Annotated in this window: 57 protein-coding genes, 2 tRNA genes, 1 rRNA gene, 1 pseudogene and 1 other annotated feature (1 of these 62 running past the window's edge); of the genes and pseudogenes, 46 read left to right on the top strand and 15 right to left on the bottom strand. The window is 30.5% G+C overall.

Going from position 1 to position 57,671, the window contains the following annotated elements:
- The 6 genes from OCU55_RS00005 to OCU55_RS00030 all read left to right on the top strand — a co-directional run.
- Positions 1-95: ribosomal RNA gene (locus tag OCU55_RS00005) — 23S ribosomal RNA — on the top strand; the annotation flags it as partial.
- 65 nt (positions 96-160) lie between these two features.
- Positions 161-235, top strand: a tRNA-Asn gene (locus tag OCU55_RS00010).
- A 430-nt stretch (positions 236-665) separates the two neighbouring features.
- Positions 666-1,556 (top strand): polysaccharide deacetylase family protein, encoded by an 891-nt coding sequence (locus OCU55_RS00015; protein WP_261850283.1) that lies wholly within the window; start codon positions 666-668, stop codon positions 1,554-1,556.
- A 259-nt stretch (positions 1,557-1,815) separates the two neighbouring features.
- Positions 1,816-2,502, top strand: coding sequence for a response regulator transcription factor (locus OCU55_RS00020; protein ID WP_261850284.1), 687 nt, complete (start codon positions 1,816-1,818; stop codon positions 2,500-2,502).
- Between the two features lie 10 nt (positions 2,503-2,512).
- Entirely contained in the window at positions 2,513-3,901 is a 1,389-nt protein-coding gene (locus tag OCU55_RS00025) for a sensor histidine kinase (protein WP_261850285.1), read from the top strand.
- 10 nt (positions 3,902-3,911) lie between these two features.
- Positions 3,912-5,405: a hypothetical protein gene (locus OCU55_RS00030; RefSeq protein ID WP_261850286.1), complete on the top strand. Its 1,494-nt coding sequence runs from the start codon at positions 3,912-3,914 to the stop codon at positions 5,403-5,405.
- Positions 5,406-5,440: 35 nt separating this feature from the next.
- On the opposite strand, the gene OCU55_RS00035 is transcribed toward OCU55_RS00030, so the two are convergent.
- Positions 5,441-7,306: an LTA synthase family protein gene (locus OCU55_RS00035; RefSeq protein ID WP_261850287.1), complete on the bottom strand. Its 1,866-nt coding sequence runs from the start codon at positions 7,304-7,306 to the stop codon at positions 5,441-5,443.
- Positions 7,307-7,865: 559 nt separating this feature from the next.
- On the opposite strand from OCU55_RS00035, the gene OCU55_RS00040 reads away from it, so the two are divergent.
- Genes OCU55_RS00040 through OCU55_RS00055 form a run of 4 tightly spaced genes read left to right on the top strand, consistent with a single transcriptional unit; the run spans position 7,866 to position 10,082 of the window.
- Complete coding sequence (locus OCU55_RS00040) at positions 7,866-8,222, top strand: hypothetical protein (RefSeq protein ID WP_261850288.1); 357 nt, start codon at positions 7,866-7,868, stop codon at positions 8,220-8,222.
- Entirely contained in the window at positions 8,206-8,994 is a 789-nt protein-coding gene (locus OCU55_RS00045; protein WP_261850289.1) for a histidine kinase, read from the top strand. Before OCU55_RS00040 ends, OCU55_RS00045 begins: the two co-directional genes overlap by 17 nt.
- A complete protein-coding gene (locus OCU55_RS00050; RefSeq protein ID WP_261850290.1) occupies positions 8,987-9,358 on the top strand; it encodes a response regulator in 372 nt (123 codons plus the stop codon). The genes OCU55_RS00045 and OCU55_RS00050 overlap by 8 nt, the downstream gene beginning before the upstream one ends.
- 4 nt (positions 9,359-9,362) lie before the next feature.
- Entirely contained in the window at positions 9,363-10,082 is a 720-nt protein-coding gene (locus OCU55_RS00055; RefSeq protein ID WP_261850291.1) for a LytR/AlgR family response regulator transcription factor, read from the top strand.
- Between the two features lie 53 nt (positions 10,083-10,135).
- On the opposite strand, the gene OCU55_RS00060 is transcribed toward OCU55_RS00055, so the two are convergent.
- Complete coding sequence (locus tag OCU55_RS00060; RefSeq protein WP_261850292.1) at positions 10,136-10,282, bottom strand: CPC_1213 family protein; 147 nt, start codon at positions 10,280-10,282, stop codon at positions 10,136-10,138.
- A 340-nt stretch (positions 10,283-10,622) separates the two neighbouring features.
- Here OCU55_RS00060 and OCU55_RS00065 point away from each other — a divergent pair, with 340 nt between their 5' ends.
- Positions 10,623-11,612 (top strand): NAD(P)/FAD-dependent oxidoreductase, encoded by a 990-nt coding sequence (locus OCU55_RS00065; protein ID WP_261850293.1) that lies wholly within the window; start codon positions 10,623-10,625, stop codon positions 11,610-11,612.
- Between the two features lie 222 nt (positions 11,613-11,834).
- Here OCU55_RS00065 and OCU55_RS00070 read toward each other — a convergent pair whose 3' ends face one another.
- The gene (locus OCU55_RS00070) at positions 11,835-12,404 is read right to left on the bottom strand and encodes a GDSL-type esterase/lipase family protein (protein WP_261850294.1); all 570 of its coding nucleotides are present in this window, start codon (positions 12,402-12,404) and stop codon (positions 11,835-11,837) included.
- Between the two features lies 1 nt (position 12,405).
- The gene (locus OCU55_RS00075; protein WP_261850295.1) at positions 12,406-13,029 is read right to left on the bottom strand and encodes a RusA family crossover junction endodeoxyribonuclease; all 624 of its coding nucleotides are present in this window, start codon (positions 13,027-13,029) and stop codon (positions 12,406-12,408) included.
- A 224-nt stretch (positions 13,030-13,253) separates the two neighbouring features.
- Here OCU55_RS00075 and tsaD point away from each other — a divergent pair, with 224 nt between their 5' ends.
- The 8 genes from tsaD (at position 13,254) to OCU55_RS00115 (ending at position 20,552) form a co-directional block, all read left to right on the top strand.
- Positions 13,254-14,273: a tRNA (adenosine(37)-N6)-threonylcarbamoyltransferase complex transferase subunit TsaD gene (tsaD, locus tag OCU55_RS00080; RefSeq protein WP_261850296.1), complete on the top strand. Its 1,020-nt coding sequence runs from the start codon at positions 13,254-13,256 to the stop codon at positions 14,271-14,273.
- Between the two features lie 14 nt (positions 14,274-14,287).
- Positions 14,288-15,328, top strand: a complete 1,041-nt coding sequence (locus tag OCU55_RS00085) for an alpha/beta hydrolase (protein ID WP_261850297.1) — start codon at positions 14,288-14,290, stop codon at positions 15,326-15,328.
- Between the two features lie 88 nt (positions 15,329-15,416).
- Positions 15,417-16,769 (top strand): S1C family serine protease, encoded by a 1,353-nt coding sequence (locus OCU55_RS00090; protein ID WP_261850298.1) that lies wholly within the window; start codon positions 15,417-15,419, stop codon positions 16,767-16,769.
- Positions 16,770-17,099: 330 nt separating this feature from the next.
- Complete coding sequence (locus OCU55_RS00095; RefSeq protein ID WP_261850299.1) at positions 17,100-17,993, top strand: N-acetylglucosamine kinase; 894 nt, start codon at positions 17,100-17,102, stop codon at positions 17,991-17,993.
- 14 nt (positions 17,994-18,007) lie between these two features.
- Positions 18,008-19,096, top strand: coding sequence for a DUF871 domain-containing protein (locus OCU55_RS00100; RefSeq protein ID WP_261850300.1), 1,089 nt, complete (start codon positions 18,008-18,010; stop codon positions 19,094-19,096).
- A 221-nt stretch (positions 19,097-19,317) separates the two neighbouring features.
- Positions 19,318-19,932 (top strand): GNAT family N-acetyltransferase, encoded by a 615-nt coding sequence (locus OCU55_RS00105; RefSeq protein WP_261850301.1) that lies wholly within the window; start codon positions 19,318-19,320, stop codon positions 19,930-19,932.
- Between the two features lie 75 nt (positions 19,933-20,007).
- Positions 20,008-20,082: transfer RNA gene (locus OCU55_RS00110), tRNA-Glu, on the top strand.
- 89 nt (positions 20,083-20,171) lie between these two features.
- Positions 20,172-20,552: a DUF134 domain-containing protein gene (locus tag OCU55_RS00115; protein WP_261850302.1), complete on the top strand. Its 381-nt coding sequence runs from the start codon at positions 20,172-20,174 to the stop codon at positions 20,550-20,552.
- A gap of 155 nt (positions 20,553-20,707) precedes the next feature.
- On the opposite strand, the gene OCU55_RS00120 is transcribed toward OCU55_RS00115, so the two are convergent.
- Together OCU55_RS00120 and OCU55_RS00125 are read right to left on the bottom strand one after the other, a co-directional pair.
- Positions 20,708-21,076, bottom strand: coding sequence for a NifB/NifX family molybdenum-iron cluster-binding protein (locus tag OCU55_RS00120; protein WP_261850303.1), 369 nt, complete (start codon positions 21,074-21,076; stop codon positions 20,708-20,710).
- Positions 21,077-21,245: 169 nt separating this feature from the next.
- Positions 21,246-21,902 (bottom strand): 4Fe-4S binding protein, encoded by a 657-nt coding sequence (locus tag OCU55_RS00125; protein ID WP_261850304.1) that lies wholly within the window; start codon positions 21,900-21,902, stop codon positions 21,246-21,248.
- A gap of 238 nt (positions 21,903-22,140) precedes the next feature.
- Here OCU55_RS00125 and OCU55_RS00130 point away from each other — a divergent pair, with 238 nt between their 5' ends.
- The 6 genes from OCU55_RS00130 (at position 22,141) to OCU55_RS00155 (ending at position 26,978) form a co-directional block, all read left to right on the top strand.
- Positions 22,141-22,461 (top strand): rhodanese-like domain-containing protein, encoded by a 321-nt coding sequence (locus OCU55_RS00130; RefSeq protein ID WP_261850305.1) that lies wholly within the window; start codon positions 22,141-22,143, stop codon positions 22,459-22,461.
- Between the two features lie 26 nt (positions 22,462-22,487).
- Positions 22,488-24,146, top strand: coding sequence for an FAD-dependent oxidoreductase (locus tag OCU55_RS00135; RefSeq protein WP_427847017.1), 1,659 nt, complete (start codon positions 22,488-22,490; stop codon positions 24,144-24,146).
- 300 nt (positions 24,147-24,446) lie between these two features.
- A complete protein-coding gene (locus OCU55_RS00140) occupies positions 24,447-24,740 on the top strand; it encodes an ArsR/SmtB family transcription factor (RefSeq protein WP_261850306.1) in 294 nt (97 codons plus the stop codon).
- 21 nt (positions 24,741-24,761) lie between these two features.
- On the top strand, positions 24,762-25,001 hold the full coding sequence (locus OCU55_RS00145; RefSeq protein ID WP_261850307.1) for a thioredoxin family protein: 240 nt from the start codon (positions 24,762-24,764) through the stop codon (positions 24,999-25,001).
- Positions 25,002-25,110: 109 nt separating this feature from the next.
- Entirely contained in the window at positions 25,111-26,079 is a 969-nt protein-coding gene (locus OCU55_RS00150) for a permease (protein ID WP_261850308.1), read from the top strand.
- Between the two features lie 176 nt (positions 26,080-26,255).
- Complete coding sequence (locus OCU55_RS00155; RefSeq protein WP_427847028.1) at positions 26,256-26,978, top strand: ferritin family protein; 723 nt, start codon at positions 26,256-26,258, stop codon at positions 26,976-26,978.
- Between the two features lie 66 nt (positions 26,979-27,044).
- Here the strand turns inward: OCU55_RS00155 and OCU55_RS00160 are convergent, their stop codons facing one another.
- The 3 genes and pseudogenes from OCU55_RS00160 to OCU55_RS00170 all read right to left on the bottom strand — a co-directional run bounded on the left by OCU55_RS00160 (position 27,045) and on the right by OCU55_RS00170 (position 28,371).
- The gene (locus OCU55_RS00160; RefSeq protein WP_261851486.1) at positions 27,045-27,314 is read right to left on the bottom strand and encodes a cytochrome b5 domain-containing protein; all 270 of its coding nucleotides are present in this window, start codon (positions 27,312-27,314) and stop codon (positions 27,045-27,047) included.
- Positions 27,315-27,893 (bottom strand): annotated as a pseudogene (locus OCU55_RS00165) (cupin domain-containing protein); the annotation flags it as partial. It abuts the gene before it with no gap.
- A gap of 121 nt (positions 27,894-28,014) precedes the next feature.
- Positions 28,015-28,371 (bottom strand): DsrE family protein, encoded by a 357-nt coding sequence (locus OCU55_RS00170; protein ID WP_261850310.1) that lies wholly within the window; start codon positions 28,369-28,371, stop codon positions 28,015-28,017.
- Positions 28,372-28,491: 120 nt separating this feature from the next.
- Between OCU55_RS00170 and OCU55_RS00175 the strand changes: the two genes are divergently transcribed.
- The 9 genes from OCU55_RS00175 (at position 28,492) to OCU55_RS00215 (ending at position 37,154) form a co-directional block, all read left to right on the top strand.
- Positions 28,492-29,667 carry an ROK family protein gene (locus OCU55_RS00175; RefSeq protein ID WP_261850311.1) on the top strand — a complete coding sequence of 392 codons (1,176 nt, stop codon included), beginning with the start codon at positions 28,492-28,494 and terminating at the stop codon, positions 29,665-29,667.
- Positions 29,668-29,671: 4 nt separating this feature from the next.
- The gene (gene lgt, locus OCU55_RS00180; RefSeq protein WP_261850312.1) at positions 29,672-30,442 is read left to right on the top strand and encodes a prolipoprotein diacylglyceryl transferase; all 771 of its coding nucleotides are present in this window, start codon (positions 29,672-29,674) and stop codon (positions 30,440-30,442) included.
- Positions 30,443-30,457: 15 nt separating this feature from the next.
- The gene (locus tag OCU55_RS00185) at positions 30,458-31,291 is read left to right on the top strand and encodes a sulfite exporter TauE/SafE family protein (RefSeq protein WP_261850313.1); all 834 of its coding nucleotides are present in this window, start codon (positions 30,458-30,460) and stop codon (positions 31,289-31,291) included.
- A 25-nt stretch (positions 31,292-31,316) separates the two neighbouring features.
- On the top strand, positions 31,317-31,679 hold the full coding sequence (locus OCU55_RS00190) for a DUF1634 domain-containing protein (protein ID WP_261850314.1): 363 nt from the start codon (positions 31,317-31,319) through the stop codon (positions 31,677-31,679).
- 103 nt (positions 31,680-31,782) lie between these two features.
- Complete coding sequence (locus tag OCU55_RS00195) at positions 31,783-33,138, top strand: amino acid permease (RefSeq protein ID WP_261850315.1); 1,356 nt, start codon at positions 31,783-31,785, stop codon at positions 33,136-33,138.
- A gap of 235 nt (positions 33,139-33,373) precedes the next feature.
- Positions 33,374-33,431: a sequence feature (sodium ion sensor (DUF1646 type); this cis-regulatory element may regulate processes involved in with the transportation of sodium ions), on the top strand.
- Positions 33,432-33,542: 111 nt separating this feature from the next.
- Positions 33,543-34,751: a Na+/H+ antiporter NhaA gene (gene nhaA / locus OCU55_RS00200; protein ID WP_261850316.1), complete on the top strand. Its 1,209-nt coding sequence runs from the start codon at positions 33,543-33,545 to the stop codon at positions 34,749-34,751.
- Between the two features lie 152 nt (positions 34,752-34,903).
- Positions 34,904-35,149, top strand: coding sequence for a hypothetical protein (locus tag OCU55_RS00205; RefSeq protein ID WP_261850317.1), 246 nt, complete (start codon positions 34,904-34,906; stop codon positions 35,147-35,149).
- 424 nt (positions 35,150-35,573) lie between these two features.
- Positions 35,574-36,464 carry an IS1/IS1595 family N-terminal zinc-binding domain-containing protein gene (locus OCU55_RS00210; protein ID WP_261850318.1) on the top strand — a complete coding sequence of 297 codons (891 nt, stop codon included), beginning with the start codon at positions 35,574-35,576 and terminating at the stop codon, positions 36,462-36,464.
- A gap of 408 nt (positions 36,465-36,872) precedes the next feature.
- A complete protein-coding gene (locus OCU55_RS00215; RefSeq protein WP_183278859.1) occupies positions 36,873-37,154 on the top strand; it encodes a DUF503 domain-containing protein in 282 nt (93 codons plus the stop codon).
- Between the two features lie 309 nt (positions 37,155-37,463).
- Here the strand turns inward: OCU55_RS00215 and OCU55_RS00220 are convergent, their stop codons facing one another.
- Entirely contained in the window at positions 37,464-38,567 is a 1,104-nt protein-coding gene (locus OCU55_RS00220) for a glycosyltransferase family 4 protein (protein ID WP_261850319.1), read from the bottom strand.
- A 10-nt stretch (positions 38,568-38,577) separates the two neighbouring features.
- A complete protein-coding gene (locus OCU55_RS00225; RefSeq protein ID WP_261850320.1) occupies positions 38,578-39,204 on the bottom strand; it encodes a hypothetical protein in 627 nt (208 codons plus the stop codon).
- 538 nt (positions 39,205-39,742) lie between these two features.
- On the opposite strand from OCU55_RS00225, the gene OCU55_RS00230 reads away from it, so the two are divergent.
- Complete coding sequence (locus OCU55_RS00230; RefSeq protein WP_261850321.1) at positions 39,743-40,951, top strand: ABC transporter substrate-binding protein; 1,209 nt, start codon at positions 39,743-39,745, stop codon at positions 40,949-40,951.
- 387 nt (positions 40,952-41,338) lie between these two features.
- Here OCU55_RS00230 and OCU55_RS00235 read toward each other — a convergent pair whose 3' ends face one another.
- Positions 41,339-42,457, bottom strand: coding sequence for a glycosyltransferase family 4 protein (locus tag OCU55_RS00235; protein WP_261850322.1), 1,119 nt, complete (start codon positions 42,455-42,457; stop codon positions 41,339-41,341).
- 136 nt (positions 42,458-42,593) lie between these two features.
- On the opposite strand from OCU55_RS00235, the gene OCU55_RS00240 reads away from it, so the two are divergent.
- The 3 genes from OCU55_RS00240 (at position 42,594) to OCU55_RS00250 (ending at position 45,541) form a co-directional block, all read left to right on the top strand.
- Positions 42,594-43,595: a CotS family spore coat protein gene (locus OCU55_RS00240; RefSeq protein ID WP_261850323.1), complete on the top strand. Its 1,002-nt coding sequence runs from the start codon at positions 42,594-42,596 to the stop codon at positions 43,593-43,595.
- Between the two features lie 35 nt (positions 43,596-43,630).
- Positions 43,631-44,377 (top strand): hypothetical protein, encoded by a 747-nt coding sequence (locus tag OCU55_RS00245; RefSeq protein ID WP_261850324.1) that lies wholly within the window; start codon positions 43,631-43,633, stop codon positions 44,375-44,377.
- A gap of 108 nt (positions 44,378-44,485) precedes the next feature.
- Positions 44,486-45,541, top strand: coding sequence for a CotS family spore coat protein (locus tag OCU55_RS00250; protein ID WP_261850325.1), 1,056 nt, complete (start codon positions 44,486-44,488; stop codon positions 45,539-45,541).
- A gap of 308 nt (positions 45,542-45,849) precedes the next feature.
- Here the strand turns inward: OCU55_RS00250 and OCU55_RS00255 are convergent, their stop codons facing one another.
- Positions 45,850-46,965, bottom strand: coding sequence for a glycosyltransferase family 4 protein (locus tag OCU55_RS00255; protein ID WP_261850326.1), 1,116 nt, complete (start codon positions 46,963-46,965; stop codon positions 45,850-45,852).
- A gap of 104 nt (positions 46,966-47,069) precedes the next feature.
- Between OCU55_RS00255 and OCU55_RS00260 the strand changes: the two genes are divergently transcribed.
- The 3 genes from OCU55_RS00260 (at position 47,070) to OCU55_RS00270 (ending at position 50,722) form a co-directional block, all read left to right on the top strand.
- Entirely contained in the window at positions 47,070-48,074 is a 1,005-nt protein-coding gene (locus tag OCU55_RS00260) for a CotS family spore coat protein (RefSeq protein ID WP_261850327.1), read from the top strand.
- Between the two features lie 408 nt (positions 48,075-48,482).
- Entirely contained in the window at positions 48,483-49,361 is an 879-nt protein-coding gene (gene yabG, locus OCU55_RS00265; RefSeq protein WP_261850328.1) for a sporulation peptidase YabG, read from the top strand.
- Positions 49,362-49,879: 518 nt separating this feature from the next.
- Positions 49,880-50,722 carry a polymorphic toxin type 44 domain-containing protein gene (locus OCU55_RS00270; RefSeq protein WP_261850329.1) on the top strand — a complete coding sequence of 281 codons (843 nt, stop codon included), beginning with the start codon at positions 49,880-49,882 and terminating at the stop codon, positions 50,720-50,722.
- A 77-nt stretch (positions 50,723-50,799) separates the two neighbouring features.
- Here OCU55_RS00270 and OCU55_RS00275 read toward each other — a convergent pair whose 3' ends face one another.
- Both OCU55_RS00275 and OCU55_RS00280 read right to left on the bottom strand, forming a co-directional pair.
- On the bottom strand, positions 50,800-51,207 hold the full coding sequence (locus OCU55_RS00275) for a hypothetical protein (protein WP_261850330.1): 408 nt from the start codon (positions 51,205-51,207) through the stop codon (positions 50,800-50,802).
- A gap of 132 nt (positions 51,208-51,339) precedes the next feature.
- Positions 51,340-51,873: a TetR/AcrR family transcriptional regulator gene (locus OCU55_RS00280; protein ID WP_261850331.1), complete on the bottom strand. Its 534-nt coding sequence runs from the start codon at positions 51,871-51,873 to the stop codon at positions 51,340-51,342.
- Positions 51,874-51,983: 110 nt separating this feature from the next.
- On the opposite strand from OCU55_RS00280, the gene OCU55_RS00285 reads away from it, so the two are divergent.
- The 5 genes from OCU55_RS00285 to OCU55_RS00305 all read left to right on the top strand — a co-directional run.
- Entirely contained in the window at positions 51,984-53,012 is a 1,029-nt protein-coding gene (locus tag OCU55_RS00285) for an SDR family oxidoreductase (protein ID WP_261850332.1), read from the top strand.
- Between the two features lie 203 nt (positions 53,013-53,215).
- The gene (locus tag OCU55_RS00290; RefSeq protein WP_261850333.1) at positions 53,216-54,064 is read left to right on the top strand and encodes a YIP1 family protein; all 849 of its coding nucleotides are present in this window, start codon (positions 53,216-53,218) and stop codon (positions 54,062-54,064) included.
- Between the two features lie 81 nt (positions 54,065-54,145).
- Positions 54,146-55,210, top strand: coding sequence for a zinc ribbon domain-containing protein (locus OCU55_RS00295; protein ID WP_261850334.1), 1,065 nt, complete (start codon positions 54,146-54,148; stop codon positions 55,208-55,210).
- 26 nt (positions 55,211-55,236) lie between these two features.
- The gene (locus tag OCU55_RS00300) at positions 55,237-56,952 is read left to right on the top strand and encodes a YARHG domain-containing protein (RefSeq protein WP_261850335.1); all 1,716 of its coding nucleotides are present in this window, start codon (positions 55,237-55,239) and stop codon (positions 56,950-56,952) included.
- On the top strand, positions 56,949-57,671 hold the 5' portion of the coding sequence (locus tag OCU55_RS00305; RefSeq protein ID WP_261850336.1) for an N-acetylmuramoyl-L-alanine amidase family protein. 156 nt of this gene lie beyond the right edge of the window; the window shows 723 of its 879 coding nt (coding positions 1-723); its start codon is at positions 56,949-56,951; its stop codon lies beyond the right edge, outside the window. Before OCU55_RS00300 ends, OCU55_RS00305 begins: the two co-directional genes overlap by 4 nt.

The raw sequence follows: 57,671 nt of genomic DNA on the forward strand, positions 1-57,671 counted from the left end.
AAGACCCCTCGAAGAACACGAGGTTGATAGGTCGGAGGTGTAAGCATGGTAACATGTTCAGCTGACCGATACTAATAGGTCGAGGGCTTGACCAAAACAAATTATTACAAAGTTAACTTAATGCAATTTTGAAAGAACAATCTTTCTAATTAAATAATGTTCCGCGATAGCTCAATGGTGGAGCACTCGGCTGTTAACCGATAGGTTGGAGGTTCGAGCCCTCTTCGCGGAGCCATTTGAAATTGATACATCAGTTATAATTAACTGGTGTTTTTTGTTATATAAAGAAGATACAGAAATTCCATAAATTGTAATGTTAAAAAAGTTTTATGATGTTCTTTTATTAACAAAATTAATGTATAATTAATTTATATAAACCATAATAATGTAAAACTATTATATAAAATGGAGAAGTATAGTTAAAATATTATAAAAATGTGTTAAGAGTATAGTTGTTTTGTTATATAAAGACAACATGTTACAGGATTGTAATTTATTTTTATAAAAATGTAATTTATGACTTGATAATATAGTTTATTATTTATTTATGGAGAGTATATTTATTGATATTTTAAATCCATTATATTTGTTTAATACAATTGTAGGAGATGGTGGTTTTGTTTGAAGACAGTAACCTAAGGATGAAAAGAAAGAGGAAGAAGCGAATGAAAATGAGGAAACGAATTAATGGAATTATATTATTTGCAGGAACAATAGTTGTTTCCTCAATATTTGTTACTGGTTACTATAGGCATAATACGGCGAAGAGAGAAATTGTACAAGCAGCTGTAGTTGAAGGTAATGTAAAACAAGATACAAATAATTCAGCAAAGTCTAATATATCGCTTACTGAGTTTATAAATAAGGAATTAACATTAGATAAGAATGCATATGATGCAGGGACAATACAAGACTTCTTATCAAAAAATATAAAAATAAACGATGGCAAAAAGATTGTTTTTTTAACTTTTGATGATGGTCCTTCAACAACAGTGACTCCTAAGGTTTTAGAGGTATTGAAAAAAAATGATATAAGAGCTACATTTTTTATAGTAGGGAAAGAACTGGAGAAAAATTCTAGAGCAAAGCAAATTCTTTTAGATACATATAAACAGGGGAATTCTATTGGTAATCATACATATACACATATTTATAATAACTTATATCCTGGAGGCAAAGTTGATGTAGATAAGTTTATGGCTGAATTAGATAAAAATAATGATGCTATAAGAAAAGTACTAGGACAAGACTTTAAAAGTAGAATAGTAAGATTTCCAGGTGGACATATGTCATGGAAGGGCGTTGACGAAGCTGATAAGCGTTTCAATGATATAGGATATAAATACATAGATTGGAATGGTATAGTAGGAGACGCTGAAGGAAAACCTAAATCTAAAGAACAACTTCTTAATACATATAGACAAACATTTAAGAATCAGCAGAAACTAGTGTTATTAATGCATGATACATATGGAAAAGAAAATACAGCTGAGGTTCTCCCTGATATAATAGCAGATTTAAAAAATAAAGGATATGAGTTTAAAATATTAGAATAATGTACAAGCTATAAGTAGGGCGCACAGTATTGTGTATCTCTACTTTTCTAGTTTTAAAGATGAAACACTTCAATCCGAAATTTATTCTTAAAACTCTTACTGATTCTGATAAGAGAATTTTAAAATATAAATTCTAGTACGAAGTGGAGATCTATATGTTATAATCACAATAACATATAGTGTACTTAGGTTATGTTTAAATTTAATTGCATATATCTTTATTTATAGTTACTTATTATTTATATAGGATGGTGTAAATATGTCAAAAATATTATTAGTTGAAGACGAAGATAGCATAAGAGGTTTTCTTAAGATAAACTTTGAAAGAAATGATTATAAGGTAATAGAAGCTAACAACGGAGAAGAAGGAATAAGATTGGCTCTTTTAGAAAAACCTGATGTAGCCATATTAGATGTCATGCTTCCGGGAATTGATGGGTTTAAAGTATGTGAGCGACTTAGAAAAGAATATCCCAATATGGGGATAATTATGCTTACAGCAAAAGGGCAAGACATGGATAGAATTATGGGATTAGAATTTGGAGCTGATGATTATGTAGTTAAGCCGTTCAATCCGATAGAAGTAACGTTAAGAGTCAAAGCACTACTAAGAAGAATGGATGAAAAGGTGGATAAGAGTGATGGGGATAAATTGATTTTAGAACCTTTCGAAATGAATCTATACTCGCAGAAACTTTTTAAACAACAGATAGAAATCGATGTCACTCCCAAAGAATTTTTACTTATGAAGATATTTCTTGAAAACCCCGGTAAAGCATTTAGTAGAGATGAACTTTTAAATTTAGTATGGGGTGTGAATTTTTTTGGGGACCCTAAAATAGTTGATGTAAATATAAGAAGACTTAGATCAAAGATAGAGGATTCAGCTTCTACCCCTAGATATATAGAAACAGTATGGGGAACTGGGTATAGGTGGAAGAAATAGGAGATGAAATATGACTAGTATCAAAACTAAAATTACTATAAACTTTCTTGTAGCAGTTTTCGTTACTGTAACTCTTTTGGAAGTACTATTCATATTCTTTTTAAGAAAGTATTATTATGACAATACTGAAGCTTTGTTATCAAATCAAGTAAAGACTTCTGCTGATTTTTACAACAAATATTTTTCTTCTTCATCTTTAGTTGAAAACATACGTGATAATGTAGATGTTTTTTGGAAACAAACTAATGCTCAGGTTCAAATACTTGATGATGAAGGGAAACTATTAATGGACTCCTTAGGAGTTAAAGAAGGGGATATAATTGATACTGCAGATGTAAGAAAAGCTATAAAAGGTGGTCAACAAGGAAGATGGATAGGAAAGGTTTATTATGATACAAATGAAGTGATGGCAGTTTCATATCCTTTGACCTCTGGAGAAAAGGTAGTTGGAGTTCTGCGGTTTGTAACTTCGCTTAAAGAAGTGAATAAATCTATAAGAGGTATATCAATTATTTTTATATCGATTGGAGTAATGGTCTTTTTAGTAGGTGTATTTGTAAGTTATATGCTGGCAAATAGCATAGTAAATCCAATAAAAGAAGTTACTAAGGTAGCTGAGAAAATGGCTATAGGTGATTTAATGGTTAGGAGTGATAGCAAAAGATTGGATGAAATAGGTAGCTTGGCTAATACATTAGACTATATGGCCGAAGAATTAAAAAAGAGGGATGAACTAAAAAATGATTTCATATCATCTGTATCTCACGAGCTGAGAACACCTTTAACAGCTATTAAAGGATGGGCAATAGTTCTGAACAATGAAGAAACAGATAGAGCTATGCTTGATACTGGATTCAAAATAATTGAAAAGGAATCAGATAGATTATCGGCTATGGTAGAAGAGCTTCTAGATTTCTCAAGATTTGTGTCTGGAAAAGTAGATTTAAATATAGAAAGCGTTGATATAAGTCAGCTAGTTGACTATGTTAATGTATATTTAAGACCAAGAGCTGAGAGGGAAAATATAGATTTTATAGTTGATTGTGAACAAGATTTACCGACAATTGATGCTGATTCAGGAAGATTAAAGCAGGTGCTTATCAACTTGTTAGATAATGCTTTCAAGTTTACAGATTCTCATGGGAAAGTATTATTAAGGGTATATAGAGAGGATAATTCACTCAAGTTTTTAGTTAAAGATGACGGCTGTGGTATAAGCAAAGAGGATCTTCCTAGAGTTAAAGAGAAATTCTTTAAAGGAAAAAATTCTAAATCTCAGAATGGGATTGGGTTGTCTATTTGTGATGAGATAATAAATATGCATGGGGGAACTTTTAAAATTAAAAGTGAAGAAAATAAAGGAACAGAGGTAATGGTTACCATTCCTTTTGAAACTTAATGGTGTATATATGAGAATTAAGATTAAAATTTTAACAATTTTATTATTAACAATGTCTTTAATAGGTTGTACTAGTATATCAAAACCTAAGGATCAAGGAGAGATTATAGTAGCGCCTAAGGTAGCTAAGCTAGATATAAATGGAAGCTGGAAAGCAACTAATTATGAGATTATGGATAGCGGTGATAAAAATGAAGCAGAGGACTTATTAACTAGACGTATATCTTTTAATTCAGAATTGGCAGCAATAGGTCATAATTATCTTGGAAACCCTAAATACAAATTAAAAGTAATGAATCCAAATTATTTCTTAGTTAATGAGTATAAATGGACAAAAACAGATTTGGGTAATAAAGATGTAGAAATTACGTCAGTATCAGATGATAATAATGTATTTTGCGATTTTATAAAGCTTGATAACAATAGTGGCTTACTAATATATAAGGGTGTTTTATATAACTTAACCAAAACTGATGATAGTACCTTACGTCAATGGGATGTAGGAGTTAATGTAAGGTCGGAAGACTCAATGGCAAACTTGAACAAAAATTATAATGATCCTATAGGGGTTCTTATAGGATTAAAATCCTCAAGGGAAAAGCTAAGTACGGGAGAGTATGGTCCAGCTGGATATAGAACTCTATGGGTGTCTTTTAAAGATGATAAACTAAATGAACCTAAAGAGATAAAAGACTTGTTGGTGCCTCGTATGAACGGATTCTGGTCTATAAAGGTTAACTATACAGAAAATAAAGGGTATATAGATGAGGAATTTGAGGTGACTCAAGTTAATGAAAAAGAACAGATGAGCAAAGTTAGACCGATGGCTCTAGGATATGATTTGTATAGAGATATATCTTTTATAGGTAATGATTATATTGCAACACAGTATTATAAGGGAACAAATTTTAAAAATAATTATTTTGCTGAGCAAATATTACCTGTGGATAACACCAAAACCTTAAAAGGAGTAGATATAGGTACTTTATTGGGAGAAGAAGCTCAGAAATCTTTTTATATGGCATGGAATGATCAAGTTGGAAATCTATCAAAAGAGGCAAAAGAAAAACTGAATGTAGGGGCTCCTAACTATGAAAATTATACAATGATAAGAAAAAATGGACATTGGCTTATTCAAGGTAAAATTAGTGCAAATGATCAAGATAATTTTAATGGTGTTTCTTTTAATATAAATTATCCACCAACTAAAAAGCTAGTAAATCATGATAAGCTTTTTGTTTCGTGGAATTCAATAAAGGAAGTAGTGCCAGCAGCAGTTGATGCCTATACTGCTTATAATGGAAGATTGGTGTTTATTGTAACAAAAGATAAGATAGATATATATCAGATAAGAAATGGAAGCATAGTTACTAATAGTATAGGTACTATTAACCTTAAGAACGATGAAAGCGTGGTTATGTGTGAGTGGGTCGTAACTGGGCAAAGTGTTGATAAATGGGATAAAGTAGTAAACTTAATAAAAGATAGTGATAAAAAACCATAATGCATAGCATTATGGTTTTTTATAGTCAGTTAAGCTTATTTATTTTTAAAGTAATTACTCTTTATCATTTTATCTGAAATCTCTAAAGCTTTTGTAGCCTGTTCTTTATCTTTATCATTAGTGGTACCTGTACTCTTAAAAGTTTTATTGGTAAGTATTGCAAAGCTCTTATCTGTATTTAATAAATTTCTGCCTAAAGCTGAATTTATATATTTTTTCTCATCAATACCCAATACATATGCTAGAGTAGGCATTATATCTACTTGACCACCATAAGTATCGAATTTTACAGGTTCTTTAAAGTTTTTCTGGTATATGATGAATGGAACAGTATGATTACCATTATCCAAATACCAAGGTTCAGGATTTTTTAATGTATTAACCTTATCATCATAATATTTATGAACTCCAGTATGATCTCCTACGATTACAACTACTGTGTTATCAAGTAGGCCTTCCTTATCTAAATTGTCTAGGAAGATTCCTATATGTTTATCTGTATAATGAACACTTTGGAAGTAACTGCCCATAATGTTATCCTTTAGTTCACCTTTGATATTAAGTTCCTTATATTTGTCAGGAAGATCAAAAGGTCCATGACTTGTTAAGGTTACAACGAAAGAGTAAAAAGGTTGTTTTAAACTTTTTATTTTAGGAACAACTTGTCTTAAATATGTTCCATCACTTAATCCTAAACCTATCTGTTCATCATCTTCATATGAGTAATAGTCAAAGAATTTTTTAAAGCCTATACCTTTAAGTCCAGCAGCATAATTCCAAAAAGAACCCTTGTCGGCATGAATTGCAGCTGTATCATATCCCATTTCTTCAAGCAGTTTAGGTAATGAATAATAAGTAGTATTAGGATACTTAAAAAATGTACTTCCACTTCTTAATGGAAGCATAGATGTATTTACCATTAAGTCTGAATCTGAGCTTGTACCTTCGTTAACCTGTTCAAAGGTATTAGGGAAATATATTGAATTATTAATAAGCTTATTTAAGCTAGGGGTAATCTCCTGACCGTCAATCTTCTGGTTAATAACAAAGTTTTCTAGTGATTCAACTTGAATTACTAAAAGGTTTTTATTTGCAAACATGCCTTTATATTTATTATCAGGAAGGTTTTCATTTTTATCATTAAAATAGTCTTTTATTTGCTTATTTTCTGCTGCAGTTAGGGTATATGGTTTTGAATCTTTATATACATTATAAATATCTAAAACATGATATCCTACTGGTGAAAAATATCTAGCTGAATCCATTGGGTCATAACCACTAAATATGTAACTACCACTTACTTCTCTATGAAGTACATATAGATTAAAAGGAATATATCCTATATAAATAACTGAAATAACAAAAACTATAGCAAAGGATTTTACACTTCTTTTTACCTTTTTAAAATATTTTGATGCAAAAAATAGATATATAGCTAATATAATAAAGTCAATTAAAAATACTATATCATATCTACTTACTAATGAAAAAATTGTTCCTGACATGTTATCTAAGTTAGCAGTTTGAGTAGTAACTAATATAGATGGAACTGTCAAAAAACCTCTAAAGTAAAACAAATCAACAATCATAAGTAAGGTCAAAAGTATGTTTATAACAAGCATATATACATATTTTCCTACACCTTTGAATAAAAATCCAAAGCTAAGAAATGCAGCTGTAAAAGTTAAGTAATAATTAAAAAAAGGATGTGCTTTGTTATAACCAGTAAAAAAATTGAAGGAGTAAGGATCCTTATTTTCAGCAAAACCTAGGAAAAAGGCTCCCTTCATAGATATAGAATAAAGTATAAGTATATAAAAAATTACTCTAATTATTTTGTCTTTGGTAAGTCTATTAAATAATTTCTTTATGGATGAAATATTTAATTTATTTATATTCATTAAAACACCTCATTAAAATAGTATTCTTAACTAAAAAATTATATTATAAGTAAATAGATAAATCAATCGCTTTAGATAATTTGTTTGATTATTATAGGCAGATTTAATGTGGAAAACTATATAAATAATCACAAAAAACAAATTAAATCCAAGGATATACATAAATTTGTTGAAGATATCACTTATTAATTATATTATATTACTTAGATAATAGCCTATATTATGGAGCAATTTAAAGATAATTAATTAAATTTGTAAAAAATAGCATAAATATAGTGTTTTTATAAAGTAGGTAAAATATTATTGGGGATTTTGTTATATACTTTTAATTTTTAGTATATTAATGAAATAGGATAATTGTACGATAATATAAGTAGCTAAATAGTATTAATAATCATTACACTAATTTTATGTTCAAGTATTTAATTATAGATGTACCACTTCGAACCACAAGCTATTTTTAAAGCACTCACGGATTCTAATGAGAGAATTTAAATAATAAGTTTTATTACGAAGTGGTACACCCATAAAAATTAAGATAGAGAGGTACTAGACTAAAATGCTTACGGCTGGAAAGATAGTTAGGTTCATAGGAGAAGTAAGTGGACTTTCTACAGAAAAGATTTTAACAAACGTCGGAAAATACACATATAAATTAGGCCATAAAATTGAAAATGAGAAAATTGAAAGGTTAGGCTCAAAAAGTCTTCGCCTAGGAGAAGTTGCTAGTGATAAAATATGTAAAGTTTCTAAAAATGGCGAAAGGAGCATTGACGAGCTAGTAAAAAGATCTTCACTATTAGTGAAGGACTTGAAACAAAATGCTTTTAATAAAAATGTAAAGATCTATGGAGAAGCTAAAGAAATATACGGAGTAGAAAATTTTGTTGAGGGACGTTATGAAGAAAAAGACTAGAAGAAATATTATAATAGATTTTAGTATGCATATAAAAAGAACAATTGAAGTTTTTTTGATATTAGCTAATTTGTTTTGTCTATATATGGCTATAACTTATAGAATAATTTGGGTATTAGCTATTATAATTTTAAATATGTTATACTATATAATCAACTTAAAAACTACAAGATATAAAGATGAAAATTATAAAATAAAAGTTTTAGAGCGAAAACTTTTAGAGGATGAATCACATACTGTATTTAATACACTAAATATCATTTCTTATTTTTCAAGAAATGATGATAGCTTAGCAAGAAAGTTAATTGTGGAGCTAAGCACTTATCTAAGAGATGTATTAAAAAATGATAAAGAGATTGTAGAAATTGGGGAAGAGATAAAAACATTAAATTCATATATATATATTCAAAAGATAAGATTTGAGCAAGATTTAGAATTAGTTACGAATATAAATGATGTGGAATGGGTGCCTAAGCTACTTTTGCTTAGATTGATAAAATTATCTTGTAAGATAAATATAATTAATCAAAAAGAGGCAACTTCAAGGTTAGACATTTATTCAACTAATAATATTGATAATTATGTTGTAACTTGTAAAAACTTTAATAAAGAAGAGATAAATTATGAAAACTTTAATGATGAGTTTGTTAAATTTTTTAAAGAGGAACTGATGATTAAATATAAGGCGAACTTGACAATAGATATAAGCTCAGAAGAAGCTAAAATAAGTATTTATATAAACAAATCGTACTTGGGAGAAGCTGATGTTTAAAATATTAGTAGTTGATGATGAAAGGTATAGTAGAAAATTACTTAGAGAAATAATAGAAGAATTTATAGATGATGTTTTTATATTTGAAGCTTGTGATGTAAAAGAAGCAATTGAGTTAATAGAAAATAATACTCCTGATTTATTAATCACTGATTATAAGTTAGGTGGATCTAATGGGATAGATATATGTAAAATAATAAAAACAGATAGAAAGTACGAACATATAAAAACTATATTGTTGACTGGAATTATGTATGAGGATATTAAGGCTGATTCTTGGTGCTTAGATTCCTACATAGCTAAACCGTATGATGAAGATAATTTAATAAACGTGATAAATACATTAAGGGATGTAAGGGGATAGAAGAATGCTTAAAATATTAATAATAGACGATGAAAAGATCGCTATTGAAGAACTGGCATTTGTATTGTCTAAGGATGAAGATGTTGAGATAGTAGGAAAGTATACAGATGTAAAACAAGGAATTGAGAGCATAAGCGCTTTAAAACCTGATGCAGTGTTTTTAGATATATCAATGCCTGGCATAAATGGTTTTATAGCAGCAGAGGAGTTCAAGAAGATTGTAGATGATATTCAGGTTGTCTTTGTTACAGCTCACGATAAATATGCTATTAAGGCTTTTGAGTTAGATGCATCAGATTATATACTGAAGCCTTTTTCTGAGGATCGAATACTCCTAGCTATAAATAGATTAAAAGGACGCAAAGAAACTGAGAAAGATCATAGTCATAAGACATTAAAAAAACTTCCTGTGTGGAAAAAAGATTCACTTATACTTATAAATATTGAGGAAATACTTTTTTGCTATATAAAAGAAGGTAATGTTTATATAGTGACAGAAAATCAAGTATACACTAGTGAAGAGACTCTGTCACAGGTTGAAACCAGATTAAAACAATTTAATTTTATAAAGTGCCATAGGAATTATATAGTCAATCTAGAATCTATAACAAATATAGTTCCATGGATAAATGGAACCTTCATACTAAAACTTAATGGAACTGAAGAAGAGATTCCTGTAAGCAGAAATTATAACAAAGCAATTAGAGGGGTATTTAACATTTAGGGATAAAACTGAACATCACATATAAAGAGGGTACATACCCTCTTTAATTTTATCTAAATTTTGAAGTCTGTAGGGTCATAATCTTTAGCTTTTGGTTCTCCAAATACCGATGTGGTGCTTTCTTTCCTAGGATTGTGGCTTACATGTACTTTTTTATGTTTTGTTTCATCTTTTTGATGTTGTTTTGATGCTTTAGTCATAAATACTCACTTCTCCTCTCAGATTTTAATAGTTACTAAGTAGTAGTGTACTCATTTTTTAGTTTAGTATGTGTTTGAATCACTTTATCTTTAAAATCTCTAATCAGAAATTCGTTACATTTTTAGCCAGGGAATATGAGAAATTTATATTAATTCTTTGCGTAAGCTCATTAAAGCATCAGATGACTAATTAATTAATTTAAACACAATGCTATAATAGCAACTTAAATATAAATTTTATTATGAAGTGGTACATCCATAAACTATAAATAAAAAAAGAATTATGATAAAATTAATATGTTTAAATGGATTATTCTACTCAGAAGAGGTGAATTTATATATGTATCAATATGACTTAGTTGTAGTTGGTGGTGGTACGGCAGGTATAGCTGCGGCTATTTCAGCTAGTGAAAAAGGTGTAAAGAATATATTAATTTTAGAACGAGAATCAACACTTGGTGGTACTTTAAATATCTGTATACATAATGGTTTTGGTAAAAAGGTATTGAGTAAAGAAGTTACTGGACCTGAGTATGCTCAATTTTTAAAGGATAAAGTTGATGAATTAAAAATTGACTATAAGCTTGATACCGTTGTGATTGATTTAAATAGGGATAAAGTACTAAGTTATGTTAATCCCAATGAAGGAGTAGTTGATATTAAAGCTAAAAGCATAATTTTAGCTACGGGAAGTAGAGAGAAGTTTACTGGCAATATAAATATACCTACTCATAAATTTGCAGGTATATATACAGTGGGAGCAGCTCAAAGATTTGTCAATATAAATGGATTCTTACCAGGTAAAGAGATAGTAATTGTAGGGTCCTCAGATATTACCTTAGTCATTGCAAGAAGACTGCTATTGGAAGGTGCTAAGATAAAAGCTTTAGTTGAGAAAAAATCAGATGTGATCGCTAAAAGAGATAATATTAGGCGAATAGTAGATGAATTTAATATTCCACTACTTATATCTAGAGCAGTGCTTGATGTTGATGGTAGCGACAGAATAGAATCTGTAACTATAGCAAAGGTTGATAAAAGAGGCAATATAATGTATGACGAGAAAGAAAAAATTGAATGTGATTGCTTACTTTTATCTGTAGGATGGATGCCTGAAAGTGAACTAGCAGAAAAAGCTATGATTAATGTTGAGTCAAAAGCAAAATATCCAGTGATAAATGAAAAATTTGAAACCTCTATAGGCGGAATATTTGCATGTGGAAACCTAATTCATTCCTATGGCTATGCAGATAGTACAACTATTGAAGGTTATGAAGTTGGACGACAAGTAGCGGAGTATTTAAATACATATTATAAGAACATATTTTAATTCTAATAGCTCGCTCATATAGCGTCTCCTGCATAAACAATTAATTTCAACAGTATTCTTAAACATAACCTAATTTATGTAATCTCACGAGTTTAAAAAGTAGTAAGAGTTTTATTAAAGGAAGTTAAATTGATTTACAGCTTTATTAATATAAAAACCTATTAAATAGGTTTTTATATTAAGGATAGATATCAATTTAACTTCCTTTAGTATTTTAATATATTAAGAAAGTTTTTTTATTTGATCTTCAAAATCTGATGATAATTTATTAAAAATTATCTCATTTCCAAGAGCGGTAAGGTGGATTCCATCAATATAGTACTCTTCATATAGAGGAATTAGCTTATTAAGGCTAATAATCAGAGTATCTTTAATATTATTTTCAAATAAACCCTCCATGATATTTATCATGTCATTCACATAATTATAATCAATGGAAGAATACCAGCTTACTTCTGCAAGCCTCGGTAGTGTAAGGGGAGGTATTAGCACAACTGGCTTAACATTACTATTAACACAGTCGTTAACCATATAAATAATATTATCTACAATATTATCTATACTTCTTCCAGTTAATAAATCATTAGTTCCAGCCATTATGACAGCAATATTTGGCTTTAAGTCGATACAATCTCTAGAAAAACGACTTAGTATACCAACAGTAGTATCTCCATTAACACCTTTATTAACGATATCATACTTTGTGGAAGCTCTTAAAAGATTAACCCAGCCCTTAGAAGGTGATACACCATAACCATAGGTTAAACTATCGCCAATACATACTATCTTCATTTTAGAATCCTCTCCCTAGACAAGCTTTACAAATTATAGATGTTCCTTTATTAGCAGTTATGTAATCATTACCCTTTATTTTTTTTCCACATATGGAGCATGCATTTACAGAGGTTGATGTTTCTTTTTTTGATGAATTATTGATTGAAACCCTGGCTTTGTTAGATGGTGGAGAGTAAGTTACTTTTTCTATAGGTGTTTTTCTTTTCTCAATTGTATATTCCATATCAAATTCACTTTCACCAAAAAGTTCAAGCTCAAAACGAGGATTATCCTTATCGTAAAACTCTTCAATTATTATACGTCTTATCTGAGCATCATTTATTATTAAGCCGCTTTTTTCAATTCCATCAAATATGCTTTTAGTTATATTATTAGTATCGGGATGGCGTTTAAAGCTTTTATAATACACTTTTAAAACAGCTATTACGGCTTCTTCGATAACAATATTAGGATTTTGAGATCTGGCATGATAAGCTATCTCTTCCTCATATAATGCATATCTATCATGATACTGTCCACTATTATAAGGTAGTATTGCTCTACCATTGGTATTAAAAAGTTTAAAGTTTGATTTTGATATTGGTGAACCTAGTACCATAACTTTTGCGTATGAACTATTCATTAGATTAAATCTCCTTTTGTTATCAATTGTACATAATATATTTTAAGCTATAAAGTTACTTATTACAAACTAATAAAAGAACGTTAGTTTGCTATTTTGAATATATTCCTTAAGTTTTTATGAAGAAATTCTTAATTAAAATTTTTCCAGTACTAATTCGTTGATAATCATTTGTCAATCAAGTATAATACTTAATGAATTTATTAATAAAAGAGGTAGTAAACATGAGTAGAACGTTAATTTTAGCAATAGAAAGTAGTTGTGATGAAACTGCAGCAGCAGTAGTTGCAGATGGAAGAGAAGTTCTTTCTAATATAATTTCATCACAAATTGATATACATACAAAGTTTGGCGGAGTAGTGCCAGAGGTTGCATCAAGAAAACATATAGAGGCTATAAATTCGGTTGTAGAAGAAGCTCTGGAAGTAGCAAAGGTTACTCTTGATGATATAGATGCTATAGGAGTTACTTATGGACCAGGACTCGTTGGAGCGTTATTAGTAGGGGTTCAATATGCAAAAGGCTTAGCTTACTCATTGAATAAGCCTCTAATAGGGGTAAACCATATAGAAGGACATATTTGCGCTAATTTTATAGAGCATAAGGATTTGAAGCCACCTTTTGTATGTTTAGTTGTATCAGGAGGACATACTTTTATAGTTCATGTTCAGGATTTTGGTAAGTTTGAAGTTATAGGACAAACAAGAGATGATGCTGCTGGAGAGGCTTATGATAAGGTAGCAAGAGCCATTGGACTTGGATATCCAGGAGGTCCTAAAATTGATAAACTGGCAAAGGAAGGTAATCCACAAGCTATAAGTTTTCCGAGAGCAAATTTTCACGATAATAGCTTAGATTTTTCTTTCAGTGGAGTAAAATCTGCAGTACTTAATTATCTAAATAAGATGGATATGACAGGACAAGAAGTAAATAAGGCAGATGTAGCGGCTTCCTTCCAACAAGCAGTAATAGATGTTTTAACTGAAAATGTAATAGAAACTTGTAAAAGAAAAGATGTTGATAAAATAGCAATTGCTGGTGGAGTTGCATCTAACAGCGCCTTAAGAAGAGAACTCACAGAGAATGCTGGTAGAAAAGGAATTAAGGTTTTATTCCCTGCACCAGTTTTATGTACTGATAATGCTGCGATGATTGGGAGTGCAGCTTATTTCGAGTATATCAAAGGAAATATTTCAGCTATGGATTTAAATGCAAAACCAAACCTTAAACTTGGCGAAAGGTAATCAGGTGGCCTTACATGAGTTTTATTCCATATTCAAACAGTTTTCATAAGATAAATTTAAAGGATCCTATAAAACCATTTAAAATATTTAAAATATTTGTTTATTTGCTTTTGGCTGTATTACTTTTTGGGTTTATATATAAAACAATCGATACAAAGATAATGGACTCTAAGATAAAGCCTAAAGGAAAGTATGTAAGAATAGACGGTGAAAAGTTTAGTTACGATGTTTATGGCAGCGGGGATTATACCGTTATCTTAGATGGAGATGTAGGACTTGACATGTCACAGTGGAGAAATGTCGTCAATGGATTGAACAATGGATTTGATGGAAGTGTATTTATGTATGATAGAGAAGGGTATGGATTTAATGATTCAGGTTCTAAAAAAACCATCGAAGATCAAGCAAGGGATCTTAAATTGGTTTTAAAGAAGGCTGGTGTAAGTGGTCCATACATATTAGTAGGAGAAGGATATGGAAGTCTTGTTATGACTAATTTTGCAAAGATTTTTCCGCAAAATATAGCAGGAATGGTATTAATAGATCCAATTAATGAAAAGACCCTCTCAGATGCAAAAAGTATTAAAAAATATAGCAGTATTCTCACAAAAGAAAAAGTTTTACATGTGGGTTCATATATTGGACTAACTAATCTTTTAGATAAATTTAATTTACTAAAAGATAATAAAAGTTTTTTGGACGAGCTAAGTAGTTATGATAAAGATGAATTTGCATATCACAGGTTAGGACGTAATTATAATGGTGCATATAAAAATGAACTTAATAATCTTGTGAACGGAAAAAGTAATTCTCAAGACCAGGGGCTTATACAGGATAAACCTCTTTCATTGGTAATCAATGCAAATGGTGATGTGAATATGCAAAAGGAATTGTCAAAGTTATCAAAGATTGATTTGATTGATTTAAAAACTGTCAATAATAAGGATAAAGTAACCTCTCAAACTAACAGTGATATAGTAATAGATCAGATAAAGGCTGTAGCAAAAAAATATAAGCAGATAAAGAAGCTTCAAGATCAAAATAATAAAAAATAAAAAAATTATAATTGTCATTAAATTGTCACAGAGAAGCTTTATTATAAAAACATAGAGATGAGATAAATTACATCAGGAGGGATAATAGATGGATAACTTTAATGATGATTTTAATAATGAAAACAAAAACAAGTTTACAGACGACTTAAATAATACTAGCAGTTATAATAACTATGACAATAATTCAAATAACGTAGCTAACAATAACACAAATGAGCAAAGTTTTGTATTTGTAAACAATGATACTCAAACCCAAGTTGATAAGCCGGTTACAAATTGGCAGACTGTAGAGTATACTAAGCCTTTGAATGACAATGCACCAAAGAAGAGAAAAGGAAGAGGAAAAGTAGCTGCTTTGGTTGCAGGAGCATTGGTTTGTGCAGTAATAGGTGGTGGCGTTGGTGCAGGAACTCTGTATTACTTAGAAAAAGGAAATGGTGGTTCAACTACTTTAGGTAGCGGAAGTACTGCTATAAAAAATGTAACATATGATCCACCTAAGTTTGCAAGTTCAACTACAGCTATGAGCGTAACAGATGTAGTAAAAAAGGTATCTCCTGCTGTTGTAACAGTATCTACGAAGAGTGTAGTAAGTTCTCAAAACTTCTTTGGACAGCAGCAACAGCAACAACAAGAAGGTGTTGGTACTGGTTTCATAATCAACGAACAAGGCTATATATTAACCAACTATCATGTTGTATCCGGTGCTACACAAGTTAAAGTAACACTTAGCGATGGAAAAGAGCTAAATGCAAAAGTGTTAAATTATGATGCAAACCAAGACTTAGCAGTAGTTAAGGTTACAGATAGCTTTAAAGTACCAGCAGTTGCTGAACTTGGAGATTCAGATGCTCTTCAATCTGGTGAAGAAGTTATAGCTATAGGAAATCCATTAGGAAAAGAATTTGTTGGAACAGTTACAAAGGGAATTGTAAGCTCTACAGCAAGAACTATCGATATAAGTGGAACTAAAGCAACTTACATCCAAACAGATGCTGCAATAAACCCAGGTAACAGTGGAGGTCCTTTAATTAACTCTAAAGGACAGGTAATAGGAATAAATACAGCTAAGACATCAGAAACAGGTGTAGAAGGTATAGGCTTTGCAATTCCTATAAATCATGCTAAAGATAGCTTGGACTCTCTTTCTAAACCAAAAATAGTTATAGGAATAGGCGTTAAAAATGTAACTGATGAAGATTCAAAGGCTTATAATCTTCCAGTAGGTGTTTATGTTACTAGTATTTCCGACTTCTCATCTGCAGAAAAAGCAGGAATACAAACTGGAGATGTTATAACAAAGTTTGAAGGAAAACAAGTTAAAACAATTGATGAACTTAACAAGTTAAGAGATGCTCATAAAGCTGGAGATAAGGTTAGCATTACTGTAGTTAGAGACGGAAAAGAAGTAAGCCTACAGTTAACATTGCAAACTCAATAATTATTTGAAGTTGAATGCCTTATACAGTAATCTGAGATCATAATAACAGAAAATTAGATTTTAATGACAATAGACTAGGTTAGATATATTTAAATAGAAGCACTGATACTATTAAATCCCCCCTTTTTTAATAGTATCAGTGCTTTATTTTCAAAATAAGAAAATAATTCATGATAACAATTACATATAAAGTATTGCTAAAGTGATTTTAGATATATATCATATAAGTAAGAGAATTTTTAAGAATATTTTTTAATTTAATCTGGTACATACATCTATACATGTGTTTATGATAGATAAATATTATTTGAGTCAAGGGGGAGTGAGTTTATGAAGTATGTTATTGGAGTTGATGGAGGAGGCACTAAAACGGAAACTATTGCCTTCGATATGAAAGGCAATATATTAATGGCATCTATAAAGGGGTTTGGTAACCTTTTAAACGATAAGGTACAGGCTTTAAACAATATAGAAGCTTCCATTAAAGATATAACTGATGCTTTTGGTACTGAAGATTTGGCTTATATATATATGGGACTAGCAGGCTCTGAATTTGGCAATAATGCAAAACTTGTAGAAGCTACTATAGAAAATAGTTTCAAAGTGCCATGCGAAGTTATGAATGATGGTGAGTTAGCCTTAAAAGCATTATTAAAAGGCGAAGACGGGATTTTAACTATAGCTGGTACTGGCTCAATATGCTTTGGAATAAACAATAAAATAAGTGAAAGAGCTGGAGGCTGGGGAAACCTATTAGGAGATGAGGGAAGTGCTTATAAAATTGCTATTGAAGCACTTAAACTTATGATTTACGAAAGAGATTATAAAATGCCATTCAGCAATTTAAGTATAAGTATTTTGAATTATTTAAACATAAATAAGGCAGAACAAATAGTAGAATTTGTATATTCATCAACAAAAGATGAGATTGCTGTACTTGCTGCTGTGGTTTCCGAAGAGGCTGAGAAAGGAAATGAAGCAGCTAGAAATATACTAGTAACTGAAGGAATAAGCCTTGCAAAGACTACGGAATGCGTATACAAAAAACTTAACTTCCATAGTTGCAGTATTGGACTTGTAGGTGGAGCTATAAGAAAGTCAGAAATATTAAGAAATGCATTCGAAGAATATTTAGAACAAAGATTAAATATTATAAGCTTTATTGATGAGGATATGTCACCTGCAAAAGGTGCTTATTATATATATAGAAAATCATTTGAATAAAGGAGAAAAATAAAATGAAAAGATTAGGCATATCAGTTTATCCAGGTCATCAAAGCACTGAAGAAATAATAGAGTATATAAATTTAGCTGGTAAATACGGTTATAAAAGAATTTTTACATGTCTTATCTCAACAGATAAAGATATAGATGAGACAGTAAGTGAATTTAAACAAGTGTTAGCAGCTGCTAAGAATAATGATATGGAAGTAATTGCAGATCTAGATCCAACTGTATTTAAAAGATTAAACGCTACAATACATGACTTAGGAATATTTAAAGAAATGGGACTTGACGGCATAAGATTAGACATGGGCTTTAGCGGTATGGAAGAAACCTTAATGACCTACAACAAATATGGTCTTAAGATAGAATTAAATATGAGTAGTGGTACTAAATATGTTGATAATATAATGTCTTATAAACCTAATTTAGAAAATTTATATGGATGTCATAATTTCTATCCACATGTTTATACAGGTTTATCCTATGAACATTTCTTAAAATGCTCTATACAATTTAGAGATTTTGGTCTTAAAACAGCAGCTTTTGTAAACTCTGAAACTGCAAATCATGGTCCATGGCCAGTATCTGAAGGTCTTTGCACATTAGAAGAACATAGAACTCTCCCAATAGCAGTACAAGCTAAGCACTTGTTTGCTACTGGACTTATAGATGATGTTATAATAGCAAATGCATTTGCTTCAGAGGAAGAATTAAAGGCTTTAAGTGAAGTAAATAGAGAAATGTTAGAATTTGATGTTGAGCTTGAAGAAAATATATCCGACATTGAAAAGAAAATAGTTTTAGAAGAATATCACTTTAATCGTGGTGATGTATCAGAATATATGGTGAGAAGTACTCAAAGTAGAGTAAAGTATAAAGGACACGGGTTCCCTCCATACAACACTCCAGATATGAAAAAAGGAGATATACTGATTGACTCAGATCTTTATACAAGATATGCTGGTGAACTTCAAGTTGCCTTAAAGCCTATGAAAAACTATGGCAAAACTAATGTGGTAGGACATATTGTTGAAGAGGAGTTATTCTTACTTGACTACCTAGAACCATGGAGAACCTTTGGATTTAGATTAAAGAAGTAATTTAAGTTTAATCTCAATAATAATGTTAAACATAGTAGAACTATAAAATAAATTAGAATAAAGATTAGTTAATATAAAGAACTACTTTACTGTGAGATAGCTGTAAATGACTCTAAGATGGATTAGGGTTTTAAGGCTATACTTTAGGAAAGTAGTTCTTTTTGGTTCTAAAAATACAGAATGTTGCATACATATAAAAAAAGGGCTTAATGGAGGTAATTATGCCTTTACTTGCACGTTTTAAATTAAATAATGTAGAGAATGTATTTAACGATTTTATAGAGCTGGAAACAGAAGATTATAAGTTAAGAAAGCTAACTAAGATGGATGCTAAAGACATTATAGATATATACGAAAACAAGGATATAATGACATACGATAGAGCTCTATTCATAAAAAATGAGAGTAGTGCAAAAAAATTTATTGAGCAGCTTAATGATATGTATGAGGAAAGAGAAAGAATAGATTGGGCTATAGAAGATAAAAAGCTAGGCAAAGTAATCGGCCTTATTGCACTTTTTAATATAAGTGTGTTAGATTCTAGAGCAGAAGTAGGATATGTACTAAATAAAGATTATACAAACAAAGGTATAATGCAGTATATTTTAAAATGGATGGTGGATTTCTCTTTTAATTTTCTTGGGATACACAAGTTAGAAGCTAACGTCAACGCACAGAATACTCCCTCTATAAAGCTGTGTGAGAAGATAGGCTTTGAAAGAGAAGGACATAGAAAAAAGCAGGATTTTGACAGAAGAACTGGTGAATATAATGATAATTATACTTATGGGCTCATCAATGATAAATGGGAGATTATTTTAGAAAAAATAGAATAAAAAGAACATTTCATATAAATTTTAAAGAATACTGTTGCAAAAATAAGAAAAAGTGGTACAATATTACTTGTACCTGGCCCGTTGGTCAAGTGGCTAAGACGCCACCCTCTCACGGTGGAATCAGGGGTTCGATCCCCCTACGGGCTACCAAATAAGAAAAATCTAAGGTTTTACACTATTGTGAACCTTAGATTTTTTTGTTACAGAAAGAAATTTAAACTAAATGAGGGGAATAATATATGCCTAGACCTAGAAAATGCAGAAAGGTTTGCTGTTTACCAGAAAGAGAGATATATGGACCACTTGATGTTAGTGTCAACGAAGATAATCTAATAATAATGACAGTGGATGAATATGAAACTATACGACTTATTGATTTAGAAGGATTTACTCAGGAAGATTGTGCAAATCAAATGAATATTGCACGTACGACTGTTCAAGGAATTTATAATGAAGCAAGAAGAAAACTTGCTGAATCCTTAGTCAATGGAAAAGTGTTGAAGATTCAAGGTGGAGACTATGAGCTTTGCAGTGAGGTTAAAATAGGATGTAGCAATGGCAGATGCTGTAGACATAGATGTAAGAGAGAGTTGGCTCATAAAGAAGATAAAAGTCATTAATTTTGTAGGTAAGATATTAACAATAATGGTATCAATATTTTATAAGATAGGGTTACATAGACAGTGCATTGATAGTGTCTAAACAAAAAACAGTCAGTTATTATAGAGTTGAGAATATAATAACTGACTGTTTTTTGTATTTTAGCTAATAAAGCTTAATGATTACATTTGTGATCATTATCATGCTCATGGCAACTATCTCCTGAGTCCACAACAGAACCTTCTAACCAATTTTGAGCAACGGTTTTTACATCACCTGAACATCCACGTAATACATCAATACCAGAGTTGTTCAGTACTCTTAATGCTCCTTGCCCCATGTTGCCTGCTAACATAAGTTTTACACCCATTTCTGAAAGAACTTGCGCAATGTTTGATTTACAGCCGCAGCCTTCTGGAGAAGCAACATTTTCAGAATCAATTATTTCTTTAGTATCAGTATTAACTGTGAAAACAGTAAAGTATTCACAGTGGCCAAAATGGTCATCAATTTTATTTTCACGAGATGGTAATGCAATTTTCATATATTTGTACCTTCCTTTAAGTGTATTTAATACGATAGTAGTTAAAAAAGCAGGTTATTGACATATGTCGTTTATCTTTATGATAACATATTACTGACATATGTCAATAACTGCAATATATATACTCACTTTAACTAAAGGACTTAAATATAGAGATATTATTATATTTCTATTTATTATTATAATTAATAGATTTTTTAGGACATTTGTACACACATCTTTTGCATTGAATACAATCTGGATGATCTATAGCTCCGTTCTTATAATGATAAGGGGATATACCCATAGGGCAATTCTTTTCGCATAGTCTGCAAGACACACATGAATTTTCTACTTGTAGAAGAGAAGCTCTATTTTTTCTGTTTTTAAACTTAGAAATTAATGCAGCTAAGCTTCCCATAGGACAGAAATTACACCAAGTCCTTTCAGTATAAAATAAAGATAATACTATTCCTATTATTGTAGTAACAACTATTAATCTATATACTACAAAGCCCATTTCGTAAAGATTGCCCCAGTTTTTTATCATTCCTGTAGTGAATACAGTTAACATAAGTATAGTAACTAAAGATCTAAAGAATACTGACTTTAAAAATGCTGGTACTTTTCTCTTTCTACTAAACTTTGAGACTACATTATCGTAAAAACTACCTCTTGGACAAAGATTTCCACACCAAAATCTCCCTTTAAAAAGAGAAACTATAATTGGTGCCACCATACAAATCGTAGCAAATAGGCCGATTCTAAAATCGAAAAGCCCTAGGATTATAAATGTGATTAATAGGATGTAAGAATACTTCTTCCAAAACTTTAAAAATGATTTCATAAAGTAAACCTCCACAATAAATAATATACCCCTATGGGGAATCACAAAAGCTATTTTATTAGATGATTTTTCATCAGTCAATTTACAAAAAGCTTATTATATTAAATTGACTTGCAATAGCTCTTTATTGATACTAATATTAATATATTAGAATATTCTAATATTGTGACGGTTTAAAAAATAAAATATTGAGAAAAATATAAAAGATTGATATATAAAATTTTAAGGAGCTGATATCATGTTTACGAAATCTACAGGAAATAAGTTTAGTACTATAAGTGTTCATGACTTAGATGAAAGGCTAGGAAAAATAGATTTAATCGATATTAGAGAAGATTATGAATATAAAAGTGGACATATACCAAAAGCTAAAAATATACCAATGGGACAATTATTAGCTAAACCAGATAAATATCTGGATAAAGAAAAAGAATATCATATAATATGTCAATCAGGTGGAAGAAGTGCAAGAGCTTGTGATGAGCTTTCGTCACAAGGATATAAGATAATAAATGTATCTGGAGGAACGGGGTCATATATAAAACCGTTAGAAAGATAATTATATTGGCTAAAGGAGATTAAAACATGAAAAAAGTATTGATAGTAGGTGGTGTTGCAGCTGGAGCATCCGCAGCAGCTAGACTTAGAAGATTAGATGAAAGTGCTGAGATTATAATGTTTGAAAAAGGTGAGTATATATCTTTTGCTAACTGTGGATTACCATATTACATAGGAGGAGTTATTGAGGATAGGGAAGATCTTTTAGTAGCTACTCCGGAACTTATGAAGGATAGATTCAACATAGATGTAAGAACAAACAGTGAAGTTATAAGTATAAATTATAAGGATAAGAAAATCTCCATAGCTTCTAAGGATAAAGGAATTTATGAAGAATGCTTTGACTACCTTGTTTTAGCACCAGGTGCAAAGCCATTAAAACCTAATATTCCTGGAATTGAAAGTAAAAAAGTATATACACTTAGAAACGTAGAAGACACTGATAAAATTAAATCTGTTGTAGACGAAGTGAAAAAAGCTATAGTTATCGGTGGTGGATATATAGGTGTAGAAATGGCTGAGAATCTAAGAGAAAAAGGCATAAATGTTACTTTAGTAGAAGCTGCACCTCATATCTTAGCACCTTTTGATGATGATTTGATTCCAGTAGCAGAGAAACAAATGGAAGACAAGGGAGTAAAGTTAGTTTTAGGCAATGGAGTTACTGCGTTTAAAGAAGCTTCCGATGGTATTGAAGTTGAACTTCGGAGTGGAGATAAAGTAAAAGGCGATATTGTAATAGCAGCAATAGGAGTTACACCTGATACAGAATTTATAAGAAATAGTGGGATTGAACTTGGGCCTAGAGGTCATATATTAGTAAATGAAAATATGGAAACAAATATTAAAGATATATATGCGGGTGGAGATGCAGTAGAGGTTGTAGATTTTGTGAATAACACGAAAACGGCTATCCCGCTAGCTAGTCCTGCCAATAAACAAGGAAGAATAATTGCAGATAATATTAGTGGTACAAATAAGGCATATAAAAAGACACAGGGAACCACAGTAATTAAAGTTTTTGATTTGTGTTTGGCTGCAACTGGAAACAATGAAAGAATTTTAAATAGATTAAATATTCCTTATAAAGTAGCGATAATACATCCTAATAATCATGCAGGATATTACCCAGGTGCTGTTCAAATTACATTAAAATTGATTTTTAATGACGAAGGAAAGATATTAGGTGCACAAGCATTAGGATACGAAGGGGTAGAAAAGAGAATTGATGTTATAGCAGCAGTTATAAGATTAAAAGGAACTATATATGATTTAACAGAGATGGAATTATCTTATGCACCACCATTTGGATCTGCAAAAGATCCTGTTAATTTTGTTGGGTATGTAGCTGAGAATGTTTTGACAGAAAAGAGCGAGCTTGTTCATCCAAGAGAACTAAAAAATATTAAAGGTAATGAAAATATAGTTGTGTTAGATGTTCGAACTAATTCTGAAAGAGAAAGAGGTGCTGTAGACGGATCAATACATATTAATGTAAATGAATTAAGGGAAAAGCTTAATACATTAGATAAAAACAAAGAATATTGGATACACTGTGCAGTTGGAATAAGAGCATACGTGGCTGAGAGGATATTAAAACAAAATGGATTTAAATGCAAAAATATAACTGGTGGGTTTAAGAGTATTTTAGCTATGAACTATACTCCAAAGGGATTGAAAGAGTAAAGTTAATAAACATTCCATTTCAAAATAAAAGATGCTTAAAATCAGCATCTTTTTGTTTCGTACAAATCTTTATGACCTATAAATATTTTTTAGAAGATAATGAGTATATATATAATATCTACAAAAGGAATCCTTATATTTGTTGAATCTTGATATTAAAAGTACACTATTTAAAAAATATACTTGAATAAAAAAATAAAAAGGAATATTATTATATTAGTAAATAATTATATACTTAAATAGTTATTTAGTTTTGCAAATTATAAATTGATTAAAAATCATAATACATAGGGGTATAAGATGAATCAAGAAGATTTGAGTGTAAAAATATTTAAAGCACTAGGACATCCAATTAGATATAAAATTGTAAAGTATTTATTTGATGGCCCTAAGTGTGTTTGTAAGCTAAATGAAGATATAGAATTTAGTCAAGCTAACTTATCTCAGCATTTGAAGATATTAAAAGAATCAGGAATATTATCAAGTGAAAAGATTGGATTAAATATACATTATAGAATTAGTAACGATGAAATAAAAAAAATCATAGAATGTGTTGATAAATATGTTGTTAACTACATAAATAATTTTAAATAAATATATACTGGAGGGGAATATATGGAGATTAAGATTTTGGGAACTGGTTGTTCTAATTGTAAGAAACTTGAGGCAAATGCTAGGGAAGCAGTAAAACAATTAAGTGTTGAGGCTAAAATAACAAAGGTAGAAGATATTAAAGACATTATGAAATATGGAGTTATGAGGACTCCTGCTATTGTAATAAATGAGAAGGTAAAAATGTTTGGAAAAGTTTGTACTGTTGATGAGATTAAGAAATATATAAGTGATGAAAAATAGAGAAATATTATTTTAAAAGGACTTATCCTAATTTATTAGGAAAAAGTCCAATATTTTTGGATACTATATAAGTAAATAATTATATAATTAAATATGTTGGAGGAGTATTATGTTTACACCTATACAAATTTTTGCAGATTGGCTTATTTACAACATATTTGGGGTAGATAAAGCTAGCAAACTGGGAAGTGCTTTGAATTTCTTCGTATTTGATACTATAAAAATATTTATACTTTTATTAATTATAATATATGCAATAACCTTTATAAGAAGTTTCTTTCCACCTGAAAAGACAAGGAAAATACTAGCCAAAAACAAAGGGAGTGCTTTTATAGGTCATATCCTTGCAGCTCTTCTTGGAATTGTAACCCCATTTTGTTCTTGTTCAGCAGTTCCGTTATTTATTGGTTTTGTAGAAGCTGGAGTACCACTTGGAGTAACCTTTTCATATTTAATTGCAGCTCCAATGGTAAATGAAGTTGCATTAGGACTTCTTTATGGATTATTTGGATGGAAAATAGCTCTTATATATATAGCTTCAGGTGAAATCATAGCTATAGTAAGTGGAATAATTCTTGGCAAGCTAAAACTTGAAAAGTATGTTGAAGGTTATGTTTATGAAATGAATGTTAATGTAGAGATTGATCTACCAGATCCAACAACAAAAGAAAGACTGTTAGATTCATGGACTTTCACAAGAGATTTAATAAAGAAAATTTGGATTTATGTAATAATAGGTATTGCAATTGGAGGAGTGATGCATGGTTGGGTACCAGCAGGAGCATTAGCAAAGTATGCAGGTAAAGACAATCCTTTTGCAGTATTTGTTGCGGTAGCAATAGGTATACCACTTTATTCAAATGCAGCAGGGATAATCCCGCTTGTCAGCGAACTTACAAGAGCTGGTGTAGCAACAGGAACAGCATTATCCTTTATGATGGCAGTAACTGCTTTAAGTTTACCTGAAATGATACTTTTGAGAAGAATATTAAAACCAAAATTACTTGCGATATTTATATCCATAGTTGGACTTGGAATTGTATTTACAGGGTATTTATTTAACTTTATAATACCATAATTTATTAAATAAGAGATCGATAAGGTAATGTAGATTTCTAGAGTTAGTTATATTGAACAAACATGGCACTAAAAAGGCATGAGAAGCATTTGGAAATATTCTTTATTGTAACTGTTACCTAATTAAAACATATTATATACAGAATTATTATTCCAGGAGGAATTTCTGTGTATTTTATACCAAAACCAGACAATCCAATTATATATGATCTCCAATTACAAGCTGCACTTGAAAACATAAAAGAAGCAGTTCAAAGTGAAAGAGAAGATGAACTTTTTTATGAATATCTTATAGGTATGGCTCCTATTAGAGAAGAAAAAGATATTATTATTTCTATAAGGGATGATGAGCGAAGACATAATAAAATATTCAGAAAAATTTATATGGACTTTACTGGTAAGGAAGTACAAGCTTTTGGTGGAGAAACTTTTCAAAAACCAAGCTCTTATATAGACGGCATTAAAAAAGCATTATTTGGAGAATTAAGAGCAGTAGAAAAATATAGAACAATTAAAAGATCATTACCTATAGGCCCATACAGAGATATGGTATCTGATATAATTACAGATGAAATAAAGAACTCTTCGAAATACAATTATCTATTTACACTAAATAGTAATGTGAATATTTCCGATATTAATAGAAGTCCAGGACAGGATACATCTAAATTTACCCCTGACGACTGGGTAAGGTATATCACTCCCTTAGTAACAAGAGCTTTAGCAGAAGCTAAAGAAGGAATTAACCCTGAACATTTATATCAGGAATTTATATTATCCGGAGTACTTGTTGGGTTAGGAAAAACACCTCAAGAGGCTATTGAACAGGTTGAACAGTGGGAGAGGGATGGTACGTCACAACTACTGGCTAAGAGTAAGATGGGAAGGAATTTTAATTAATATAATGTAAAAAAATGTGATGACTTAGAGTTTAAGTTATCACATTTTTTTAATATTATTTTATAGTTATCCTTTAAGTACGCCAACTATTGGAAGCTTTGATAGTTTACTTGGTACTCCATGGCAAGTTTCAAATTCTGCGGTTAAATCTTTACCAGCAGTTAGGCCGTAATGGGTGCCTCCACTCCATTTTGAAATACTACTTACGTCGTATACAATTCCGTTAACTGATACATAAGCTGGATTACCTTTAGTACCATCATACTGAGCAAGTTCACTTAAAGTAAATACCTTGTTTGACTCAGGAGCTCTTAAATCATTTTGATAGTTTCGGATATTGTTCTTTTCAGCGGCTTGAGCATCTACTTTAGTTATATGAACGGTACCAAGTGGATGCTGAGGTGGTGCGTAGATAGAGTATAATTTTAGTGGCTTATTGCCTGTATTTATTATATTATGCCATCTACCTGCGGGTATAAGTATTGCAAAGTTATCATAGATATTTTTTTGGAAATTTAATATATATTGACTAGACCCAATTTGAATAATTCCTTGCCCTTCTTCAATACGTATGAATTGATCAAGGTTAGGATGAACTTCTAAACCTATGTCTTCTCCAACATTTATACTCATTATGGTAAGTTGTAAATGGCTTCCTGTCCATAAAGTGGTACGAAAAGTATTGTTACTTTTAGTTGCCTCCTCAATATTGACTACAAAGCGCTCAGCAATATAACCTTCTAACTGAATTTGGCCATCATCCGTTGAGGATTGTAACAAATCTCGTTTTGAATTATGTTGTAGTTCACTTGTAAAAGGAATATTTTCATTAGGGGACTGACTAAAAAAATATGGGGTATAAACTTGATTGCTCATGTAATAAGGTAATGGATATGTTTTATAAGTATTGAACATAGTGCCCGATCCTTTCAAAGACTTATAACATTATCATATGGTCTATGTCTATAGAGTGTGCTTTGATTGGTGAAAATTTTATACTTAAAAGAGAAAGCTCCTAAAGGGAGCTTTTATTTCTTTAGGGTTTTATATAAGCATATCCTTCCATCTGTAATTTAACTAATTTTGTAATAGCAGACGGTACAACTTCAGTGTATTCAGGAAGAGTAGTGTCATTAATATCAAATCCAATAAGAGAATTTTTGCATAAGTTAATTTTCACTCCAATTGTAGACAATCTGGATATTTCATCTATTTCAATATTTTTTTTATTTTGATCAGAAGTGGCGAAAATTAGTACTGCAGCACCGTTTGCTACGATTTCGACCTTAACATTCTCTTTGCCTATATCTTTAATAAAATTATTTGTATTTGCTAATACAGTTTTCCATTTATCAATTTCATTAATATGAAATACAACTTTCATAAGTTCCATTTAAACTTCACCTCTCGTTATTATAAATATAGTTAAATTGTACTACAATAAGATGTTCCTTTAAATACTTATTTTCAAAATGAAAAAAAGATTGTATAATAGAGTAAAGGAGGTTTGGTTATGATAAATGCATATAATGTTTTGCATAATCTTGATATTAGAAGTATTGAACTTTTAAAGATTATACAGAAAAATGGTCCGATGACTAAAAGTAAGTTAGAGGATATGACCAAATTGAAAAAAAGTACTTTGAATCGTGAGCTTGAAACCTTATGTGAAAGCTCAATAATAACTGAAATTATAGCTGAAGAATCAACTGGTGGAAGAAAGCCTTCATTATTTGATATGAATGATACTATGTATTATCTTATAGGGGTAGACATTTCGAGAACATATATACAAATAGTAATAACTAATTTAAAGATGACTATTTTAGATGAAAAAACAATATATGGGTGGTTTTCTATAAAGGAACAAGAGGAAATAATAACTGAAAATATCAAAGAATTACTTGAAGAAGGCAATATTCCTCTTTCTAATGTAATTGGTATAGGAATGGGTGTGGTAGTTCAAATCCACGAAAAAGAAGAATTAAATAAGAATAATGAATTAAAGAAAGCAATAGAAAAGAATCTAAACTTACCTGTTTTCATAGATAATGGGGCAAATACTGCTTTAATTGCAGAGGCTAACTTTGGAGTTGGAAGAGGGAAAGATAATTTATCATACGTTCATTGTGGAGTGGGGATTAGATCTGCAGTAATTTCAAGTGGCAATATTGTAAGAACTATAAACAATAGTGAAGATGCATTTGGTCATATGACAGTAGAAATTGGGGGTGAACTATGCTCCTGTGGAAATTATGGTTGTGTTGAAGGGTATGCTTCTATATTAAAAATTACATCTAAATTTATAAATGAAGTTAAAAAAGGGAAGATGACTAAGCTAGAAAAAGCTATAGAAGAAGTTGATTATATCGATATATGCAACCTTGCAGAAAATGGTGATGAAACAGCCAAGGCTGTTATTATTGATGCAGCAGTATATTTTGGCACTGGTCTTGCCAATTTTATTAAGATATTGTCACCACAGATGATAATACTGAGTGGCCCTTTAATAGAACATTCAAGACTTTTTTATGAGAATACAAAAATTGTTGCATTAAGAAAATGTTATTCTACAAACAGTAATTATATTGAATTTTATAAAGGCGGATTTTTTGAAAACAAATCTATAGCTATAGGAGCAGCTTACTTAGCATTCGATGAAACATTAAAAAATAATTTTAGGAAGTGATAATATGAATCCAGTTGCATTTCATTTTTTAGGTCTTGATTTTAGGTGGTATGGAATAATAATAGCTATGGGAATGCTATTAGGAATAATGATTGCATGGTATAACTGCAGTTTTAGAAATGTATATTTTGATCATCTTATAGATTTAGTTCTAATATGTATTCCTTTCGGTATTATAGGTGCGAGATTATATTATGTAATTTTTGATTTTAGTGAGTATAAAAATAATTTAATTCAGGTGTTTAATATTAGAGGTGGTGGTCTGGCTATTCATGGTGGAATAATTTTTGCATTTGCAGCTGCATGGATATATTGTAGAAGAAAAAAGTTAAATCTTTTAAAGTTTGCAGATGTGGCAGCTCCTTCTATTATTTTGGCTCAGGCAATGGGAAGATGGGGAAATTTCTTTAATCAGGAAGCCCATGGAGGTCCTGTTTCTTATAATTTTATAAAGCATTTCCCAAGTTTTATACAAAATGGTATGTTGATTGATGGAACATATTATCATCCAACATTTTTATATGAATCAATGTGGAATATTATTATATTTATAATATTGAATATTATATTAAGAAGAAGCAAAAAAGTTGGAGTAGTTTTCTTTACCTACTTAGGACTCTATTCAATTGGAAGATTTTTTATAGAGGGATTAAGAACAGACAGTCTTATGTTTGGACCAATCAGGGTAGCACAACTAGTAAGTTTATTAGGAATAATAGCATGGCTTGTATTTCTCACTTTAAGTAGAAGTAAGAAATTTAATAGTGAGTTTTAATATGGAGGTATTTAAATGATATTACTTGTAATTAAAATACTAGTTATCTCTATATTGGCTGGTGTATTTGGATCAATTCTAGGGCTTGGAGGAGGTATTATAATAACTCCTGTGCTAACGCTGATGTTTGGAATTGATATAAAATATGCAATTGGGGCAAGTATTGTTTCTGTAATAGCAACTTCAAGTGGTGCTGCTGTTGCATATGTAAGAGATAAGATTACCAACATTAGAATAGGAATGTTTTTAGAAATAGCTACAACCATAGGTGCTATAACTGGAGCATTTATTAGTGGGTTTGTCAATCCTAAATACTTGTATATGGTTTTTGGATTTCTATTACTATATTCTGCCTTGGCAATGCTAAAGAAAAGAGGGCAAGAATTACCTCATGATGTGATTTCTCATCCGATGGCAGTGAAATTGAAGCTAAATGGTGAGTATCATGATAAAGCATTAAATAAGGACATAAGTTATAATGTTGCAGGTGTATATGGCGGTTTCGGAATGATGTATGTTGCAGGTGTGATTTCAGGTCTTCTTGGGATTGGCAGTGGAATATTTAAAGTAATGGCTATGGATCTATTTATGAAACTACCTTTAAAAGTATCCAGTGCAACGAGCAATTTTATGATCGGTGTAACTGCAGCAGCAAGTGCAGGTGTATACTTACTTAGAGGAGATATCGATCCTAAAATAGCTGCACCAGTAGCATTGGGGGTATTAATAGGTGCTACTATTGGTACTAAAATAATGCAAAATCTAAAAAGTAAGACAATAAGGATGATATTTATACCTGTCCTTGCTTATGTTTCTATACAGATGATAGTTAAAGGTTTTGGAATGTAAAGTGTAAGGAGGGGATATTTGAATTATGAAAGAGAATTCTAAAATAGATGAAATGGAAATTGTAATCAGCAGACTTTTAAGAATTGGGGTAGTATTAAGTGCAATTATAATTTTTGCAGGATTAATGATGTTTTTAATCACCGGTAAAAGCGGGTATACAGATAATAGGTTTCCAATTACAATATCTGAGATATTTAGTGGAGCTATAGTTCTGAAGTCTTATGCAATAATTATGGTAGGAATGATAATACTAATTTTAACCCCAGTATTTCGAGTTGGAGTGTCTATTATAGTTTTTGTAAAGGAAAAAGACTATTTATACACTAAGATTACCTTAGCAGTATTCATTATACTTATCATAAGTTTTATCCTAGGTAAGGTTGAATAATAGATAGATAATAAGGGTTATTATATGAATGTAAAAGTAATTTTTTGTTCATATAATAACCCTTTATTTTTAAAAATTTTAGTAGCCTTAGGGAGGAAACTTCATGGATTCTAATAGTTCTAACAAAAATATTCATAATAATGAGATGGGAAAACATTTAAATGCATACAGTCTTGCAGGTATAGGAATTGGAAGTATTATAGGTGCAGGATTCTTTTTAGGAACAAGTTTAGCAATTAATCAAGCAGGTCCATCGGTTGTTCTAGCTTTTTTATTTGGAGGAATAATCATGTCTCAGGTGCTTGGTGCAATGACTAATATAAGTATAAATAGACCAGTAAGAGGATCCTTCCGTGTCTATACTGAAGAGTTTCTTGGAAGATTTACTGGTTTTTTATTGGGATGGATCCTTTTCGTGTCTGGGATATTATCAGTTGGTTCAGAAGCAATAGCGTCAGCGGTATTCCTAAAATATTGGATTCATGAACCTTTACCGATTCTTTCACTAATTGTTTTACTAATAGTAATTTGCATAAATGCACTAGGAACCAAATATTTTGGACTTATTGAATCTGGCATGGGATTATTAAAAATAATAGTATTAATATTTTTTGTCTTAATAGGAGTAATTTTTATTTCTAAAAGTGGATTTAGTTTAGCCAAAAATCCATTTAGTAATTATAGTAGCTTCTTTCCTAATAATATTTCTGGGTTTTTACAATCAATGCTGATTGTTGTATTTACATATAGTGGTATAAGCGCAGTAGCTATGGCCACCAATGAGGTGAGAAATCCCAAAAAAGATATACCAAAAGCAACAATAATTTTAACTCTTGGAATTGTGGTTTTATATGTAGTGTCAATGTTTATTATAGTATCTGTTGTGAATTGGGATTCAATAAATGTGGATCTGTCACCATTTGTTCAATCACTTAACGTAATGGGGATAACTTGGGCATCATCAATTATTAATCTTATTATATTGATAGCAACTGTTTCTGTTATGGCAGGATCGTTTTACGGGTGCACTCAAATGTTAGTTTCGTTAGCAGAGGCAAAGGAAGCTCCTAATAGATTTGCTAAAGCAACAAAGCGAGGGCTTTACAGAGATTCCTGGATTTTAACTGCTATAGCATCTTTAGCAGTAGTAGCTATATCTTTTATTTTAGGCACAAAGCTGTTTAACTATCTTATAGCTGCATCATCATATATATCATTTTTAAATTGGGTATTAAATTTACTAACATATATTGTATGGTTAAAGAAAAGAGATAAAAAAGATATATATAAGTCACCATTAATTTTTGGAAAGGTAGGAGCATATACAACTATTTTTGTCATAATTGGATTGTTTCTTGTGAGTCTAACTGTTAAAGATTTTAGGATGGGTTTTTACTCCATGGCAATTGTAACATTAATTATTTGTGCTGCTTATAGGGTTTCATTAGATAGAAGGTGAAGCTATAGCTAGCTAATGTTTTTTAGGTGCATACCAAACTTTTTCTACCTTTATGTATGAATGATTTAACCTGTTTCGAGATAGAAGGGAACCGAATGCATTGGTTTATATCTGAGAAACAGTGTTCCTAAGTATTCTTGTTTTAGCATTGATTATTATGGAAGATATTAAAGCTTGATTGTATTTCTATAATGATATATAGTCGACACATAAAATATTAATAGTAACTAAGCTCGGTTGGACAAATTATTGCAATTTGTTTTCAAGAAATTTTGTTTCTGGGGTGGGAAGCTCTTTTTAGAGTATCCCACCTTTTTTGTTTTGTTAAATATTACTATATAAAAATGAATAATAAAAGGATATTTAGATAATCATTAATAAATACATAACAAAGGAGAAGAAATATGAAAGATAAAATTAAACAAAAAAGACTTAATCCATTTTTATTCTTTTTCGAAAGTGAATCATCAAGTGGATTGATACTTTTATTCTGTGCCATTACAGCAATGATAATTGCAAATTCAGGTTTGGCTAAATCCTATGAACATATATTACATACATATATTACTATTGGCTATCACAAATTTTCATTATCAATGTCAGTTCTACATTGGGTAAATGACTGGGTAATGACTCTATTTTTCTTGGTGGTAGGTATGGAAATAAAGCGAGAACTAGTAATTGGAGAACTTAAATCTATAAAGAAGACAATACTACCAATCTCTGCTGCTATAGGAGGTATGATTGTTCCTGCAATTATATATGCTATATTTAATTATAAACAGTCAACTATAACAGGATGGGGAATCCCAATGGCTACAGACATAGCGTTTGCATTAGGAATACTTTCAATGGTAGCTAAGAAAGCACCTAAAGGAATAGTATTATTCCTAACAGTATTAGCTATTGTTGATGATTTAGGAGCAATTGTTGTAATAGCTATATTTTATACTAGCAAGATTTCATGGGTAGCTTTAATTTTAGGATTGGTAATTTTTAGTGCTCTTTTGATAGCTAATAAGGTTGGAGTAAAATCTAAAACTTTGTTTATTATTGGAGGAGTATTGCTATGGATTAGTTTCTTAAAGTCAGGGATACATGCAACAATTGCAGGTGTTTTACTTGCAATGACACTTCCAGTAGGGAAAAATGAAGATGAATTTAAAACATCTATGCTGCAAAGTTTTGAGCATATATTAACTCCATGGTCTGCTTTTGTGGTTATGCCAGTTTTTGCTTTAGCTAACTCAGGTATAACCTTGGAAATTAAAAGTTTTTCAAAGCTTATATTTGAACCAGTGAGTTTAGGGATTATATTTGGTCTGTTTATTGGAAAACAGCTAGGTATATTTGGAGTTTCATGGGTGTTGATAAAATTAAAAATTGCTAAACTGCCATCTAAAGTAGAGATGAAGCATTTATATGGTGCAAGTGTTCTTGGTGGTATTGGATTTACAATGTCATTATTTGTTTCCTCTCTATCATTCTCAGATGATACCATTTTATCTACTGCTAAAATAAGTATTATGAGTGGTTCAATTTTAGCTGGAATATGTGGCTCAATGATTTTTAAATTAATAGAACGTAAAACTAAAAATAAGCATGTTGGATGATTGGTAGGACTGCTTGATTTCATATACTTTTTGAGATAAGATGATGAAGAATTAATAGGAAAATTAGCTGATTTTAATTACTATTTATCAAAATTACAATTGTCTTATAATAATCTAAGTGATAAATTAATTAAAAGGGGGCGAGGATTTAAGTGGAAGAATTGGATAAGTTAGTTCGTTCAAAATGGTTTTCAATTATATATGTTATAGGGGCTATTCTATTAGTGGTTTATCTAAAGGATGATTTTTCAAAGATATTTTTTTATTATGTATCATTGTTTCTAGCAATCAGATTATTAGCTAATAAAAAATGGATTCAGTTAACAGTATTTACACTTTGGATTATAGCCGTTACGGTTGGAGTCGCATATTTAAAATTAAGGAAATTACTTTTATGAAGAAAGGCGTATGAGTGTGTATTTATGAAGTGTTAACTTCTAAAGTATCTACATATAGGCCTATTATCCTTGGTATATAAGTCCTATTAAATTCACTTCATCAATTAATCATCTAAAAGTGTTATTGCCTTAATATTTTTATGCTTGAAAACTATTTTCTACTACAAAAATCCCTTAACTTACGTTCAGAAAAGACTGATGTGTAAAAAACTCACTGAAGAAGCCAGATATGACCATGTTATATAAACAGTTTTATTATTTTAACTGTCTACTATAAAGGAAGCATAATAGAAGGGCGCTTCAGTGAGTTTTTATAGTATGCAACTATTTGTTAAATAAATGTTGGTAATGATTAAAAACATGAAACTGTGGCAAGCATTAAGAGGATAGTTCAATTATTAAGTTTTTTAGAGAGGTGTTCCTTTTGCTACAGCACGATGTTGAATTGAAAAAATTTGATCTACATACTAATGATGTTCTAAAAAGAGATTTTTATAAAAATAGAATTGTAGAATCTTGTCCGCTTTGTGGGTCAACTTGTCATATTAAATACGGTTTTTATAATGGAATTCAAAGATATAAATGCAAGGTGTGTCAAAAAACTTTTTCACGTACAACTAATTCATTGTGGAGTTATTCAAAAAAGAATGCTAGAACCTGGCTGGAATTTACTGAATTAATGACCGAAAATAAAACTTTAAAATTCTGTGCAGAGAAGCTAAATATAAGTATTGGGACAGCTTTTTATTGGAGACATAAAATACTTCAGGCGTTAAGTACAGACTCAACTCCAGATAGTTTATCAGGAGTTGTACATATAGGAAAAGTTATTATAAAAGAAAGCTTTAAAGGGTGTAGAGATAAAGAAATAATAGCCTCTGCGACACCAAGAGAAAACATTTGGATTATTGGTGCAAAAGGAGAAGAAGACTCTATGTTTATAAAACCTGTATTTAAGTATTACTGGGACAAAATTGCTTTCAATGAAAAAGTCTATTCTAAAATAGAAAAGAAATCATACATAGCTCCATGTGCTGACAGAAATATAAACTCAGTAGCTATAAGACATAATAAAAATAAATCTATTAAGGTAGAGGCTGAGTATAGAATAAAATATCTTTGGCCGAATCTAAAGAAATGGATATCAATCTTTCATGGGGTGGCCTCAAAGTATCTTCAAAGATACCTTAGCTTCTTCATAATCATGAACTTGGATAAGGTTATGGATTATATGGATTTGATATATGATAGATTATTTGAGGGAAATAGATTTATAAGAACTGAAGAAATAAGAATTAAAAGTTCACTTTTTTAAAGAAACTGTAATTTAATATTACTCTAAAGTAATTGCAAAGAGATGCTGTTCTGTAAGAAAACTTCCATAAGACGGTAATAGGCTCCGAGAGGAAGCTTTAAAAATATAAAGTTAACCCTAGGCTTGTCTATCTACTTATAAATATTTAACAACATTTAATTAACAAATAACTATATAAAGAAAAAATATACTGTTAGTATAGAGCTTGCGATAATAGTAGTGCAGTTACTACAAAAATACATTATTATAAGTATTTATATTAGTAGATTTTTTAACATTATTACATCTACAAGTGCAAAGGTGCATTGTAGCAAGCATATAACCAATAAAAAAGGTAAATACTAGCTTTAGTTAAAGAAAAATTAAAGACATAATTTTAATTTCAACATGATACTTTAAGGAGATATTATGATAATAGGAACTGCAGAAGTAACAATAAGAATACCTTGGGCTAAATCTTTAAAAGAAAAAAGAATGGTAGCTAAAAGCTTAATACAAAGGGTAAAAAATAAATTTAATGTTTCAATAAGTGAAGTAGAACATCAGGACAATCATAAGCTTTTGGTTTTAGGAATAGCAACTGTAAGTAATAGCTCTAGTCATGCAAACAATTCTCTAAATGAGGTTGTGGACTTTATATATGATAATACTGAAGCTGAGGTAGAAGATATTAATATTGAGATACTTTAATGGATAACATATTTGAATGATGCTTAGAGCATAGTATAGTTTGCAAATTTTTATGATTAGTTAATGGTATCAATGTTGAGATATTACAGCAAATTACATTAAATCTTTTAGGATGGATAATAAATATATAAGCATTATAAATGTGTAAGAAGTAGAATAAATAAGAGAGTAAGATGATTTGAGTAACTCAAAATCAACATACTCTCTTATTTTATTTATGAAAATATAAAGCTTAAGTATATATACAAAGTTCTTGGTGAATAAAGTCAGTAATATTATAGTCTTTTACTATAATTAAATTTAAGAAATTTATAATGAATACATACTCAATAACTGTTCATCACTAGAAGACAAAGGGGTGCTGAATTTAGCTATTATCTGATTTTTATAAGAGGAATTATCATTCATGCCTTGTATAAAATCAGCTATAGCAATTACTTCATCATAACCCGCATAAACAACGCATTTATTTAGAACTTTTAAGTTAACAGGAGTCTTATTACATATAACAACAGATTTACAGTTGCAAGCTTCCACAATTGAAAGTGGGTAGCTATTATAATTAGAAAAATCAACTACACATAAAGCTCCACTGTATAATATTGGGAGGTGAGTGTATTTAACTAGTCCGAGGAAAATTACATCATTATCTAATCCGTATTTATTTATAAGTTTCTTTAATTTATTTAGATAAACAGACCTCTTGCCAGAACCGTCACCTGCTATTACAAGCTTTATATTATTTTCCTTTGCTTTAACCTGCTTCAAGATTTCTATTATAAGTTCTAAATTCTTTCTTTCTGTTATACTACCAACATAGAGCATGTAAGGGTAGTCAATTTTATAATTTCTTTTTAGAAAGTTCTTGCATAGGACTTTTTCCATAGGCTTAAATATTTCACTACACTTAGGATATACAACCTTAATTTTCTCTTTATCTGCATCAAAATAATTAATTAATTCATCTTTCGTAAACTCAGAGTTAACTATGATTGAGTCGCTTATAGCTAAGGCTGATGGAACCATCTTGATAAATTTATTTAGATATTTTTCATCAACATTCTTCTTATCTGCCATTGGATAAAGTGTGTGTATAGTTGTTATATATTTGCAAACTTTTTTTTCAGGCATACTAAAACCATTATTAGGTGAATGATATATACTTATATCATTTTCTGTGAGAAACTCTACTAATTTAGAGTAATCATTTTTCGTTCTATCTATGGTTAGAGGAACGAAGTCTATATTTTTAAGTCTTTCCCAATAAAAGCTTAGGGGAAAGCTATCCCAAATTGCATGCATTTCATCAAAGGTAGTTGAAGAGTTAAGTAGACTTATAATCTCTCGAGAATAAGAAAACATATCTGTTCCTTGCATCTTAGATGCAGCTAATCCATCAATACAATAATTCATACTGTACCTCCTATAAAAATTCTTCTTCTATATCAAATTTACTGCTATCAATAATTATATTTTCTTCTGGGATGCTTATTTTACTTGCAATCTTATCTGGTGAAGGAACTTCTACATTTTCTTCAAATGATTGTTTTGGCTCAGTTTTACTAGTTGCAGAATTTACAGGACTATTATTAATAATAATTGGTGGAACTTCAGATATTAAATCCCCATCAAAAGCCAGTAAGTAGGACGTTTGTGCTAATACTACTTCTTGATTCAGCATTTGAAGAGTAGCATCTATGATGTATAAGCTAATATTTTTATATGTTGAGTTAGCATACTGCAAAAGTATGGGCTTAGCAAAAGGTAAGTTTCTTGTTATAACTGAGCGTCTTTTTCTATCATCTCTGTATTCTAAAGTAAATTGTTTTATTCCTTGGATAAGTAATATGGATTTGTTTTTTAATTCTAATTTTTCATTGTTAGATATGTCTACTGCTAAGTTTGTTGATATTAATTGATTTAAAGGATGCTTTCGCCTATTTATATATATATAATCAGAGTGAGAAAAGGTTATTATATGTTCACAAGCAATTCTGCTAAGTTGGTCAGCATCACATATGCCAGTTATATTGACTCCATTTTTTATCATATTCTTCCTCAAAAAAATTACTTCATAAGATTATATGCTAAGGATATTGAATTCTTGATATATAGATATACCAGTTCTAAATAAAATTTATTTATTAAGTAAAATACCATTAATAGCTAAAATGATTTTTGGTATGTTTTTCAATCATGGAAAGGGGATATCTATTCCGCTGAACTGTTAAACTACTTCAGTCATTAAACTCCAAATAAAGATTTCGATGGTTCTACGAATCTTTATTTGAATAAATTCTAATATGAAGTAGTTTATCTATAGATGTACCAATTCGTAATAAAATTTATATTTTTAAATTCTCTCACCAGAAGCATATGTAGCAAAATTTTTACTATTGCAATCTGAAGGTAGAACATAATGGAAATAATGGTTTTAGTTCCGAAATTGTAATTGTATGTGATATAATATATTAGAATTAAATATTAAAAAATAGTTTTAAAATTTCATAAACTAGCATATAACACATAAGGATTTTTGAAACCTTATGTATAGGAAATGTTGTGGATAGTTTATTTGAGGTGAAATTATGCGAAGATGCATTGGAATATTAATGGTTGTTTTATATACAAGTTTTTTACTGGTAGGATGTAAACAAGATTCGAAAGTAAAGGATGTCAGCGAAGCAAGCTATGAATACAATATCTTGAGTTATGCTCCATATACCAATTACTTAAGGAACCAAGTTACAGAATTTAATAAAAAATATCCTAAAGTAAAGATCAATGTGAATGATATAAAACAAGATTCTTATATAAAAAATGTTAATAATAGTATAGAGACTGTGGATAAAAAACCAGATTTGGTGCTTTTAACTGGTCAAGAATTGAATGATATGTTGATTTCTAATAAGGACATATTTACTGCAATTACTAGTGATGTAAGTTCTAGAACAAAGAGTTATTCTCAAGGGAGAATAGATGAAATAACTGTAAATAACCAGATATATGGATTCCCATGGGATTCAAAACCTATAGTAATGTTTTGTAATAAAGAGCTGCTACATAAATTTAATGTAAATTTAGATGATGTGAATACCTGGAGCATGCTAATAGATGCTGGGAAAAGATATTATGAAGCCAGCGGAAAAAAAGAAAATATTATGGTGATGAATGAAGAAAATGAAAAGGTATTAGTGAAAGTATTATTATATCAGTTGGGAGTACCATCAGAGAATCTAGACATGACATCAGGTAATAAAAATCTCAACAAGGTAATAAATTTAATATCAGATTTAAAGAAAAATAATGTACTTAGAATAGATGATAATTTTGATTACTTTAAATCTCCTATATTATTTGGTTCTAGTAATACTTATATGAATTTAGAAAAAGTATATAAAGAAGGAAATATATTTGTTAAGGATTTACCAGCTTTTGAACCTGGTGGAAATACTTCTGTGATTATGGAAGGGGTTAATGCTGTATTTTTGAATAATAAAAAAGATATAGAGATACTAAAGCAATTTATAGCTGAAGCTCTAACAGATAAACAAAGCCTTATAAAGTATATGTCAACTGATGGAGTTTTTCCAAGTTATGTTGACAGTTATGTTAATTCAGAAATTGATAAGAAGATACAGTTTTTAGATTATGATAGGTTATGGGCGAGGATGTCCATTATTGAAACGAATTCTAAAAGAAAAAAATATTACTATGATATGAGTAAGATGATAGATTCTTACATAGAGCAAAGTAATAAGCTTGATGTGCAAGTAAATGGAAGTGTAGTGCACTAAAGGTATAATGCGTTTAAACGCTAAAATTGAATTGTCCTACATACGATACTTTGATGAGCTTCGCAAAGAATTAATATGATTTTTTTATATTCCATGGCTAAAAATGTAAACTCACTACGTTCGAACAGTACATTTTCTTAACGCCATTCCATCTGAAAAAATCATTTAATTCTAATAGCTTGCTCATATAGTATCTCCTGTAGAACAACTCAATTTTAGTAATAATATTTAAGATATAATATATATAAGGTCTAATAAGCTTTATTCATAAGAATATTGAAGAAATGCTACTTTAGATGACTAATTGATGAAGCAAGTTAAATAGAAATTATACACAATAAAAATGAACCATCACATTTGCAATTTTAAATGTGATGGTTTTTTTGATTAGCTTTGTAACAAAATCTTATTATAAGCCTCTAGAGTATCTTCGGAGGTCTTTTTCCAGTTAAATAATTTACTTCTTTCATAACCCTTTAAAGCCAAAGCATCTCTAAGTTGTTTAGAAGATATAAGTTTTGACATTGCGTTGTAAAGTTCATCGGAACTTAATGGATCGATAAGTAGTGCTGTATCTGAAACTACTTCAGGAATAGAGGTAGCATTTGAGGTTATGACAGGTGTACGGCAGCTCATTGCCTCTAATGGAGGAAGTCCAAAACCTTCATATAATGAAGGATATACAAAAAATTCGCAGCCGTTGTAGAGTATTGGAAGGAAGTCATCTTCTACAAAGTTGGTAAAGATTACTCTTTTATCTAAATTAAGCTCTTTGCATATATCCATTAGTTTTATACCTTCGTCTTTCAAAGAGCCTACAATTACTAAACTAAGATCAGTATCAAGCTTCATTTTATTAAATGCCTGTATGATACCTAAAACATTTTTTCTAGAGCTAAAACCACCGATATATAATATAAAATCCTTAGTGAAATTGAATCTTTTATTAACAATAGCTGTACATTCTTCTCTATCTAAAATCTTGAAAGAAGTGTCTGCAGCTAAAGGCGTAACAAAGATTTTATCTTCATCTATAATAGGAAAGAACTTTAAGATATCTCTTTTTGAATACTCAGAAACTGTTAGTATTCCATCGCAATTATCAATTATTTTTGGCATATCAGTTAAAAATCTTTTCAAATATCCAGTGCCAACCGTCTCAGGCATAGTATATGGAATTAAATCATGTATAGTAACTACCTTTTTACAGCTAATCTGGTCGTTTAGACCCATCCCGTTTTGTGGAATATGATATAAATCCACTTTTTTGTCATACAAATAGTTTGGGAAATATATATTTTCGAAAAATCGCTGATGTCTTCTAGAGGCCATGATAACTTCAGTCTTTTCATCAGTAAATTCTTTAGAAATAGGGCCAGACCAAAAGATGCTGTACTTATCTTCTAAATCTATATTCAGTAAGTTTTTCAAGACATTGTAGGTGTAAGTACCAATCCCAGTTCCTTTATACCAATTGATACCTCTGGCATCAACAGCAATCCTCATATAAATCTCTCCTAAAATTCCTATAATATATAGATATTCTACAAAAGTATTTTGGTGCATTGTTATATCCATATATTGGAACAACGTCTGAGGATAGTACATATAATAATATGAAATATTTGCTGGAGGTTTCATTGTGAATATAGATGAAATAAAAGCTAGTATAAAAGATCAGTACGGTATAGATGTAACAGAATGTATCAAGATTAAAAATATATACAAATTAAAATCAAACCATGGGGAGTATTGTTTGAAATTAATTAAATATCAATATCCTCATTTTTATTTTATCTTGTCAGCCATATTACATCTGCAGAAGCAAGGATTTAATAAGGTGCCTGAGATAATAGATACAGTGAAAGGGGAAAAATATATTAAACTAGATAATTTACATGCTTACCTTACACCTTGGGTTATTTCTAGAGAAAGTAACTATGATAATCCCATAGATCTTATGAGAGCCGCAGAGAAGTTATCTGAATTACATGTATGTAGCGAAGGATTTACATTAACTAATGAAATGAGACCAAGAATAGGATGGTTTACTTGGACAAATGTATTTAGTACAAGAATAGATGAAATAATGGATTTCAAAAAGAGAATTGGCCAAAAGGCAGTAAAATCTGAATTTGATAAGCTATATATTTCGTTAATAGAAGAAGAGGTAAGACGAGCTGTAGCTTCTATTGAAAATCTTAAGGACAGTAACTATGTTGAAATAATGGAGAAGGAAGTTTTAAAAAGGGGGTTCTGCCACCATGATTATGCTCATCATAATGTATTGATTGAAGTCAATAATGATATATCAATAATAGACTTTGATTATTGTATATTAGATACCCATTTGCATGATCTAAGCTCTCTTATGATTAGAGCTATGAAGGACGGAAAATGGGAGATGGAAAAAGCAGATTTTATAATAAAAGCCTATGAAGCTAATAAAAAAGTGTTACCAGAAGAAATAGCTATTATGGCTGCTTTTATTGAATTTCCTCAGCAGTTTTGGCAGATAGGACTTCAATACTATTGGGAACAACAGCCTTGGGATGAGGAGTTTTTTATTAAGAAGTTAACTAAGTATAGTGAAGATAGAAAGGAAAGACAGGAATTTGTTGATGATTTGAGAATTTACCTATAGAACAGCAAACATCACTTGTTTTAGGAGGAAATAACATGGATTCCTTGAAAGATTACCTGGAGAAAAGAGATATAATTATTTCTCCTAATCAAACTGAAAGAATTCTACAAACAAATTATAATGAATACAATATTTTAGAACAGATAGATTTAATAAGTGATTTTCATAACCGAATTAAAGATGGAGAGGGAATATATTTATTGAGACTCCAAAGCAATATCGGTAAGGAAATGGAAGAATGTAAAGTTAATATAAAAAGGCTAAGAAAAATGCTCTTAGATATAGAAAAAGAAGGCATTAAAGATGCCTTTGAAAGCGAATTATTAAGTAGTGGACACCAAATGCTTCTTAAAGCAGAAGCTTGTGTAAAATATTTAGAGGAAACTGAATATATAGAGCTCATAAAAAGAAGCATGAGAAGTAATGAACTAAGTATTGTAAACTGTGAAAACACAAACCTATGGAGACGTGGAAATTATATTTATATTTCTGATACATCAAAGCTTTGCTTTAACATGGTTGAATGGGATTGCATAACATACCTAAGTAAAATCAAAAGAAGAGGGATACACATAGATTACCAAAAGGTTATTGAAAGCTTTGCTTTAAAATCAGGTCTTGATAAAATGAGTGAAACTTATATAAAAGCTATGGTTTCTTATCCTTATGAGTATATGAAGGTATGTGCAAGAAAAAGAGAAGGCAAGAAGAAATGGAGCGCAGAGGAATATGGAGAAAAATTATCTGCTTCTAAATTGAAGGATGGATATTGTTTAGTATAACATCTATATAACTATCAATTTATACATTGCAGAAAAATTCCTGGCTACAGAGTTTTTAAGCATATATAAATTAAGTTTTAGTAAAGTAATTTATAAAGGGTGAAAAGGATGTTAAAGTTAAAGTATGGAGATAAAAAATATCTTTGCGAATATGATCTTAACATTGAACTGTTTGATAAGTTCTCTATTGAGGTAGTGGATTTGGTTCCTGTAAGAAGTGTATTTGTACTTGAAACTTCTAAAGGTAAAAAGATATTAAAGAAAATTGATTACTCAATCGATAGGCTGAACTTTATTTCACAAAACTTAGATTTTATAAAGAACACATTCCATAGAGCACTTACTATAGACATAGCAGCAGATGGTAATAGGTATGTTCTATGGGATGGGGGAGTATATACCTTGTTAGACCTCATTGAAGGTAGAGAATGTGCATTCTCAAATATAGTAGACTTATCTATTTCGGCAAGAGATTTGGCTATGATGCATAAAAGTTCAATAGGTATAATTAATACCATTGATGGAAAGGTTAATACTAGCTATTCTTTAGATCAAAAAGATATTACACTTGGCAATATGGAGGGATATTTTAAGTATTCTCTTTCAGATATGAAAAAACTTAAAGATCAAGTTATAAGTTACAGGCATAAGAATGAATTTGATAAACTGTTTTTAAATGAAGTTGATTATTATATAGAAGAAGTAAAAGAATGTGTAGAGCTGTTAAGAGATTCAAAATACAATGATATCTGTAAAGAAGAAGATAAAATAGTACTATGTCATGGAGATTTAGCACATCATAATATTTTAATTAAAGATGAAGAAGCGTATTTTATAGATTTTGATTATTGTAGTATAGATTTAAGGGTTAAGGATATAGCTCAACTTATAACAAAAGCTATAAAAAATTTTGCTTATGATATGGATAAGTTTAATACAATAATTGATGCATATACAAGTGTTCTTAATTTGAGTAAAGAGGAATATAAGCTACTATATATTCTATTAAAATTCCCTTCAGATTTTTATACTGCTGTATCAGATTATTATTATAAAAATAAAGATTGGGATGAAGATGTATTTCTAGCAAGATTTATAAATAAGATAGAGTTTAGAGAAGATAGGGAAGAATTTTTAAAAGAGTTTAATAATGAAAAGCTATAAAGTGGCAACTTTATAATATAAGGACACTAATATTCAGTAAATATTAGTGTCCTTTTTGTTATATCTTGTGTTTATAAAGCTTTGTGTTGAAATTAATTGGTTATTCATCCAACGCTTAAATGAGCTTACGCAAAGAATTAATATAATTTTGTCATATTCCATGGCTAAAACTGTAAACTCACTACGTTCGAACAGTACAGTTTTTTAACGCCATTTCATCTGAAAAAATTATTTAATTCTAATAGCTCGCTCATATAGCGTCTCCTGTATAACCAATTAATTTCAACAGTTGTAAATGCAGTCCTATATTACAAAGCTCTATATGCATCTAATGTGTCGTAGGCAGTCTTCTTCCAATTGAAGGTAGCAGAGTGAACAAGACCTTTGGTTATTAAAGTTTTGAGTAGATCATTATCATCTAGAATTGAAAGTATTTTTAGACAAATATCTTCAGTACTTGAAGGATTACTTAATAATGCTGAGTCACCACAAATTTCAGGTATGGAAGTTTCAGTTGAAGCCACCACAGGAGTACCACAAGCCATAGCTTCTAGAGGGGGTAGCCCAAAGCCTTCGTAATAAGAAGGATAAACAAAAATCTTTGCACCGTTATAAAATATAGGCATATCTTCTAAAGAAATAAAGTCTGTAAATAAAACCTTTGAGCTTATCCCAAGCTTTTGTGCCTTATCTCTATACAGGTCATAAGATATACCTTTCTTTCCTGTTATTACTAAAGATAAATCTTTATTATATTTGTGAAGCAAAAGTTCGTAAGCTTCCATAAGTCCTATTATATTCTTTCTAGGGCTAAAACCACCTACGTATAGAAGAAAATCACCTTCAATTCCATACTTTTTACTTAAGTAAGATTTGCATTCCTTTTTATTTAGAGGTTTGTAAATATCTTCTGCAGCAAGATGAGTTACAAAAATCTTTTCTTTTGGAAAATTAAATTCTTTATATATATCTTCTTTAGAAAAGTTAGAAACTGTAATTATACCATCACATTTTTCGATTATCCCTGGCATATCTTCATTAAATATCTTAAGATACCGTTCACTACAGGTTTCAGGCATTCTTAAAGGGATGATATCATGCAAGGTTATTACCTTTTTACAATCAATGTTACTGGAGAGTCCAACGCCATTTTGAGGGATATGATATAAATCAATATCATTTTCATTCAATACATTTGGAACTCTAATCTCCTCCCAAAAGTTAAACAATTCATTTTGTTTAGCTACGCCAGTTTTAAAGTTGCTTCTGAATTCTTTCTCAAAATGAAATTCTTCAGGTAAGAAGATTAAATAATTATTTAAAAAATCTATTTGATTTAAATTATTTATAAGTTGATAGGTATAAGTGCCGATACCAGTTCCTCTATACCAATTAGCTGCTCTTCCGTCTATAGCTATCTTCATATATAAGTCCTTTCGCATTTCTATATTTTATTATATTAAGCAATTACAAAAAGTGTTAATAAAAGGATACGCCTGTACATATAAATATATAGGAGGTGAGCACTATGATGAGGGAATTTGAAATTGAAAGACAGTTTGATATAAAAATTGAGACACTAAGGCCGAATAAAGGAATATACTATTTGAAATCTAATAAGGGAGAAAAATGCTTAAAGAGGATAAACTATGGTGCACAAAAGCTATTGTTTGTATATGGTGCTAAAGAACATCTTATAGAAAATGGCTTTAACAAGGTTGATAGGTACGAGCTTAATATCGATGGAGAACCATTTGCCTTAGTAAATGAAGATTTATACACTCTCTCACAGTGGATACCAGGAAGAGAGTGTGACTTCCACAATTTAGACGAAGTTAAGATAGCGGCAAAGACCCTTGCATTGCTCCACGAAGCTACAAAAGGATACGATCCTCCAGAAAACTCTAAACTGAAAAGTGATCTAGGAAGATGGCCACATCTAATGGAAAAACGAATGAAATCTCTAGATAAAATGAGAGATATGACTAGAAAAAAATCTCAGAAAAGTGACTTCGATTTAAACTATATTAAATCAATGGAGTTCTATAAAGAACTATCTAAGAGAGCACACAATGTGATGCAGACATCCTCTTACCTTGATTTATGTGAGATTGCAGAAAGTGATAAATCTTTTTGTCATCATGACTTTACCTATCATAATATAATATTAGGTGATGATAATGAAGTTTATGTAATAGACTTTGATTACTGCAAACGAGAGATTAGGGCATACGACATAGCTAATTTTATGATAAAAGTGCTGAAAAGAGTAGATTGGAACATAGAATATGCTAAAGCTATATTAGAATCATATAGCGCAGTTGGAAATCTCAAGGATGAAGAATATAGAGTTATATTTGCATTTTTGCTATTTCCTCAAAGATACTGGAGACTTGCTAATAGATACTACTATAACGAAGTCAACTGGGGACAGAACACCTTTAACAATAAGCTAGAGGGAATCATTAATGAAAAAGAGATATATCTAAAATTCATTGATGAGTTTAAGGAAATGTATGACCAAAAGGAATAGGAAGAAAAAAATTAAGCTGCCATTATGGTAGCTTATTTTTGTTATGTATGCGTTGAAATTAAGGAGGTGCTACTCCAGATACTTTGATGAGCTTCGCAGAGAATTAATATGATTTATTCCAATGAAATAACTAAAACTGTATAACTCACTACGTTCGGACAATACAGTTTCTTAACGTTATTTCATTTCCATAAATCATTTAATTCTAGTTGCTTGCTCATATAGCATCTCCTGTGTAAGCATTTTAATTTTAAAGATGAGTATAAACTTAATGTTATGTTAAAGTATTTTATTTAAATTAAAGAGGCGCTACTCCAGATACTTTAAGAAAAATTTATTACAAGCTTTAACAAAAGGGACGTTGTTACATACTATATAATGTGAAATCATAGCTACGAGGAGAAGTTTATGAAAGTCGGTGACTTAGTTGTAAGAAAGTCATATAGCAAGGATATAACCTTTAAGATTATAGATATAAGAGAAGATGATGATGCAGTTTATTATGTTTTAAAAGGTATTAATATAAGAATAATAGCGGATGCGAAATTAGAGGACCTAGAAGAGGTTGATGAGCAATTTATAGCAGAGAAGGATAAAATCTTTAATGCTAGAGTAAATGAAACTATTAAAAGAGTAATGGTATCAAGAGAGGTGGTTGGACATAAAAATATAACGAGAGTAACCAAGTCTCCCAAGATTATACCGGAAAAAGAGTTAACCTTTGGACGACCTGGGAGAATACTTCATGTTGATGGAGACCCTCAATACTTAGATGCTTGCATGAAGGTTTATAAGCAACTTAATCTCAATGCCACAGGAAAAGCAATAGTAGAAAAGGATCAACCTTTGCAAATTGTTGATTTAGTGAAGGAAATAAAACCAGACATAGTAGTACTTACTGGGCACGATGGATTAATTAAGAATGCAACAAATTACCTTGATCTTAATAATTACAGAAATTCAAAGTATTTTATTCAATCTGTTCAGAATCTAAGAAATTATAATTCAAGTTACGATGAATTAGTGATTTTTGCTGGAGCATGTCAGTCTTGTTATGAGGATATATTGGATGCTGGTGCAAACTTCGCCTCAAGCCCTAATCGTGTACTGATACACTGTTTAGACCCTGTGTTTGTCTGTGAGAAAGTAGCTTATACAAGAATAGATCAGGTAGTTTCTATAACTGATGTCATTGAAAATACCATAACAGGTATAAAGGGGATTGGAGGACTTCAAACTAGAGGAAAGTATAGAGAAGGTTATCCGAAGTCACCTTATGTGCAGTAAATAAACAGAGTAATATATACAGCTTAATAAAAAAGTAGATATAAATAGGGAAGAGCGATATCAAACTTTATAAGTTTAGCAATTGCTCTTCTTTTGTATTAATGAATACCTAATAAAGAGGTAATGTAAGAAAATGTGTAACTACTATTAAACAGTAGATTACATATCAATCTAATAAAAATCTAATATTATTCTTATAAACAGCTTATTACATACCTTAGTTTCCATATGTTAGTATTACATCATAGAAATTGTTTAAGAGAGAAGCACTTAGTTAATTACTAGGTGCTTTTATTATGTATTTAATATTTTTAAAAACTAAAATGTAAAGGCAATTTTTGAAGTATGCAAATACAAGGCCTCTATTTATAGAAAAGTTATATGTGACTTTCAATTGGATTTAAGTGTATTAGAGAGGATAAACAATTTCGAGAGGAAAGAAGGTGGTAATTATAATTTTCTAAATTAAGCAAATCAAAGTTTATTTATTACAATAATAATTATAGGAGGAGAAAAGAATGGGATTTACTTATGCAAACAACGCAAAAGTTATTAATGATTTTTTATATGTAAGAGATTCAAATGGAAACATAATTAGTGGGAGGCAAGTGGATATAGGAGATAATATTACTGTTTTAGATGTAAGTTACTCAAAACAATTAGTTCTAGTTGAATATCCAACAGCAAATGGTGTGGTTACAGGATATGTTAGGAATGCCACCAATTGCATTCAATACTATTATCAAAATCAATATTCAAATGGAGCAACATCAGAAACTGTGTATGACGGAAATGGTAATGTAATTGGGTCCTTAAATCCATGGGAGAAGGCAACGCCAATATACAAGAAGGATGGAAAAATTCATGTTGTCTACAACACTGATAAAGGAAATAACACAAAATCAGGCTATGTAGTGTACAATGGAGGATTTACTAGATTTGACATAAGAGATGTAACTCAAGCTCTTAAGGATTTAATGGTAAGATATGAATATATGTACAGGTCTTCATGGGCTAATAACTCGCCTATAGAACAATTATGGCAGTTTTATACATTGGTCCGTAATAAGGGGGCTTTGGATTTAAAAAATAATGGATGGAATGAAAGTCAGTATATATTTGATGGCGTTATAGTAAGGGGAGATGCACCAGGTAATATTTTGTATGGATACCTTGGAAAAGCTTTCGGATACAGTGATGAATTATTAAAAAGAGCAGCTGGATATGCGCAAGCTAAAGCTGGAACTAATATAGAGCATCCTGAATGGGGAACATGGATGGGAGATGCACCTTACGGAGATGATCCTATTGATCAATTCTATATACAAGTTGGAATTTCATACTACTATAAGATGCATTAATAATAAGAATAAATATCAAAATTAGTCACATATATGATATCAATAGAGTAGGTTTAATCTATATGCGTTTTAATATTCTATTGAGCTTTTTTTTCATATTTTATTTTTATACCATTAAATATATCAACTTTAGTATAGGTATCTTTATCATCACTAGAATATATGATAGTTAAATTTTTATCATCTTCCCATTTGATATCTATATCTTTAGTAGTGCTTCTAAGGGAAGAGAAAACATTAGCACCTTTTAAAAGAGCTTCTTTCTTCTCTTTTTCTGCAGATTTAGAAGTAAGTATAGATACTCTAGGTTGAAAAGAAGTGGTTGCTCCATTTTCCCACACATAAGCATAGGCGGTATAGATACCATTAGGTGATTTTATTTCCTTTTGAACTTCTATGTTTGATTCATTAGAACATCCTACAAAAAGTATAGTCAATGAGGATAGTAAGATAAAGTGGAATATTTTTTTGCAAATATTATTCATGAAATACCTCCAATTTATAAATACTGAAACTAAAAATAATGATAATTAGTAGTTAAAGTAAATATAGCATAAGGCTATATAAATTGATATATAAAATTGTGAAAATTTTCAAAAAATTAAGAAATAAACTAATTATTTCTGAGTACTTTCTATACTTACTGAAAGGCTAACTTTTTGTAGAAGCGAGTGAATTTCAGTCAATGGCTTTTTTCGCCCATCTAAAATCCATTTTCGCCAAAGTGTATAAACCCCAGCTGACATAAAGGTGGAAATATACTCGTCAGATCTGGAGGAGTAATATTTTTCTATTTCGGCAGTGAAGATTTCCTGAATAATAAATTCAAACCCGTGATTAACCGATAAAATTAGATCCTGTTCGAATTTATCAAAGAATGCAGCCTGCTGATCGAATTTGATAGCCGGATTAGTTTCTGTGCTGATAGTGTTAAAGATAGCAGAAATTTTTGGCTGATAGTATTCGTATAATATCTGTTCCAGGCCATCAAAATTACGATAAAAAGCCATTCGGCTAACACCAGCCCGTTGACAGACTTTTGAAACAGTAAGTGCTGATAATTTTTCTTTTGCTAAAAGCTGTAAAAGTGCCGTGGTGAGAAATTCTTTAGTATCTGCTTTTATGAGCTGTGCTAGATCTGTTGCTGCCATTACAAAACCTCCTCGGCTGTCACTACAGCCGCTTTTTGCATTGAAATCCTTTTTTATCTATTATAAAATAATCTCACTGACGTTACAAGTGTAAAGGGAGGGGAATTGAAATGAAAACAGAAACAAAAGAACTAGTGTTAGTCACAGGCGGAAGTGGATATATTGCTATAAATATTATCTTGAAGTTGCTGAAACAAGGATATCGTGTGCGGACAACGCTGCGAACAATGTCACGACAAGCTGAAGTGAAATCAATGCTTTCAGCAGGCGGAATTATAAGTTTTGATAGTTTAGAATTCATTCAAGCTGATCTCACGAATGATGATAATTGGTATGAAGCTGCGGTGGGGGCAACTTATGTGATTCACGTAGCTTCTCCCACTCCAGCGACTCGACCTGACGATGGCAATGAAATGGTGAAAATGGCTGTAGAGGGTACTCTGCGTGTGATGAAAGCAGCAAAAGAAGCAAAAGTAAAACGTGTTGTTATGACTTCAGCTTCTGGTGCAGTTCTTGCAGGACACAAGCATCATCCAGAAATTTTTACAGAACAAGATTGGACAAATTTGGACGAAGAAATTGATGCTTATCAGCGCTCAAAAACAATGGCAGAACAAGCTGCATGGAAGTTTGCAAAGGAAAATCAGATGGAATTAAGTACTATTCTTCCAGTAGCTGTGATGGGGCCGATTCTTGGGAAAGACTTCTCACACTCCAACCAAATAATTCGTACAATGTTAATGGGAAAAATGCCATTTTTGATGAAAATGGGCTTTGATTCTGTGGATGTACGTGATGTGGCTGAGTTACATTTACTTGCAATGACGAAACAAGCAGCAGCAGGTGAGAGGTTCCTCGCAACAACAGGAGAAAATATAACTTATAAACAGGAAGCAAAACTTCTACGTCAGAACTTTGGAGATGAAGCAAACAAGGTGTCTACACGCGAAATGCCAAATTTCCTTGTGAAATTACTTGCTGTTTTTATGAAAGATTTGAGGATGCCAGCCACTTTTCTAGGACAAAACACAGCTTGCAGTAATTTAAAAGCAAAAAACCTACTTGGCTGGCAGCCACGTCCAGCTCGTGAAGGAATTCTTGCCACCGCTAGAAGTATGATTGAACTTAATTTGCTTTAGAGATTATTTTCAAACAAAGTTAATATTAAAAAATATATGAAAGAGCATTACCTTAATTAGAATTTTAAGGAGTGCTCTTTCTTGTTGTTCAGGAAAGTAAATAATTTATAAGTGAATATTTAATTGTAGTGTGAAATTTTGTTGTAACATTTATTTTTTTTGTGAATATAGTGTGAGTGAATTATTTTTTCAAGGGGGCAAAAATGTTTTGTAAAAATTGCGGTAATCAGATTATTGAGGGGGATAAATTTTGTGGAGCTTGTGGGCAACCAGTAGATAACCCCAGTGGTAACAGCATCAGAATTAAAAGTGAGATTGGTGGTGAAATAGTTAATAGTATTAAAACCTACTTTACAAAACCGTTATCATTTTTCAGTGAGTTTAAGGAAAAAGATGTCCTAAGACCATCTATAGTTTTGCTTGTAGTATTACCAATAATTTATGGGGTTTTTAATATTCTTTATACTTCAGCAGTTATAAACTCCATTGTAAATATGATTGGAAAGTTACCACAACTTTTGTCAAAGACCGGTATGTTATCAAAAGCTGAAGCTACTTTAGCGCAAGCTTCACTTATGCAATCAAGTGAGGTAACAGCTTCGAAAAGCATGCTACATTCATTAATCAGTAATAAAGATATATTTATAAAAGGGGTAATACAATTATTATTGATTATAATTTTAACTGGTGTAGTATTATTAATTCTTAATGCTGTAGTTTTGAAAAATAAGATAAAAAAAGAAGACGTGTTATTTATAGTAACAGCATCATATATTCCTATGGTATTATCAGTTGCTGCTGCTAGTTTAGTCACATTGATAAGTATATCATTTGGTCTATTTATATTAGCTTCGGGATACATATTGTCCTTTATCACTCTTTATAGTGGTATTAGACAATTGAGCGAGGAAACAAACGATAAGACATTTATGTTAATGATTTTTTTATTTTTAATTATTTCAGCCTTATTATCAATATGTGTGACTAAATACATTGAAGCATCATTCGTACAAATAAAAGGTATTATGGACCCTATTAAAGATTTTCTTTAGAATAAGTACAGGTAGGTCAAGGGGAAGTTTATTACTTGACCTGCCTTTTTAATGATATTTATTAATCTATAGGAGGATTTCATGAGATATTGTAAGAAATGCGGAGCAATATTAAAGGATGATGCAAGATTTTGTACTTCTTGTGGCATGCAAAACAACTCAGATGAAGCTTGCAATGATGAGACTACAAGAGATATCGATAAAGAAAATGAAGTAAAAGTTGAATCTAATATTATACAAAGTAAATATGAGATACCATCAAAAAGTAATACGAAAAAATCTAGTAATAAAGTATTAAGAGTAGTGATTCCAATAATCTTAATTGTAGTAGTTGTAATGGCTGTGGGAATAATATATTGGAAATCAAATAATAAGCCTAAACCTAACACAGTGGGTACAATAAAAGTTGAAAAGATAGATTTAAGCAGCTATCCAGAAATAAAGGTAACTATTTTAGCTGAAAACTATAAAGACAAACTAACAGTAAACAATTTTACTTTAAAAGAAGATGATGTATTTCAAAAAGGATTAAAATTAGCATCTATTGGAGAGGACAAATATAATATTATCTACACCTCGTCTAACAATAAAACTTCTATTAAAAAGAATATAAACTTAGCTTGTCTGCAGGACGGAAAAGAAGCTATGACAGAGTATTCCTACACAGTTCCTGAAAATTCTAAAGGTAATGATGCTATAGCAAGTTTAGACAATAATACAAATCAAAGTTCAAATTCTAATGTGGTAAGTACCTATGATGATAATGAATTAGCCATTAAAGAGTTGATGGATAAGTATGAAGAAAACTTTATAGAAGCGGTTAGGTATAAAGATACTTATTATTTAAGAAATTCAATTGATCTTAGCGGCAATTTAATGAATGAATTTACTAATACAATAAAAAAATACACAGATCAACAAATAAGTGAAGAACTAATTGAATACAAAATTGAAACTGTTAATAAAATTTCAGAGGATCAATATGAAATCACCACTTATGAAAAATTTTATATAGAATATGGTAAGGAAAATAAGCGGACCTACAATGATTATAGGACAATTTATGTTGTGAAAAGAACTAATGGAGGATTTAAAGTGAATAGTATTAAAAGTTTAGTAAAATTGGGATCTAAAGCTGCTTCTTAAAAGCTGTGTTTAAAGGGGAGAAAAGTATGAAATATTGTACAAAGTGTGGGGCAACCATTTTACCTAATATGAAGTTTTGTACTAAGTGTGGCACTCCAATTCAAAGTGAGGCTGTTGAAGAGAAAAGACCTGTATCAGAAATAGAAAGTCAGCCTACAGTTGTTGATGATCCAAAATTAGTAGAGGAAAAAGTGGTAGAAGAAAGAGTTTATGATGAACAAAAAATAGTAGAAGAAAAAGATAGTGGTGAACAAGAAATAATAGACGATAAAGTTTACGGCGAACAGGGAGTAATAGAAGAGGAAGTAGATAGAAGTAAGAGGTTGGAAAAGGATGATAGTTTGACCTATAAAATAGAAAAGCAGCAGTATAAAAAAAGCAATAAAGTAAAAATAGCAACTAAAAAAGAGGAAAAAAGAGTTAAGCAAAATAAAACTAAAATTAGGTTGAGAATAATTCCAAAGATAATCATAGGTGTAGTAATAATAGTAGCCATACTAACAGGTATTTTCTTTAAAAGAATCAAAGGAGAATACTATATTTATAGATACAATCAAGCTTCTGTACCAAGTGAAAAATTAGGATATGCAACAAAAGCGTTACAAATGCTAAAGACTGATAATACAAAAGAAATCCTTAAGAAATCCCTCTTAGAAACTTCTCAAACAGACATTGATTTGGCTATAGCAAAGCTAGAGGAACTATCAAGTGTTTTTACTCAAAAAGAATATCAAGCCTTAGCAAGTGAAATGGGAAATGTAAAGATAGACAAACTCTTTAGTGAAGGAAAATATGAAGAAGCATTTAAACAGTTTGAGGTTATATATAAGCTTGGTGGCGACTTTAAGGCAAATAGTAATTATGAAGACATAATGTTGAACAATGTAGCAAAGCTGATTGGCAGTCCAGTACAAAGCACAAAAGAAATGCTATTGAAGAATAACAAGACTTATTTTGGCAATCTTGATGAAGATGTTTTTGATGAAATAATACAAGTTACAACTACTGGCTATAATGAAGATACTCGATTGAAAGTAAATTTATATAAATATGTCAATGGGCAGTATAGACTTGCAGATAACTATTTAGGTGAATACGATGTAGACACACAAATCCAAGGGATATATAATTATGATAAAGCAAAAAAAGGCATTTATATACGAACCATTGGGAGAATGGATGTATCGACAATAGTTTTAGGGGTAACAGGTGGAAGGCTTCAGCTTAAGGGACTGGTACGTGCGAATAATTATACTGGTCCAGTCGATATAGATAAAGATGGAATATATGAAGTTGTGGCGAATAATGTAAGTCGGGTTACTACTTCAGATAAGGGAACTTCGAAATGGTTTAAAGTTTATGACGATGGAAGAACACCAACAGAAGTAAAGGTCACTGCTGAGCAAGCAGCAAATAGTTCTACAATCGATGAAGGAAATAACACTAGTAATAGTTCGGTTAATACCTCGTCAAACATAGAAGATTATGTTTTTGTAGATAGTGATAAAAGATACTTAACAGACGCTGATTTAGCAGATTTAAGTAAAGATAGATTAGCTATAGCAAGAAATGAAATCTTTGCACGTCATGGTTATGTATTTAAAACAGATGAATTTAAGAACTATTTTACCTCAAAGAGATGGTATGTTCCGAGTTCAAGTTACGATGGAACCGATACAGTGTTTAATGAATATGAAAAGGCTAACTATAAGCTTATACAACAATGGGAGAATAAGAAATGAGAAAAATTATAATTGGGTTATTATCTATAATCCTTGTGTTTTCATTAGCTAGTTGTGAAAATCAAGCTAAAAAAGAGAGTGTAAAAAAAGATATAGCATCTGAGAAAGTAGAAAATAAGGCTGAGGATAAGTTATCAGTGGATAATAACACAAAAACTAGCGAAGATGTAAACCTTGATAAAAAAGAAGAGACTAAGACCCAAGAAGCACCAGCTAAAAAAGAAGAGACTAAGCCCCAGGAAGTACCAGCTAAAAAGAAAATAATAGTTTTAGATCCTGGACATTCAGCGAAAGGAAATAATGGGCAAGAAAAGCTTTCTCCTGATTCTAATACTATGAAAATAAAAGATCCAGGTGGGGCACAAGGTATAGTAAGTAAAACACCCGAGTACGTAGTGGCCATGAAGGTTGCAGTTAAATTGAAAAGTTTACTTGAACAAAATGGCTTTACAGTAATAATGACAAAGACTGAAGCTAGTGAAAACCCAGGAAACATAGATAGAGCAGAAGTTGGAAATAAAAATAATGCTGATTTAGTTGTAAGAATCCATTGTGATTCTTCAAATAGCCAAAGTGCAAAGGGAGCTTCAATGTTATTTCCAGCACCTGTAGGTTATGCAAAGGCTATAAATGATGTAAGTAAGAAGTATGGCCAAACCATACTAAGCGATTTAGTAGCTACAGCAGGTATGAACAATAAAGGATTAGTAGAAAGAAAC

It is taken from the genome of Clostridium folliculivorans (genome assembly GCF_024341905.1).
Lineage (GTDB): Bacteria > Bacillota > Clostridia > Clostridiales > Clostridiaceae > Clostridium_AR > Clostridium_AR folliculivorans.

Coding starts and splice junctions, on each gene's coding strand:
- OCU55_RS00120 (WP_261850303.1), bottom strand. CDS start 21,076: ATGAAAATTGCATTACCATCTCGTGAAAATAAAATTGATGACCATTTT.
- OCU55_RS00075 (WP_261850295.1), bottom strand. CDS start 13,029: ATGAATAGTTCATACGCAAAAGTTATGGTACTAGGTTCACCAATATCA.
- OCU55_RS00195 (WP_261850315.1), top strand. CDS start 31,783: ATGGATTCTAATAGTTCTAACAAAAATATTCATAATAATGAGATGGGA.
- OCU55_RS00245 (WP_261850324.1), top strand. CDS start 43,631: ATGGATTCCTTGAAAGATTACCTGGAGAAAAGAGATATAATTATTTCT.
- OCU55_RS00280 (WP_261850331.1), bottom strand. CDS start 51,873: ATGGCAGCAACAGATCTAGCACAGCTCATAAAAGCAGATACTAAAGAA.
- OCU55_RS00270 (WP_261850329.1), top strand. CDS start 49,880: ATGGGATTTACTTATGCAAACAACGCAAAAGTTATTAATGATTTTTTA.
- OCU55_RS00255 (WP_261850326.1), bottom strand. CDS start 46,965: ATGAAGATAGCTATAGACGGAAGAGCAGCTAATTGGTATAGAGGAACT.
- OCU55_RS00150 (WP_261850308.1), top strand. CDS start 25,111: ATGTTTACACCTATACAAATTTTTGCAGATTGGCTTATTTACAACATA.
- tsaD (WP_261850296.1), top strand. CDS start 13,254: ATGAGTAGAACGTTAATTTTAGCAATAGAAAGTAGTTGTGATGAAACT.
- OCU55_RS00060 (WP_261850292.1), bottom strand. CDS start 10,282: ATGACTAAAGCATCAAAACAACATCAAAAAGATGAAACAAAACATAAA.
- nhaA (WP_261850316.1), top strand. CDS start 33,543: ATGAAAGATAAAATTAAACAAAAAAGACTTAATCCATTTTTATTCTTT.
- OCU55_RS00095 (WP_261850299.1), top strand. CDS start 17,100: ATGAAGTATGTTATTGGAGTTGATGGAGGAGGCACTAAAACGGAAACT.
- OCU55_RS00250 (WP_261850325.1), top strand. CDS start 44,486: ATGTTAAAGTTAAAGTATGGAGATAAAAAATATCTTTGCGAATATGAT.
- OCU55_RS00170 (WP_261850310.1), bottom strand. CDS start 28,371: ATGGAACTTATGAAAGTTGTATTTCATATTAATGAAATTGATAAATGG.
- OCU55_RS00040 (WP_261850288.1), top strand. CDS start 7,866: ATGCTTACGGCTGGAAAGATAGTTAGGTTCATAGGAGAAGTAAGTGGA.
- OCU55_RS00055 (WP_261850291.1), top strand. CDS start 9,363: ATGCTTAAAATATTAATAATAGACGATGAAAAGATCGCTATTGAAGAA.
- OCU55_RS00100 (WP_261850300.1), top strand. CDS start 18,008: ATGAAAAGATTAGGCATATCAGTTTATCCAGGTCATCAAAGCACTGAA.
- OCU55_RS00295 (WP_261850334.1), top strand. CDS start 54,146: ATGAGATATTGTAAGAAATGCGGAGCAATATTAAAGGATGATGCAAGA.
- OCU55_RS00285 (WP_261850332.1), top strand. CDS start 51,984: ATGAAAACAGAAACAAAAGAACTAGTGTTAGTCACAGGCGGAAGTGGA.
- OCU55_RS00175 (WP_261850311.1), top strand. CDS start 28,492: ATGATAAATGCATATAATGTTTTGCATAATCTTGATATTAGAAGTATT.
- OCU55_RS00145 (WP_261850307.1), top strand. CDS start 24,762: ATGGAGATTAAGATTTTGGGAACTGGTTGTTCTAATTGTAAGAAACTT.
- OCU55_RS00090 (WP_261850298.1), top strand. CDS start 15,417: ATGGATAACTTTAATGATGATTTTAATAATGAAAACAAAAACAAGTTT.
- OCU55_RS00035 (WP_261850287.1), bottom strand. CDS start 7,306: ATGAATATAAATAAATTAAATATTTCATCCATAAAGAAATTATTTAAT.
- yabG (WP_261850328.1), top strand. CDS start 48,483: ATGAAAGTCGGTGACTTAGTTGTAAGAAAGTCATATAGCAAGGATATA.
- lgt (WP_261850312.1), top strand. CDS start 29,672: ATGAATCCAGTTGCATTTCATTTTTTAGGTCTTGATTTTAGGTGGTAT.
- OCU55_RS00220 (WP_261850319.1), bottom strand. CDS start 38,567: ATGAATTATTGTATTGATGGATTAGCTGCATCTAAGATGCAAGGAACA.
- OCU55_RS00235 (WP_261850322.1), bottom strand. CDS start 42,457: ATGAGGATTGCTGTTGATGCCAGAGGTATCAATTGGTATAAAGGAACT.
- OCU55_RS00130 (WP_261850305.1), top strand. CDS start 22,141: ATGTTTACGAAATCTACAGGAAATAAGTTTAGTACTATAAGTGTTCAT.
- OCU55_RS00190 (WP_261850314.1), top strand. CDS start 31,317: ATGAAAGAGAATTCTAAAATAGATGAAATGGAAATTGTAATCAGCAGA.
- OCU55_RS00065 (WP_261850293.1), top strand. CDS start 10,623: ATGTATCAATATGACTTAGTTGTAGTTGGTGGTGGTACGGCAGGTATA.
- OCU55_RS00030 (WP_261850286.1), top strand. CDS start 3,912: ATGAGAATTAAGATTAAAATTTTAACAATTTTATTATTAACAATGTCT.
- OCU55_RS00185 (WP_261850313.1), top strand. CDS start 30,458: ATGATATTACTTGTAATTAAAATACTAGTTATCTCTATATTGGCTGGT.
- OCU55_RS00260 (WP_261850327.1), top strand. CDS start 47,070: ATGATGAGGGAATTTGAAATTGAAAGACAGTTTGATATAAAAATTGAG.
- OCU55_RS00025 (WP_261850285.1), top strand. CDS start 2,513: ATGACTAGTATCAAAACTAAAATTACTATAAACTTTCTTGTAGCAGTT.
- OCU55_RS00015 (WP_261850283.1), top strand. CDS start 666: ATGAAAATGAGGAAACGAATTAATGGAATTATATTATTTGCAGGAACA.
- OCU55_RS00115 (WP_261850302.1), top strand. CDS start 20,172: ATGCCTAGACCTAGAAAATGCAGAAAGGTTTGCTGTTTACCAGAAAGA.
- OCU55_RS00140 (WP_261850306.1), top strand. CDS start 24,447: ATGAATCAAGAAGATTTGAGTGTAAAAATATTTAAAGCACTAGGACAT.
- OCU55_RS00135 (WP_427847017.1), top strand. CDS start 22,488: ATGAAAAAAGTATTGATAGTAGGTGGTGTTGCAGCTGGAGCATCCGCA.
- OCU55_RS00125 (WP_261850304.1), bottom strand. CDS start 21,902: ATGAAATCATTTTTAAAGTTTTGGAAGAAGTATTCTTACATCCTATTA.
- OCU55_RS00105 (WP_261850301.1), top strand. CDS start 19,318: ATGCCTTTACTTGCACGTTTTAAATTAAATAATGTAGAGAATGTATTT.
- OCU55_RS00225 (WP_261850320.1), bottom strand. CDS start 39,204: ATGATAAAAAATGGAGTCAATATAACTGGCATATGTGATGCTGACCAA.
- OCU55_RS00050 (WP_261850290.1), top strand. CDS start 8,987: ATGTTTAAAATATTAGTAGTTGATGATGAAAGGTATAGTAGAAAATTA.
- OCU55_RS00215 (WP_183278859.1), top strand. CDS start 36,873: ATGATAATAGGAACTGCAGAAGTAACAATAAGAATACCTTGGGCTAAA.
- OCU55_RS00300 (WP_261850335.1), top strand. CDS start 55,237: ATGAAATATTGTACAAAGTGTGGGGCAACCATTTTACCTAATATGAAG.
- OCU55_RS00275 (WP_261850330.1), bottom strand. CDS start 51,207: ATGAATAATATTTGCAAAAAAATATTCCACTTTATCTTACTATCCTCA.
- OCU55_RS00290 (WP_261850333.1), top strand. CDS start 53,216: ATGTTTTGTAAAAATTGCGGTAATCAGATTATTGAGGGGGATAAATTT.
- OCU55_RS00070 (WP_261850294.1), bottom strand. CDS start 12,404: ATGAAGATAGTATGTATTGGCGATAGTTTAACCTATGGTTATGGTGTA.
- OCU55_RS00045 (WP_261850289.1), top strand. CDS start 8,206: ATGAAGAAAAAGACTAGAAGAAATATTATAATAGATTTTAGTATGCAT.
- OCU55_RS00020 (WP_261850284.1), top strand. CDS start 1,816: ATGTCAAAAATATTATTAGTTGAAGACGAAGATAGCATAAGAGGTTTT.
- OCU55_RS00230 (WP_261850321.1), top strand. CDS start 39,743: ATGCGAAGATGCATTGGAATATTAATGGTTGTTTTATATACAAGTTTT.
- OCU55_RS00085 (WP_261850297.1), top strand. CDS start 14,288: ATGAGTTTTATTCCATATTCAAACAGTTTTCATAAGATAAATTTAAAG.